This window comes from Streptomyces sp. NPDC046859 (genome assembly GCF_040645135.1).
Lineage (GTDB): Bacteria > Actinomycetota > Actinomycetes > Streptomycetales > Streptomycetaceae > Streptomyces.
This window is the reverse complement of record NZ_JBEYXR010000039.1, coordinates 1-51,654: the sequence shown is the minus strand read 5'-3', so window position 1 is coordinate 51,654 and position 51,654 is coordinate 1. Positions and strand designations below refer to the sequence as shown.

Genomic DNA, 51,654 nt, shown 5'->3' with positions numbered 1-51,654 from the left:
GCGCGGCCAGCGACACGAACGCCGTCTCCACCCCGGCGTAGCCGCGGCCCTCCCACAGCAGCCGGGCCGCCTTGTGGACCTCGGCGTTGCTGACGCGCGCGTCAGGGGCTGACGTCTGCGCGCCCGCAGTGTCCACGCCGGTCCCGTGTCCGCGATGCGAGACCTGTCCGGAAAGTTATTGACCCACGTGGTGGACGTCTGCTGAACTCCCGTGTCATGAACCCGCGCGTGGAGCTCACTCGGCGGCGCCACATCGATCTGGCGCACGTCTCCAGCGCGTTTTGTTGTCGCTGACCCGGTAAGTGGTCCCCGGCGGCAACCGGTGCGCACCGACGGTGCGCGTCGTGCGGAGGCGGTCCGAAACCGCCCGTAATGCAGCGTCGCCCTGCGGGATCGCCGTGTCCGCCTCCTGAGCGACTGCTCCTCCGGCCTGACCTCTCCGCGCTGTCCGCACAGGCTGAACTTCGGTCTCCCCCCGCGTCGCCATCGCACCGACTGCCCGATCTCCCGTCGATCGGCTCGCGAGTCGGCCGTTCACTCACGCTCTCCGCACGGAGCACCCAGCTCTCAGCTATGCGCTCGCTTCCTCCCGAGAAGGACTCCCTCATGCCTGTGTCCATCCGTAAGCTCACCGGCCGCATCGGCGCGGTCGTCGAGGGCGTCGATCTCACGGCGACCCCCGATCTCTCGACGGTCACGGCGCTCCGTGACGCCCTCGACGAACACAAGGCGATCGTCTTCGATCACGTCAACCTCGACAACGCCGGCCAGGAGCGCGTAGCCCGGTGGTTCGGCGAACTCACCACCGCCCATCCCAACGTGGCGGCCGCCGACGGCACGACGAACGTGCTCGCCGTGGACAGCGAGACGTCCAAGGCCAACGAGTGGCACACGGACGTATCCTTCGTGATCAACCCGCCGCAGCTCACCACGCTCCGGTCGATCGTGACCACGCCGTACGGCGGAGAGACGCTCATCGCGAACGCCGCCGCGGCCTACCGCGATCTGCCCGAACCGCTGCGGGCGCTCGCGGACTCGCTGCGCGTCGTGCACACCAACCAGTACGACTACGCCCGCCCTTCGGCCACGACGGCGCAGCGGCAGGAGTACGACCGCGTCTTCGTCTCGACGCCCTACGAGGCCGAGCACCCGGTCGTGCGACTGCATCCGCTGACGGGCGAACGCGGGCTGTTCATCGGCGGGTTCGCCAAGCGGATCGTCGGCCTGTCGAGCAGCGAGTCAGCGGATCTGCTGCGCATCCTCCAGTCGTATGTGACGCGTCCGGAGAACATCCTGCGCTGGACCTGGTCCCCGAACCAGCTGCTGATCTTCGACAACCGGATCACCCAGCACTACGGGGTGGACAACTACGACGACCATCCGCGCCGCCTCAACCGGGTGACGGTCGCCGGAGAGGTGCCGGCAGGTGTCGACGGCCGCCGCAGCGAGCAGCTCGTCGGCGATGCCTCGCACTACAGCAGCGTGCTGGCGGTAGCCGCATGACCGAAGTCCGCATCCCGGCCCTGGCCGTCACCAAGGGCCCGGCCGCCGAGACGACGAGAGCGCAAGAACGCGAGGTGTTCCTGCCGCGCGACACCCGCCGCCGGACGACTCCGCTCACCGCGCTCCGCGAGCGCCTGCGCTGGCCGCTGGGCATCTACACGACCCCGCTCGTGATCCTCCTCGCCTGGGAGGCACTCGCCCGGGCCGCAGTGGTGCCGAAGACCTACGCTCCGGCGCCGACCTCGATCGTGAAGTCCGCCGCCGACCTGTGGCAGCAGGGCGTTCTTGGGCCCGACCTGGCCATCTCGCTGCAACGGGCCGGCATCGGTCTCGCCATCGGTCTGACGGTGGGCATCGTCACCGGAGTGCTCGGCGGGCTGCTGCGCAGCGGGGAGTACCTGTTCAACGGCGTGGTGCAGGTGCTCAACACGATCCCTCTGCTTGCGGTGCTGCCGCTGATGATCGTGTGGTTCGGCATCGACGAACTCACGAAGGTGCTGCTGATCTCCTTCGGAGCCGGTGTCCCGATGTATCTCAACCTTTTCGCCGCGATCCGGGGCGTCGACCAGCGGCTGATCGAGATGGCACGCACGACGGGCGCGGGCACCTGGCGTCTGGTGACGCGCGTGCTGGTGCCCGGAGCCCTGCCGGGGTTCCTGGTCGGCCTGCGGTTCTCCCTCGCGTACAGCGTCCTGGGACTCGTCGCCGCCGAAACGGTCAACGCCGACAAGGGACTCGGCTTCCTCATCACTCAAGGGCAGACCTACCTCCAGACCAACCAGGTCTTCGTGGGGCTGGTGATCTACTCGCTCCTCGGTCTGCTCGCCGACCAGTTCGTCCGGGTTCTCGAGCGGGTGCTGCTGCGGTGGCGACCCAGTTATGAGGCGTCATGAGCAGCACGATCACAGCGGAGCCACGACGGCAGACCGGGGTCACCGTCGAGCAGGTGGTCCGTCGGTTCGGTGACCGGGTAGTGCTCGACCACCTCGACCTCACCATCGCCGACGAGGAGCTGGTGATCCTGCTCGGCCCGTCGGGCTGCGGCAAGAGCACCCTGCTGCGGCTGCTCGCCGGACTCGACCGGCCCGACGGAGGGCGTGTGGAGGTCCCGACACGGCGGGCGATCGTCTTCCAGGCCGACCGGCTGCTGCCGTGGCAGCGGGTCCTGCGCAACGTCACGCTCGGCCTGCACGGACCCGACGCGGAACAGCGGGCCCGCGACGTGCTCGCCGAGGTCGGACTCTCAGGCCGTGAGAAGGCCTGGCCCAAGGAGCTCTCCGGCGGCGAGGCCCAGCGGGTGTCGCTCGCGCGGGCCCTGGTCTCCGAGCCCGAACTCGTTCTGCTGGACGAGCCGTTCGCGGCCCTCGACGCCATCACCCGGCTGCGCATGCACGACCTCGTACGCGCACTGCGGACCAAGCACCACGCCGCCATGCTGCTCGTCACCCACGACGTCGACGAAGCGATCGCCCTGGCGGACCGCATCGTCGTCATGAGCAACGGCCGCATCGGCACCTCGCACGAGGTTCACCTCTCCGCCGCGGACCGCGAAGGGAGCATCGCACGCGAGGAACTCCGCGCCCGGCTCCTGGAGGACCTCGGCCTCGCCGGCCAGCACTGACTTCCCCGAACACCCTCACCCAGCACAGAAAGCACGACAACCCATGCGAAAGAGAATCACCAGACTCATCGGCGCCGTCGGCTCGCTCGCCCTGGCGGGCACCCTCGTCGCCTGCGGATCGTCGGCGTCGGACACCGACGCGCCGTTGAGCAACGCCGCCGACACGAGCGACGCCAGGCACCCCGAGTGGAGCAAGTACACCTTCACCGTCGGCGACAACGGCGGTGACGGCAGCCAGGAGCTGGCAAAGATCACCGGCGTGTTCGACAACGCGCCCTACAAGGTGAAGTTCGCCCGCTTCACCTACGGCCCGCCCCTCGTGCAGGCCGCCGCCTCGGGCGACATCGACCTCGGCAGCGTCGGCAGCGTACCGCCGATCACCGGCGCCGCGAAGGAGTACGGCTTTAAGATCGTCGCCGTCAACCGCTCGCTCACGCCCGACCAGGCGGTCGAGAACATCATCGTGCCGAAGGGCTCGAAGCTGAAGACGGCCGCCGACCTCAAGGGCAAGAAGATCGCTGTCCCGCAGGGCAGTTCGGCCCACGGCCTGGCCCTGAACGCGCTGAAGAGCGTCGGCCTCACCCCCAAGGACGTAAAGCTGACCTTCCTCGACCCGGCGGCCGGCGCGACCGCGTTCAACACCGGCAAGGTGGACGCCTGGGCGATCTGGAACCCGCAGTCGGCGATTGCGGTCAAGAACGGTGCGCGGATCCTGGTGAAAGGGCTCCCGCCGATCGACCAGACGAGCAGCTACTACGTCGCCAGTGACACGTCGCTGAAGGACAAGACCAAGCGTGCGGCTCTCACGGACGTACTGAAGAGGCTGTCGCGAGAGTTCGCCTGGGCGGTCAAGCACCCCGACCAGTACGCGCAGGCGCTGGCGAAGGAGCAGGGCATCCCGCTGGCCGACGCCAAGGCGTCCCTGGCCGCCTACTCAAACCGGGTGACCCCGGTGGAGCAGTCGGACATCGAACTGGAGCAAGAGCTCGCCGACGCCTTCCTGGAGGCCGGTCAGATCACCAAGAAGGTCGACGTCAAGTCGATCACCGACAACCTCCTCCCGGCCGGCTACGACAGCTCCAAGCTGAAGGTCACCTCATGAGCGAGAGACGGCGGCAGCTGCACCTCAACGCCTTCCTCATGGAAGCGGGCCACCACGAGGCGGCGTGGCGGCTCCCGCACAGCAACCCCCGGGCGGACTTCGACCTGCGGCACTGGATCGAGCTGGCGCAGCTCGCCGAGAGCGCCAAGTTCGACTCGCTGTTCCTCGCGGACGGCCCGGCCCTCATCGGCACCGGCGAGTTCCGGCCGCCGGGCCAGCTCGAACCACTGACCCTGCTGACCGCGCTGTCCCAGGCGACCAGCAGGATCGGCCTCATCGCGACCGTGTCGTCGACGTACAACGAGCCGTACAACCTCGCCCGCCGGCTCGCGTCCGTCGACCATGTCAGCGGCGGCCGTGCCGGGTGGAACATCGTCACCTCAGCAGGGGCGGACGAGGCGGCCAACTTCGGCCTCGACGACCGCCCTGGCCACGCCGAACGCTACGCTCGCGCCGACGAGTTCCTGAAGGTCGCCAAGGCGCTGTGGGACAGCTGGGAGTCCGAGGCGGTCGTCGCGGACAGGACCACGGGACGCTTTGCCGACCCCGCGCGGCTGCACCGCCTCGACCACCGGGGCCGGTACTTCAAGGTGTCCGGCCCGCTCAACGTCGAGCGTCCACCGCAGGGCTACCCGCTGCTCGTCCAGGCCGGCTCCTCCGAGGACGGCAAGGACTTCGCGGCCCGCCACGCCGAGGCGATCTTCACCGCGCACACCACCTTCGAGCGTGCCGCCGCCTTCTACGCCGACCTCAAGGCACGGACCAGGGCCGCGGGCCGCGATCCGGATGGTGTGATCGTCCTGCCCGGCATCGTCCCGTACATTGGCTCGACCGAGCAGGAGGCCCGGGCACTCGCGCGACAGTTCGACGAGCTGCGCGTTCCGGAGTACGGGCTGCGCCAGCTGGCCGCCGTGTTCGAGACCGAGCCGTCGGTCTTCCAGCTCGACGCGCCACTGCCGGAGTTCATCCTCGCCAAGCCGAAACTGGAAGGCTCGCAGAGCCGTTCCGACCTGATCATCGATCTCGCGGTGCGCGAGAAGCTGACGGTCCGACAGATCATCTCCCGGCTCGGCGGCGGGCGCGGCCACTTCGAGTTCGTCGGCACGCCCGAGCAGATTGCGGATACGATCATCGCCTGGTTCGAGGGCGGTGCCGCGGACGGGTTCAACATCATGGCGCCTGCTCTGCCGTCGGGCCTCGCGGCCTTCGTCGAGCACGTGCTGCCGATCCTGCGCGGCAAGGGCCTGTTCCGCGAGGAGTACGAGGGCACGACCCTGCGCGAGCACTACGGGCTCCCGGTCCCGGCGAACCAGTTCCATGGCTGACCGGCTTTCCCCGCCTGACCCGTGCGCGACTCCCGCCGCTTCCCGTTCCCGGAGCGGCGGGAGTCCGCCCGCGCTGCGGGTCGAGGGCCTTCGCAAGACGTACGAAGACGGCTTCACCGCGGTGGCCGGGCTCGACCTGGAGATACCGGACGGAGCCTTCTTCGGCCTGCTCGGCCCGAACGGCGCCGGGAAGACCACACTGATCGGCTCGGTGTGCAACATCGTGCGACCCACCGCAGGCACGCTCTCCGTCTTCGGCCACGACCACCGCAGCCGACAGGCCCGTCGGCTCCTTGGCCTGGCCGCGCAGGAGATCAACGTCGACCGGTTCCTATCCATCCGGCAGATCCTGATCTACCACGCCGGTTACCACGGCATCGGCCGTAAGGCGGCCGCCCGGCGCGCCGACGAACTGCTCGCCCTGTTCCGCCTCGGCGACAAGGCCGACGCCCGCGCCTACGAACTGTCCGGCGGCATGCAACGGCGCCTCGTCCTCGCGCGGGCCCTCATGCACCGGCCCCGCCTGCTGATCCTCGACGAGCCGACGGCCGGCGTCGACGTCGAACTTCGCTCGGAGATCTGGCGGGTCGTCAAGGGCCTCAACGCCGCAGGCACCACCGTCCTCTTGACCACGCACTACTTGGAGGAGGCGGAGACCTTGTGTGACGAGATCGCGCTGCTGCGCGCGGGCCGGATCGTCGACCGCGGCTCCGCCGCCTCGCTGCGGGAACGGTACGCGGCCCGGGACATCTCGGAGGTCTACGACCGGGTGATCACAGCGGAGGAGGTCGCCTCGTGAGCGGCACCGAAGCCCCGGCCCTCCCGGCGCACGACGAGCCGTTCCGGGCGGAACGGTCGCCGTTCCTGTGGCTTCTGGAGCGGGAGGTCCTGCGCTTCCTCACGATCTGGCGTTACAGCGTCGTCGGCCCGGTGCTGTCGACCGTGCTCTTCGTCGTCGTCTTCGGATCTGCCCTCGACTCGCACGTCGACACGATCGACGGCGTCGACTACGGCAGCTTCATCGTGCCCGGCCTCTTCACCCAGGCGATCGTCAACGTCGGCTTCTTCAACGGGACCACCAGCCTGTTCGAAGCCCGCCGCGACCAGTACATCAACGACATGTTCGCGAGCCCACTCAGATGGTGGGAGATCAACGCGGCACTGGTGGGCGGCGGCGTCACCCGAGCCGTCGTCGTGGGCGCGGGTGTCCTCGCGGTGGCGTTCCCGCTCACCCACGGCGGCGCCCCGGCCCGCCCCCTCGTCCTGGTGTTCGGCACGCTCGGCGTGCTCCTGGTCGCCGCGCAGGTCGGCGTGATCGCGGGCGGCCACGCCAAGTCCCTCGACCACGTCTACTCCATGGAGTCGATCATCCTGCTGCCGCTGGGCTTTCTCGGCGGTGTCTTCTACTCGGTCCACCAACTGCCGCCATTCTGGGCCGCCCTGAGCCACCTCAACCCCGTCTTCTGGCTGGTCCAGGTCGAGCGGATCGGCTTCCTCGGCCAGGGCGACGTCAGCGCGGGCTGGGCCCTGGCCGTCGTCTGGTGCCTCGCGGCGGCGCTGACGGCCTGGTCGGCCGCGATGTTCGCCACCGGTCGCCTCAAGCCCTGATCCCCGTCCCAGGAAGGAAACACATGCCATGACGAGCACCGATTCCGAACAAACCCTGTCCACCGACGTGTTGGTGATCGGCGGCGGTCCCGCGGGCACCTGGGCCGCGATCAAGGCTGCCCAGGCAGGCGCCAGCGTCGTTCTTGCAGACAAGGGCTACACGGGCGCGAGCGGAGCGACCGCCTCCGTCGGCACCGGCATCTGGTACGTCGACGACGTCCCCGAACTGCGGGAGGCCGCCATGGCGAGCCGCGAGGCGCTCGGCGGATTCCTCGCCGACCGGGACTGGATGGCGCGCGTCCTCGACGAGACCCACGCGCGCATGGAGGAGCTTGCCCGCGTCCAGCGCTACCCCTTCCCCGTCGACGCCCACGGCCGTCAGCTGCGCGGCGACCTCCAGGGGCCCGAGTACATGCGTCGGCAGCGGACCCGGGTACAGCGGCTCGGCGTGCGCATCCTCGACCACACTCCGGCGCTGGAACTCCTGACCGATGCCGATGGCGTCGTCTCGGGGGCGCGGGCGCTCGACCGTACGACCGGTGAGACCGTCCGCATCGAGGCGGGGGCGGTCGTGCTCGCCGCAGGCGGATGTGCGTTCAAGTCCAAGACCCTCGGCTGTGACGTCAACACCGGGGACGGCGCGCTGCTGGCCGTGGAGGCGGGAGCGCGGCTGTCGGGTATGGAGTTCTCCAATGCCTACGCCATCGCCCCGAAAGGCACGTCACTGACCAAGACTGCCTACTACTCCTGGGCGACCTTCTACCGCGCCGACGGCTCGGTGCTGGAAGGCGCGGCCAGCAAGGGCGGCCGGTCGGTGATTGCGAGGACTCTGCTCGCCGAGCCGGTCTACGCCCGATTCGACCGGGCCACCCCAGACGAACAGCGGGCGATGCGCATGGGTCAGCCGAACACTTTCCTGGTCTTCGACCGGCTGGGCATCGACCCGTTCACGGACCTGTTCGAGATCACCCTGCTGGCCGAAGGCACGGTACGGGGGACGGGCGGTGTGCGCATCGCCGATCACGACTGCTCGACCGACGTTCCAGGGCTGTACGCAGCCGGCGACACCGCGACCCGCGAGCTGATCTGCGGCGGCTTCACCGGAGGCGGCAGTCACAACGCCGCGTGGGCGGCGTCCTCGGGCAGTTGGGCGGGCCGGGGCGCCGCCGCGTTCGCCACCCGGCGGGGCCGATCGGGCAGCCGACTGCGGGCCGTGGGGACGGCCGGCCTCCGCCCGACCGGGGCCGTCAGCGTAGACCATCGCGAGGTCGTCTCCGCCGTACAGCGCGAGGTCCTGCCGTACGACCGCAACTACCTGCGGCACGCCGACCGTCTCGAGCCGGCTCTGCGTTCCCTGCACGGGAGGTGGTCCGCGGTCCGCGAAGGGCTGGGGGCGAGCGGTGAGGAGCTGTTCCGGGCCAGGGAGGCGGCCGCGATGGTGGCCCATGGCCGTTGGATGTACCACGCGGCACTGCAGCGCACCGAATCGCGCGGTATGCACAAGCGGGCCGACCGGCCGACGCAGGATCCGGCCCAGCACTACCGGCTGCTCACCGGTGGGCTCGACCAGATCTGGAGCCGTCCGGAGCCGGCGTCGCGGCAACTGGTCACGATCGGAGGCCGAGCCGCATGATCGAGATCGTCGAGCCGGACCGCTGCATCGCCTGCGACCGGTGCATCGAGGTGTGCCCGACGCGCGTCTTCGACCGCGGCGCTGACGGCGTTCCGGTGATCGCGCGACAGGACAGCTGCCAGACCTGCTTCCAGTGCGAGGCGTACTGCCCGACCGACGCGCTGTTCGTCGCCCCGCTGGTGACCGCGGTCGCTCCGGGCTCGCGCTTGCGTGATGTGACACAGCTCGAGGAATCCGGTCTGCTCGGCGGATACCGGCGTGAACTGGGCTGGGGCAGGGGGAGGACGCTCGGCGCCCGCACCGCGGTCGGACCGGAGTATCCGGACTGATGCGCCTGGCCTGATGGTGCGAAGAGGCTTCGCGGGCGAGAGCCTGCGGGGCCCTTTTGCGTCCCTCACAGGAGACCGTCGCCGCGTCCCGACGGTTGCAGTGCGAAACGTGTGGTGACTGTGTCAAGCGGGGCCGCCGTCCATCGGGACGTCCGCGATGCGGGACGCCCCTCTTGACGCCGATGTCGGTCCGATCGACACTCACTGTGGGAATCCTAGTGAATAGGTAGAGAAATATGAGGCGCCTGGAACCGGTCACCGTCCGAGTGAGCCGTTCGCCTCTCCTTCTCACCCCCCGCCGCCACATCGACCTGCAGCGCGTCTGCAGCGCGATCAGGTCCCAGGGCTGAGCCGCGCCCATCCCGCGCCGACGGCGTCCCTTTTTCCCTGAGGTGTCGTCCTGTCCAGTGCGCACAGGTGAGCCCTGCTCGCCCGTCCGACGTCGCTTCCGCCGCGCGTACGTCCGCGCCCGCTTTTCGGGTACGCCCAACGCCACCCGCACCGCGGGCACCTACTCAGGTGCGGGCGCGAGCCTGCAGGGACTGATCGCAGCCACGGCGAAGAAGGACAGCGGCCTGGCCAAGCCGCTCGCCGACGCCATCAACTACCTGATCAAGAACGGTCAGTACGCCGAGTGGCTCAAGGCCTACAACCTCACCAACGAGGCCGTCGTCAAGTCCGAGGTCAACCCGCCCGGACTGCCGCTGGACAACTCCTGACCCACCCTCGGCCGGGGATCCCGCCGTCGCCTCGCGGCGGGGATCCCGCCCCGCGTCCCCAGTAACGGAGCCGTCACGCGATGCCTGTTGTCAGCCTCGAAGCCACATCTTCCCATGTCCTCGACAACCCCGCCTGGGCCGCGCTCACCGGCCCGCACGCCCACTTCGTCGAACGCGTCGGCCGAGCCGCCCGCTATCCGCGGGACGTGGCCCCCTTCCACGCCGTCACAGACGAGGACGACCCGCGCGCCTGGGCCGACCTGGCCACGCTCGTCGGCCCCGGCGGCAGCGCCGCCGTGCGCGGCGTGAGCGAACCGCCGATCGGCTGGGAGCTCGTCCAGACAGGCCAGGGCGTCCAGCTCGTGGACACCGGCCTGCGCGCGGAGCCCGACCCAGAGGCCGTACGGCTCGGCCCCGCCGACGTACCCGAGATCCTCGATCTGGTCGCCCGCACCCGACCGGGCCCTTACCTGCCGCGCACCGTCGAGCTGGGCACCTACCTGGGCATCCGCCACCGCGGCCGGCTGATCGCGATAGCCGGTGAACGGCTGCACCCACCCGGCTGGTCTGAGATCAGCGCCGTGTGCACCGACCCGGACCACCGTGGCCGGGGCCTGGCCACGCGCCTGGTCCGGGCCGTCGCGGCCGGCATCAAGGAACGCGGCGAGCAACCCTTCCTGCACGCCAGCGCCACCAACACCGACGCCATCCGGCTGTACGAGTCGCTCGGCTTCACCCTGCGCTGCCGTACGGTCTTCTCGCTCGTGCGGAACACCGGCGCCGCCGGCGTGGAAGAAACGGCATGACCGTGCCGTTGTCCTTGTGGATGGCGGCGGTTCGGACGGAGGTGCGCCACATGACACGTGTACTCCGTGCCGTCCGCCTGCACTCCCGGCCCCACATCGACCTTCAGCGCGTGGCCGGCGCCCTCTGTTGCTCCTGACCTTCCCCGGTCTTCGGCCGACGGACCCCATCTCGCTGCTCGCCAGCCCGCCGTTCGCCTCATTCAAGCGGGTCGGCGTTCTCGTACGGATCTCCAGGAAGGCATTCATCCGTGTCCCCTTCTTCGCTGCACCTCGCCGTCGCCCTCGACGGCACCGGCTGGCACCCCGCCTCCTGGCGCGAGCAAGTGGCCCGCCCCCGGTCCCTGTTCACCGCCGGATACTGGGCCGATCTGGTCGCCGAGGCCGAGCGCGGCCTGCTCGACTTCGTCACCTTCGAGGACGGCCTCGGCCTGCAGTCCTCGCACTACGGCGAGTTGGACGGCCGTACGGACCAGGTCCGCGGCCGACTCGACGCCGTACTGATCGCATCCCGCATCGCGCCCCTCACCCGGCACATCGGCCTTGTGCCGACCGTGATCGCCACCCACACGGAGCCGTTCCACATCTCCAAGGCGATCGCCACCCTCGACTACGTCAGCAACGGCCGCGCCGGCCTGCGCGTGCAGATCACCGCCCGCCCGCACGAGGCCGACCACTTCGGCCGCCGCACCTTCCCGCCGATCAGCCTGGAGGAACTGCGGACCCCGGCCGGACAGGAGCGCCTCACCGATCTGTTCGACGAGGCCGCCGACCACGTCGAGGTCGTGCGCCGGCTGTGGGACAGCTGGGAGGACGACGCCGAGATCCGCGATGTGGCCACTGGCCGCTTCATCGATGAGGACAAGCTGCACTACATCGACTTCGAGGGCCGGTTCTTCAGCGTCAAGGGCCCCTCCATCACACCCCGCCCGCCGCAGGGCCAGCCGCTGGTCACCGCCCTCGCCCACCAGACCGTTCCGTACCGGCTCGTAGCCCGCCAGGCCGACATCGGCTACGTCACCCCGCACGACGCCGAGCAGGCCCGCGCGATCGTCGCCGAGATCCGCGCCGAGCAGGAGACGGCCGGACGCACAGGCGGACTCCTGCATGTCTTCAGTGACTTGGTCGTCTTCCTGGACGACGACCAAGCCGCTGCGGAGGACCGGCGCGCGCGCCTCGACGCCCTCGCGGGGGAGCCGTACACGAGCGACGCCCGGATCTTCGCCGGTACGTCCACTCAACTCGCCGACCTGCTCCAGGAGTTCGCCGAAAAGGGCCTGAGCGGCTTCCGGCTGCGGCCCGCCGTCGCCGGACACGACCTGCCGGCCATCACCCAGGGCCTGGTCCCCGAACTCCAGCGCCGGGGCGCCTTCCGCACCGCCTACGAGGCCGACACCCTGCGCGGCCTGCTGGGCCTGTCCCGCCCCGCCAACCGCTACGCCGCGACCGCTTGAGCCGGAAGGACCGCACCGACCATGAGCAAGCCGCTGAAGCAGATCCACCTGGCCGCGCACTTCCCCGGCGTCAACAACACCACCGTGTGGAGCGCCCCGGAGGCCGGCAGCCACATCGAGTTCAGCTCCTTCGCGCACTTCGCGCGCACCGCCGAACGCGCCAAGTTCGACTTCCTCTTCCTCGCCGAGGGGCTCAGGCTCCGCGAACAAGGCGGGAAGATCTACGACCTGGACGTCGTCGGCCGCCCCGACACCTTCACCGTCCTCGCCGCGCTCGCCGCCGTCACCGAGCACCTCGGCCTGACCGGCACCATCAACTCCACCTTCAACGAGCCCTACGAGGTCGCCCGCCAGTTCGCCAGCCTCGACCACCTCTCCGGCGGCCGCTCCGCCTGGAACGTCGTCACTTCCTGGGACGCCTTCACCGGTGAGAACTTCCGCCGCGGCGGCTTCCTCCCGCAGGAGGAGCGCTACTCGCGGGCGAAGGAGTTCCTCGCCACCGCGAACGAGCTCTTCGACTCCTGGCACGGCGACGAGATCCTCGCCGACCAGTCCACCGGCACCTTCCTGCGCGACGCCAAGGCCGGCTCCTTCGTCCACAGCGGACAGCACTTCGACACCCACGGCCAGTTCAACGTCCCCCGCTCCCCTCAGGGCCGTCCCGTCGTCTTCCAGGCCGGCGACTCCGAGGAGGGCCGCGAGTTCGCCGCCTCCAGCGCCGACGCCATCTTCAGCCGCCACGCCACCCTGGAGACCGGCCAGGCCTTCTACACGGACGTCAAAAACCGCCTCGCCAAGTACGGCCGCCGCCACGACCAGCTGCTGATCCTGCCCGCCGCCACCTTCGTCCTCGCCGACACGGACGCCGAAGCGGAGGAACTGGCCAAGCTGGTGCGCCGCCAGCAGGTCAGCGGGGCCACCGCCCTCAAGCACCTGGAGTTCGTCTGGAACCGGGACCTGTCCTCCTACGACCCGGAGGGACCGCTGCCCGACACCGACCCGGACATCAGCGACCATCACATCTCCCAGGGCCGCGCCCAGGTGCGCATGTACCGCGACCCTCTGGCCACCGCCCGCGAATGGCGCGAACTGGCCGCCGCCAACAACTGGTCCATCCGCGACCTGGTCATCAACACCGGCAACCGCCAGACCTTCGTCGGCTCCCCGCAGACCATCGCCAAGACCATCAACGACCACGTCCAGGGCGACGTCAGCGACGGCTTCATCCTCGTCCCGCACATCACCCCCGGTGGTCTCGACGACTTCGCCGACAAGGTCGTCCCGCTCCTGCAGGAGCAGGGCGTCTTCCGCACCGCCTACGAGGGCACGACCCTCCGCGACCACCTCGGCCTCTCCCACCCCGAGTCCGTCGACGACCGGGTGGCGTCGTGAAGTTCCTCGCGATCACCCTGATCGTGCACCGACCGGATCCGGTCACCGGGGTACAGAAGTCGACCCACGACCGCTTCCGCGAAGTACTCGACAGCGCCCTGCTCGCCGAGGAGCTGGGCTTCGACGGCTTCGGCGTGGGGGAGCGCCACGAGCGGCCGTTCATCTCCTCCTCCCCGACCGTCGTACTCAGCCATGTGGCCGCCCTGACGAAGCGGATCCGCCTGTTCACGGCCGTCACGACGCTCAGCCTGCTGGACCCGGTGCGCGCCTACGAGGACTACGCCACCCTCGACCACCTCTCCGACGGCCGGCTCGACCTGATCATCGGCAAGGGCAACGGCGCCGCCCAGCGCGACCTGTTCCACGTCACGCCCGAGGACCAGTGGGACCGCAACGCCGAGAGCTACGAGGTCTTCCGGAAGATCTGGCGTCAGGACAAGGTCACCGCCGACACCCGCTTCCGTCCGCCGCTGACGGACGCCGAGGTGTGGCCGAGGCCCTACCAGCAGCCCGTCCGGGTCTGGCACGGCAGCGCGACCAGCAAGGAGTCGGTCGACCTGGCCGCCCGCTACGGCGACCCGCTCTTCTCGGCGAACGTCACCCACCCCATAGAGCCGTACGCCGAGCTGATCCGCCACTACCGCGAGCGCTGGGACCACTACGGCCACGACCCGGCGCAGATCGCCGTCGGCGCCGGCACGGCGGGCATCCACGTCGCGCCCACCTCCCAGCAGGCCCTCGCCGCATACCGGCCGATCTTCGAGTCCAATCTGGCCTTCTTCAAGAAGGCGGGCCTGCCCGTCGTCTTCGAGACCCTGGAGGACTTCGTCGAACGCAGTTCCGCGCTGATCGGCAGCCCGCAGCAGGTCATCGACAAGATGCACCGCTACCACGAACAGCTCGGGCACACCGTGCTCCACCTGCACGCCGACGCGGGCGGGCTGACGCAGTCGCAGCACCGTGCCTCCCTCGAACTGTTCCAGTCCGAGGTCGCCCCCGTGCTGCGCCGCGAGATCCCGGACCCCCCGTTCGTATGGGGCCCCGTGCTTCCGACGCCACCGCTCACCCAGGAGTCCCTCCATGTCTGATGTTTCCCTCGGCGTTCTCGACCTGGTCCCGATCCCCTCCGGCTCGACGGCAGCCGATGCTCTGCGCAACTCGATCGACCTCGCACAGCAGGCCGAGCGCCTCGGATATGCCCGCTACTGGTTCGCCGAGCACCACCTCAATCCGGGCGTGGCAGGCACGTCACCCGCAGTCGTCCTGGCCCTGACCGCATCCGCCACCTCCACCATCCGGCTCGGCTCGGGGGCCGTGCAGCTCGGGCACCGCACGGCGCTGTCCACCGTGGAGGAGTTCGGTCTGCTCGACGCGCTGCACCCGGGCCGCTTCGATCTGGGCCTGGGCCGCTCGGGCGGCCGCCCGCCGGGACAGTCGGCCGCACCGTTGCCGGCGGCGACCCCGGTCCTCGACGGCCGCACCCCGAACGGCCTGTTGATCCCGCCCCGCTTCTCCTTCGAGCATCTGCTCGGGTCACCCCGCATCGCGCTGCAGCGCAGGCTGCTTATGCTGCCGGGCGCCGAGTCACAGGACTACGCCGAGCAGATCGACGACATCCTCGCCCTGCTCGCCGGCACCTACCGTTCCCCAGAGGGCGTCGAGGCGCACGTCGTGCCGGGGGAGGGCGCCGACGTGGAGCTGTGGATCCTGGGCAGCAGCGGTGGTCAGAGCGCCGCTGTCGCGGGCCGCAACGGTCTGCGGTTCGCGGTGAACTACCACGTCAGCCCGGGCACGGTCCTGGAGGCGGTGGAGGGTTACCGGTCCTTCTTCCAGCCTTCCGAGTTCCTCGACAAGCCGTACGTCAGTGTCTCCGCCGACGTCGTCGTCGCCGAGGACGACGCGACGGCCCGGGAACTCGCCACCGGCTACGGCCTGTGGGTCCGCAGCATCCGCACCGCCGAGGGCGCCATTGAGTTCCCGACGCCGGAGGAAGCGCGTGCCCACACCTGGACCGACGAGGACCGGGCCCTCGTCCAGGACCGCCTCGACACCCAGTTCGTCGGTTCACCAGGTCGGGTGGCCGACCAGCTGGAACAACTCCAGGAGGCCACGGGCGCGGACGAGTTGCTCATCACGACGATCGCCCATGACTACGCGGACCGGGTCCGTTCGTACGAACTACTCGCCGAGGAATGGCGCCGACGGGGACACTCCTTCCAGCCGAGCTGATGCTCGGGAGTACCCCACCGACCGGCTGCACGCGACGCTTCGGCGCGGCCCGCCTCGTCACCGCGCCGACAGCGGAAGACTTTATTGCGTGAAGTCCACCACGTGAAGACAACCATGCTGAGACGGCCCTGTGTTCGTCCTTCGCTGAGGCTCTCCGCTCGCGGCCCAGCGCCTCGACTTCGATCCCGACATCGAGGTGCAGGAACCGCCGGACGACCGTGACGACTTGGCCGAGCCGGGCGCTCGCACAGCCGCCCGGTATCGGTCAGCCTGATGCCAGGCTGCGGAGGAGCAGAGCCAGTGACTGTCGCGGGCTCTGTCCCGCGGTGTCGACGACGACGCGCTTGCGTTCCCACGGCTCGTACTCCCGGTCGACGACCTGCTGCCAGTCCGGCAACGGCAGGTCCGGAATGTCGACGGGCCGTGAGGTCACGCGGAGCCGGTGCTCGGCCGGGTTGGAGCAGACCACCTCCACCTCGAGGACAGACACCCCCGCCCCGACGGCCGTGGCCCGCCAGGCGTCACGCGTCATGCGCAGCGGGTTGACCGACTCCGCGATCACGGTCAGCCCCTGCCGCAGATGTTCCTCGGCCAGGGCGTATCCAACGACGTAACCGGCCGGTCCGACGGGGTGCTGTGCCAGCCCGGAACGGACGATCGCCTGCTCGATAGTGTCGACCCGCAGATGCACCGCACCGATCCGGGCCGCCAGGAGACGGGCGAGCGTGGTCTTGCCGGTGCCGGGCAGGCCACCGATGACGATGAGCACAGGATCACCCCTCCGTCAGCCGCCGCGAAGAAGCGCCGTACGCCTGAGCGTTGCGCACGAAGAGCTCGTGCAGGTCGCGGACTGCCCGCGGAACGGAGCCGGAATGGCGGCGCTGCAGTACCAGCAGTACGTCGGTCGCATCCCCCGCGAGCGGCCGCACAGTGATCGCGCCCCGTCGTTCCAGCGGGTCGCCGACGACGCTGAAGTCCGGCAGCACAGTGGCCCCCAGCCCCTCCGCCACCATCAGTTTGCCCATCTCCGCGCCGTCGGTGGAGTACGAGAAGGACGGAGTCCGGCCGCGCAGCAGCCGGTGCACGAAACGGTGCATCACATAGCCGGACCTCATCACGACCAGCGGCTCGGCCAGGAGACTGTCCGCGTCCACCGCATCCTTGGCCGCCAGCGGATTGTCCGGACGCACGCACACCACCGGCCTGCCGCAGAGCAACTCCGTCGTCTCGAAGCCGGGCGGCATGTCGTCGCCCCGGAGGTAGTTCACCAGCCCCAGGTCGAAGGCGCCGTCCAACAGCCCGCGGTGGATGTCGGCCTGCTGCGCGCCGACCAACTCCACCTGGGTGACCGGGTGCGAGGCCCGGAACTCGCGCACGGTCGGGATGACCAGCGGCACGGTAGCCGTGTTGACCGTGCCGAGCCGGACCATGCGGCTGATGCGGTGCTGGTCGCCGGCCGCGCCGCGCAGCCGGTCGACCGCGTCCAGCACGCTCATGATGTGCGGCAGCAGCTCGCGTCCCTCGTCGCTGATCTTCGCCCCCGGACCGTTTGCGCTCCAGCAGGTCCACGCCGAGCTCACGCTCCAGGTTGCGTACGGTCTCGCTGAGCGCGGGCTGGGACAGGTGCAGTTCCTCGGCGGCGCGCCGCAGCGAACCGAGCCGTGTGACGGCAGCGATGTATTCGAGCTGTTCGATACGCACGAACAAGAGACTCACCCCTCCCGGGACCGGGTTCAAGGGAATCCCTGTCACAACCTCGTGAATACCGACTCTCACGATGTGGAATCACATCCGGGCATTCTTGACCGGCCGGACTCCCTCCTGATTCCATCGGTGGCATGAAGCGACAGGACCTCACGCGGCGACGCCACGTCGACCTTGCGCGTGTTTCTAGCGCTTCCTGTCGCTGTTGGGCCTGAGCGCACCCGAGGGAAACCCTCCCACCCGCTCCCTGTATGACTTCCTTCCGTGGATTCCCGTACCGGCCTGTTTCCGTCGTGACGACGGCTTTCCCGGATACGCCGCTCCAGCGTGCCTGAATTCCGCGGAGCTCATTTGTCCTGCCCGCGCAGCATTCTCCTGCCAGGAGTTCCCATGCCCGCATCCTCCGTACACCCCGGATCCGACCCCGTCCGCTTCGCCTACTGGGTGCCGAACGTCAGCGGTGGCCTCGTCACCAGCACCATCGAGCAGCGCACCGACTGGGGCTACGACTACAACCGCGACCTCGCCGTCCTCGCCGAGAACAACGGCTTCGACTACGCGCTCAGCCAGGTCCGCTACATGGCCAGCTACGGCGCCGAGTACCAGCACGAGTCGACCAGTTTCAGCCTGGCCCTGCTGCTCGCCACGCAGCGGCTCAAGGTCATCGCCGCCGTGCATCCCGGCCTGTGGCACCCGGGCGTCCTCGCCAAACTGGGCGCCACCGCCGACCACCTGTCGAACGGCCGCTTCGCCGTCAACGTCGTCAGCGGCTGGTTCAAGGGCGAGTTCACCGCTCTCGGCGAGCCCTGGCTGGAGCACGACGAACGCTACCGGCGCTCGGAGGAGTTCATCCGGGCCCTGCGGAAGATCTGGACCGAGGACCACGCCGAACTCGCCGGTGACTTCTACCGGTTGCGTGACTTCTCCCTCAAGCCCAAGCCGCTGAACACCCCCGAGCGCCCGCACCCGGAGATCTTCCAGGGCGGCAATTCCACCGCCGCCCGTGCCATGGCCGGCCGCGTCTCCGACTGGTACTTCTCCAACGGCAAGGACTTCGACGGCGTCACCGAACAGATCCAGGACGTCCGTTCTTCCGCCGCCCAAGTGGGGCGTACGCCGCCGAAGTTCGGCCTCAACGGCTTCCTCATCGCCCGCGACACCGAAGCCGAAGCCCGCGAGACGCTCCGCGAGATCGTCGCCAAGGCCGACACGCAGGCCGTGCACGGCTTCCGCGACGCCGTCCAGCAGGCCGGTCCGTCCACCGCCGACAGCAAGGGCATGTGGCAGGACTCGAGCTTCGAGGACCTCGTCCAGTACAACGACGGCTTCCGCACCGGTCTGATCGGCACCCCCGAGCAGATCGCCGAGCGGATCGTCGCCTACAAGCGACTCGGCGTCGACCTCTTCCTCCTGGGCTTCCTGCACTACCTGGAGGAGGTCGAGTACTTCGGCAAGCGGGTGCTGCCCCTGGTGCGCGAACTGGAGGCACAGGAAGCCGAGTCCGAGCCCGCCGCCGCCCACGCCTGACCGCGGCCCGCACACGAAACGACGAACCGAAAGGTCCTCCCATGGCCACCATCCTGTCCGTCTCCGGAAGCCCCTCCGCCACCTCCCGCACCGCTCGGCTGCTGCGCCACCTGGACGAGCGGCTCATCGCGCAGGGGCACGAGGTGATCCCGCTGGACGTTCGTACGCTCCCCGCCGAGGCGCTGCTCGGCGCCGACTTCGCTCACCCGGCGATCGTCCGGGCCACCACCCTGTTTGAGCAGGCGGACGGGGTGGTGATCGGTACCCCCGTCTACAAGGCCGCCTACTCCGGACTGCTGAAGTCCCTGCTCGACCTGCTCCCGCAGTACGCGCTGGCGGGCAAGACGGTCCTCCCGCTGGCCACTGGCGGCACCACCGCCCACGTCCTGGCCATCGACTACGCCCTGCGCCCGGTGCTGGCCTCCATGGGTCCTGCGCACATCACGCCGGGCTGGTTCACGCTCGACAAGGACATCACGGTGGGCGAGGACGGCACGCTGACCGTCGCGCCGGCATCGGCCGAGGCTCTGGCGCAGGTCACGGACCAGTTCTCGGCCGCGCTGGGCGGCCGGACGACGCTGCTGGCGGCCGCCGGATGAGCGTCGCGCACGTCATCGCGGACGACGTCGAGGCCCTTGCCGTGGCGGCGGAGCTGGCCGCGGACTTCCGCAAGGGTGCCGCCGAGCGGGACGCGCGGCGCAGGCTCCCGCACGCGGAGCTGGAGCGCCTGTCCGCCTCCGGGCTGCTCGCCGTTACCGTGCCCGCCCGGTTCGGCGGCGCGGACGTCCGTGCGGACACGCTCGCCGAGATCTTCCGGCTGCTTGCCGCCGCCGACGCCAGCCTGGCCCAGATCCCGCAGAGCCACTTCGTGTACGTGGGCGTGCTGCGCCGGCAGGGGACCGACGAGCAGCAGGAGTTCTTCTTCGGCGAGGTACTGGCCGGCAAGCGGTTCGGCAACGCCCAGTCCGAGGCGGGCACCCAGCACGTCCAGGACATCCGCACCCGCCTCGCCCGGCTCCCGGACGGGTCGTACGTACTAGACGGCGTCAAGCACTACTCCACCGGCGCGCTGTTCGCCCACTGGATCCCCGTCCTCACCCGCACCGAGGACGACACCCTGCAGGTGGCGTACGTGCCGCGCGACGCGCCCGGCCTCACGGTCGTGGACGACTGGGACGGCATGGGACAGCGCACCACCGCCAGCGGAACCGTCCGCCTGGAGTCGGTGCCCGTGCCCGCCGACCGCGTCGTGCCGCACCACCTCACCTTCCAAGGCCCTCAACTCCACGGCGCCGTAGCTCAGTTGATGCACGCGGCCATCGACACCGGGATCGCCACCGGGGCGCTGGCCGAGGCGGTGGAGTTCGTCCGCTCCAAGAGCCGCCCCTGGTTCGAGAGCGCCGCCGAAGGGCACGCGACCGCCGCGGAGGATCCGCTGCTGATCCAGCGGTTCGGCGAACTGGCGATCAGACAACGGGCTGCCCAAGCGTTGCTTCGCGAGGCCGCCCGCGCGGTCGACGACGCCCGCGCCGACCTGACCGACGACTCGGCCGCCGAGGCCTCGATCGCGGTGGCCACCGCGAAAGTGGCGGCGGCCGAGGCCGCCGTGGAGGTCGCCAGCGCCCTGTTCGAGGTCTCCGGCACCCGCTCGGCACTCGACTCCCTGGGCCTGCACCGCCATTGGCGCGACGCGCGCACCCACACCCTGCACGACCCGTCACGCTGGAAGGTCCAGCACATCGGCCGTTTCGTCCTCAACGGCACCAAGCCGCCCCGGCACGGCCTCCTCTGACGAACGCTGACGAAATCCGATCGGAGCCCCCACGTGTCCCTCACCTTCCACTGGTTCCTGCCCACCAACGGCGACAGCCGCCACGTAGTCGGCGGCGGCCACGGCACCCCCGCCACGGAGTCCGGGCGCGACCGGCCGCCGACGGTCGCCTACCTGAGCCAGATCGCCCGCGCCGCCGAAGATCTGGGCTTCGTCGGGGCGCTCACCCCGACCGGCGCCTGGTGCGAGGACGCGTGGCTGACCACCGCCATGGTCAGCCAGAACACCGAGCGCCTGAAGTTCCTCGTCGCCTTCCGCCCCGGCTTCGTCTCGCCGACGCTCGCGGCGCAGATGGCCTCCACCTTCCAGCGGCAGACCGGCGGACGGCTCCTGCTCAACGTCGTCACCGGTGGCGAGAGCCACGAACAGCGGGCCTACGGCGACTTCCTGGACAAGGACGCGCGGTACCGCCGTACCGGCGAATTCCTGGAGATCGTGCGGGGGTTGTGGGAGGGCAAGACCGTCGACCTGTCCGGCGAGCACCTCCGGGTCGAGGACGCGAAGCTCGCCCGGGTGCCCGACCCGGTACCCGAGGTGTACTTCGGGGGCTCCTCACCCATCGCCGGAGAAGTCGCCGCCAGGCACGTCGACGTCTATCTCACCTGGGGCGAGCCGCCCGCCGCCGTTGCCGAGAAGATCGCCTGGATCCGGGAGCTGGCCGCCCGGCAGGGCCGTACCCTCCGCTTCGGCATCCGGCTGCACGTCATCACCCGCGACACCTCCGAGCAGGCCTGGGCCGAGGCGGAGCGGCTGCTGGCGGGCTTCGACGCGGAGACTGTGCGGCAGGTGCAGGCCGGGCTTGCCCGCAGTGAGTCGGAGGGACAGCAGCGGATGCTTACCCTGCACAGGGGTGGGAGCCGGGACGGGCTGGAGATCCACCCCAACCTGTGGGCGGGCATCGGGTTGGTGCGGGGCGGGGCGGGGACCGCCCTGGTCGGCAGTCACACCGAGGTCGCCGAGCGGATCAAGGAGTACGCCGCGCTGGGCATCGAGGAATTCATCTTCTCCGGGTATCCGCATCTTGAGGAGGCGTACTGGTTCGGCGAGGGCGTGCTGCCGAAGCTTCAGGCGCAGGGTCTGTGGCGGCACCCGTACGGGCAGCCGGTGGCCCCCGCCGCCCAGGTCCCCTTCGCTGGTGCCGAGAGCGCGTGATGACCCAGGTGATCGCCGACGACGCCGAGGCGGTCGCCGTCGCCGCCGAGCTTCGCCAAGTTCGCCCGCGAGGCCGTCCTCCGCGACGCCGAACACATCCTTCCGCGCCCAGAATTCGACGAACTGTCGGACTCCGGGTCGCGAACTCGCCATCCGCGGGCGTGAATCAGCCGGAACACCCCAGCATTCCTAATTTTCCTATCAAATTACTAGGGAGTATGGACGGTGGTCGAGGAGGAGGGTGAGGATGATGAAGTCGACGCGTCACCGTGCACCGCTGCACTCCCATGCTGCCTCGCAGGTCACCGCGTCGTCCTCGGTCCCCTGAACGAAGACGCCATGACCACAGCACTGGGCTGTAGCGACAGCCGCAGCCGCATGAAGCGGGCGAGGACATGACGGTGACGGCGGGCGAGGTGACCGACGCGGGAGCCGGGCAGGCCGACTGGCTGCGCATAGCCCGTGAGATGGCGGACGACCTGGCCACGGACGCGGTCGAGCGCGAACAGGCCGGCAAGGCACCGGTCGATGAGGTGGCGCGGTTGCGCGAGTCGGGACTGCTGACACTGCCGGCACCGGCCGAACTCGGGGGAGGCGGTGGGGACTGGCTCACGGCCTACGCGGTCATCCGGACCGTGCCGCGGCTGACGGAGCCATCGGTCACCTGCTGGGCAACCACTACTTCCTGTCCTGCAGCGCCGGTTCTTCGCCGACCGCACCCGTGCCGCCCGCATCGAGCGGGAGTCGACGGCGGGGCAGTGGTGCTGGGGAGGCGGTATCGCCTCACATGAACCACCACTCATCCTGACCCCCATCTCGGGCGGCTGTCTGCTCAACGGCGACCAGAGGTACGCCACCGGAGCCGGGATCGCCGACCGGCTGGTGGTTCGGGCCGCCAAGTACGGCACCGGTGAGCCGTTGGCCGTCGTGGTCGACCCCGCCCGCTCGGACGTCGTGGGCGGCAGCAGCGGGGACGCCTTCGGCCAGCGGCTGGCGGCCGGTGGCGGCGTGGAGTTCGACTCCGTGCCGGTCGCGGCCGACGATGTGCTCGGCTCCCTCTCGCCGGACGAGGGCATCCTGTCACCCTTCGCTTCTCTGGCCGCGCCGACCGCGCGTTTGGTCTCCGTCCAGTTCTGTCTTGGCGTGGCAGAGGGCCTGCTGGCCGAGGTTTGCGAGTGCGGACGGGGCCTGAGGTCCCCCTGGCAGCCCTTCTCGCCTCAGCCCTGGCCGGACAGCCCGCCGCAGGATCCGCACGCGCTGACCGTGTACGGCGAGCTCACCGTCGTCGCCCGTGCCGCGTCCGCCCTGGCCGAGCAGGCGGTGGACGCCCTGGAGCGCGGCCTCGTACAGAGGGAGGATCTCGACGACGAGGAGTGCGCGGAGATCGCCGTCCTCGCGAGCGTGGCCGAGTCTGCCGCCTCCCGGGCTGCGCAGGAGTCACCACCCGTGCCCTGGACGTCATCGGCGCCGACGCCGCCTCCGCGCGGCACGGCTTCGACCGCTTCTGGCGCAACGCCCGGACACACACCCTGCGCGAGCCGGTCGCCCACAGACTGCGCGAGGTGGGCGACTACTTCCTCAACGGTGCGCACCCACCCTTCGCCCTTCCCGCCTGACCCGGGGGCGACCGGTGCGGGGGCCGACACGACGGTGATGGATAACCGCGGCATGCGGATCTCGGCGCGGGCGGACTATGCGGTGCGGGCGGCACTGGAGTTGGCCGCAGCAGGGAGCGAAGCCTCACTCAAGGCCGAGGCGATCGCCGCGGCTCAGGGCATCCCGCACAAATTCCTGGAGGGCATCCTCGGCGACATGCGCCGGGGGCGGTCTTGTGGTCAGCCAGCGGGGCGGCAAGGGCGGCTACCGGCTCGCCCGCCCGGCGGAGTCGATCGCCATCGCCGACGTCATCCGCGTCGCGGACGGCCCCCTGGTCTCGGTGCGGGGAGTGCGCCCCACCCGAGCTCTCCCACTGCGGTCCCGCGGAGTCGCTGCTGCAGCCGTGGATCGCCGTACGCGCCAACGTGCGCAAGATCCTCGGTGAGGTAACCCTGGCCCACGTGGCCGCGGCCAAGCTGCCCGACGAGGTCCTGAGCCTCGCGGAGGACCCCGAGGCCTGGACAAATCCCTGACCGAGACCGCCGCTGCGCATCCGGACTACCCGAGCGGCCACACTCGTACGCGGGCGCCGCGCAGACCGTGCTGTCGGCGCTCGCAGGCCGACGTACCGCCCCGTTCGTACTGACCAGCCCCACCGCGCCGGGCGTCACCCGGACCTACACCGCCTGGAAGCAGCTCTCGGACGAGAACGTCGACGCCCGGGTCTTCTCCGGCATCCACACCCGGTCGGCCGACGAGGCGGGGATCACGCTCGGCAGGAACGTGGCGGTACGTTCTGCAGAACACGGGACGCCTCCTGGCCGCACGGCAGATCGCGGTCACAGCCCCCGGGCCGCGTACGCCCTGACGTCCGCGTCCGGGTCCGAGGTGACCGTGGCGAGGGCCGCCCGGGCCTCCGCTGTGCCGTTGTGCCGGGTCAGGGCGAGCACCGCCGCCTTGCGTACGTCGGCGTTGGGGTCGGCGAGCGCCTTGGCGAGGGCGGACACGGCCGTGTCGGCGGGCGCGGCGGACAGGGCGGTGGCGGCACCGGCCCGGACCTGCCACGCCGGGTCGGCCAGCGCGGCCACGGCACGCGCGGCGAGCGGGGCCGGGCAGCCGACGGTGGCCAGCGCGCCGAGCGCGGCACCGCGGACTAGGGGGTCGCTGTCCTCGCTGAGTTGGCCCAGGGTGCCGGTGAGCAGCTCCCGGCCCCTCGCGGCAAGGGCCGCCGAGCCGACGGCGGCCAGTGCCTTGGCCACGGTGACGCGGACCTCGCGGGAGGGGTCGGCCGCCGCAGCGGACAGCGGTTCGACCGCGTCGACCGAGACGAGCGCGCGAACAGCTTCGATACGGACGGCGATGTCGGGATCGTCCAGTGCCCCGGCGAACACGCCGGCGTCACCTAGGCGCAGGGCGCGCAATACGTCGAGGGCGGCGGCGCGGACCACCGGGTCGGCCTCGGCGACCGCGGCGGTGAGGGCGGCACCCAGGGCGGGTTCGGGCGGGAGGGCCTCGACCAGCTCGCGCAGCGAGGCCGCGGCGGTTGCACGCACTTCGGCGTCGGGGTCGCCGAGGGCGCCGGCCAGGGCCTGCCCGGTGCCGGGCGGCACCGTCTCGGTGAGGACCGAGACCGCGGTGCGCCGCACGGCGGCGTCGAAGTCGGTCAGGTAGGGCTCGATCGCTGCGAGTTCCGGCTGCTCATCGGCCAGTTCCAGCAGCTCCAGGAGCCGGGGCGAGGCGGTCTCGCCAGAGCCGTGGTCGACCGGCCCGGCGACACGTGCGGAGGTCGGCCCCGTGGCGACCGGCGCCACGTCCCGGGACCCGGCGGTGGCCACGTTCTCGGCGTGGACCCCGCCGATGTGCCGGGACGGTCCGCCCACCGGCGTGAACTCGTCGACGGGAACCAGATAGGGAGCGACGGGACGGGCCGTGAACTGCATCGAACCGGAGGGGGACTTGTGCAGATCGAGGTGGTGGAACCAGGAGTCGTCGTCGCGCCGGGGGTGGTCCAGTCGGTCGTGGTAGAGGCCCCAGCGGGACTCGGTGCGGGCCAGGGAGGCGCGTGCGGCCATCTCCGCGCAGTCGCGGATGAAGGTGACCTCGGCGCAGCGCATCAGTTCGTGCGGGGTCCGGGCGCCCATCGCGGCGATGTCTTCGTGCATCCGCTCGAAGGCCTCCAGGGCCAGGGAGAGACGGGCGCCGGACTTCGGCGGGGCGACGTAGTCGTTCACGAAGCGGCGCAGTTTGTACTCGACCTGGGGCTGCGGCGGGCCGTCCGGGTTGCGCAGCGGACGGTAGATCAGCTCGTGCGCCTCGCACAGCTGGTCCTGCTGCAACTCGCCATCGTAGGCCTGGTACTGGGACGCGTCCGCCCCGGCCAGGTCACCGAAGACGAACGCGCCGATCATGTAGTTGTGCGGGACGCAGGCTAGGTCGCCGGCGGCGTACAGCCGCGGCACGGTCGTACGGGCGTGGTCGTCCACGCGGACGCCCGAGGCCGAATGGCCGCCGCACAGGCCGATTTCCGAGATGTGCATCTCGACGTCATGGGTGCGGTAGTCGTGGCCCCGGCCGGCATGGAACGTGCCGCGCGTCGGGCGCTCGGTCGAGTGCAGGATCGACTCCAGCGCCGCGATCGACTCCTCTGGAAGGTGGCTCAGCTTCAGGTAGACCGGGCCCCGATCGCTCGCAATCTCGGCCGCGAACTCGGCCATCATCTGGCCCGACCAGTAGTCGGAGTCGACGAAGCGTTCGCCGTGCCGGTTGACCTGGTAGCCACCGAAGGGATTGGCGACGTAGGCGCAGGCCGGGCCGTTGTAGTCCTTGATCAGCGGGTTGATCTGAAAGCACTCGATGCCGGTGAGCTCGGCGCCGGCGTGGTAGGCCATGGCGTAGCCGTCGCCGGCGTTGGTGGGGTTCTCATAGGTGCCGTAGAGGTAGCCGGAGGCGGGCAGGCCGAGGCGGCCGCAGGCGCCGGTCGCCAGGATCACGGCGCCCGCGCGCACCACCACGAACGCGCCCGTGCGGGTGTTGAAGCCGACCGCCCCCACCGCCCGCCGGTCCTCGCCCTCGCCCGCCGTCAGGACCCGCACCGGCATAACCCGGTTCTCGATGCGGATCCGCTCGCGCATCTCGCGCCGCCGCAGCTGCCGGTACAGGACCTTCTTGACGTCCTTGCCCTCCGGCATCGGCAGCACATAGGAGCCGGACCGGTGTACCTGACGGACCGCGTACTCGCCGTGCTCGTCCTTCTCGAACTTCACGCCGTACGACTCCAGGCGCTGCACCATGGCGAAGCCGCGGGTGGCGGTCTGGCGGACGGTGGACTGGTCGACGATGCCGTCGTTGGCGCGGGTGATCTCGGCTACGTAGTCGTCGGGTTCGGCGCGGCCGGGGATGACGGCGTTGTTGACGCCGTCCATGCCCATGGCGAGCGCGCCGGAGTGGCGGACGTGGGCCTTCTCCAGGAGGAGGACGTTCGCGCCGTGCTCGGCGGCGGTCAGGGCCGCCATGGTGCCGGCTGTGCCGCCGCCGATGACGAGGACGTCGCAGACCAGTTCCTCGGCGTCGGTGAGAGCGGGGATCCTCAGGGACTGCGAGGGAGTGTTCGCGAGGGGGTTCACCTGGGTGCCTTTCACGTGCCGAGCGAGGTGAGGACGTCGCGGCGCAGGGCCACGCGGGCCGGGTCGTCGAGGGCCGTGCGGTCGCGCGGGCGCGGTACGTCCCGTACGGCGAGCAGGCGGCCGGCGCCGAGGAGGGCGACGCGGTCGCCGAGGAACAGGGCCTCGTCCACGTCGTGGGTGACGAAGACGACGGTCGCTCCCATGCCGTGCAGGACCTCCACCAGCAGGTCCTGCATGCCGGCCCGGGTCTGGGCGTCGAGTGCGCCGAACGGTTCGTCCATGAGGATGACGCGCGGACGCCCGGCCAGGGCGCGGGCCAACTGGGCCCGCTGGCGCTGCCCGCCGGAGACACGGTGGGGCAACTGCCGGGCGTGGTCGACGAGTCCGACCCGGGACAGCCACTCCTCTGCCTGGACGCGGCGCTCGGAGCGCGGGACGCGGCGGATGGCGAGCGGGAGTTCGACGTTGGCGCGCAGGGTGCGCCAGGGCAGGAGGGCGTCCTCCTGGAAGATCAGGGCGCGTTCGGCCGAGGGACCGGCCAGGGGCTGTCCGTCCTGGCTGATCTCCCCGGCGAGCGAGGGCAGCAGACCCGCCAGGGTGCGCAGCAGGGTCGACTTGCCGCATCCGGAGGGTCCGACGACGGTGAGGATCTCACCCCGCGCGATGTCCAGCTCGACGTCGGCCAGAACAGGCGCGTCGGGGCGGCCGAGCGTGGCGGCGTGGAGGATGAGCCGGGTGCCGCGAGGGGACGACGGCGTCCGGTCCACCGTACGGAGTTGGGGCTTGGTGTCAGACGAGGTGCTCATCGCGTGCCTCCTGGGTGTCGGAGGGCTGTTCGGTGCGTACGGCGGCGGGAGCCGGCCTGGCGGGCGCGAGCGCACGCGGTGCCGTCGGCCGGGTTCCGGGGATGTACGACGTGCGGGGCAGCCAGCGCGTCAGGCGACGGCCCAACAGCTCGACGGTCGTGGAGGTGAGCCAGCCGAGGACGCCGATCGTGACCATGCCTACGAAGACACCGGGGTAGTTGACGATCGTGTAGTCCTGCCAGGTGCGGTACCCGACGCCGTACTGGCCCGAGATCATCTCGGCGGAGATCACGCAGATCCACGAGACGCCGATTCCGACCGACAGGCCGCCGAGGATGCCGGGCAGCGCGCCCGGCAGGACGACCGATCCGAGGATCCGCCAGCGCCCGCCGCCCATCGTGAGCACGGCCTCCTCCCACACGGGGGTGAGCGCCCGGACGGAGTGCCGTGTGGAGACCAGGACTGGGAAGAAGGCCGCGGTGAAGGTGATGAAGACGATGCCCTGTTCGTTGGAGGGGAAGAGGAGGATCGCGACAGGCACCAGGGCGATTGCCGGTATCGGGCGGACCACCTCCAGCAGCGGGCCCAGCAGGTCCTCGGCCAGCCGGGAGCGCGCCACGAGCACGCCCCCTGCCACGCCCAGCGCCGCCGCCAGCAGGAAGCCGGTGACGATGCGGGTCAGGCTGGCTGTGAGGTCCGTCCAGTAGTCCGCCCCAAAGAGGCGGTCGGCGAAGGCGTGGGCCACGTCAGTGACCGTGGGGAACTGCGAGAAGCGCAGCCACAGGTCGACGTCCAGGCTGGTCAGCGCCTGCCAGAGGCCGAGGGCGGCCGCGAGGGCGGCCACCCGCAGCGCATACCGACCGATCGGCGGGAGCGGCCGCCGGTACCGTCCCACTCGCGGCGCGGGCCGGCTCATGCGGCACGCTCCAGGGCGTCGGCGTAGGTGATGACGCGGGCGTCGCCGTGCGCGGAGACGTACGCCTGCGCGGTCGCCGGGGCGACGAAGGGCAGGAGCCTGTCGCCGTCGGCGACCCAGACCGCCTTGTCGGCGAACCAGAGGGTGCCGGTGGTGGCGTCGGGCACGTAGGCGGCGCGGATGCCGTCGCGGTGGGCGGCCACGTACCCCAGGAGCTCCGCCGGGGACTTGAAGGCCTTGGTCTCCTCGGCGCTCTTCGGCCAGACCTCGCTCGTGGAGGCCGGGGGCTTGGCGGCGAGCTGCTTGGCGTACGAGGCGCCGAGGGCCTTCTTCACGTACTGGTCGTCGACGAAGGAGTCCACGTCGATGTCGCCGGTCAGCTTGGCCGCCTTCAGGACCGACACGTCCTGCTTGAGGGCGGAGATCAGCTGCGGCTTGACTGCCGGGTCGAAGGTGGAGATGCCGTGCGCGCCGTTGTAGAGGTAGACGACCTCGGCGGGCAGACCGGTGGCTTTCGCGACCTTCTCGGCGGCGGCCACGGGGTGCGCGTTGAGGTAGTCGGTGGCCTGCGCCTGGGCCTTGAGGAAGGCATCCAGGACGGCCGGGCTGTTCTTGGCGAAGTCCTGGCGGGCGGTGACGCCGTGGAAGGTGGGCAGGTTGAGCTGGGCGCCGTCGTAGAGGGCCTTCGCCCTGCCCTGGTAGGTGAGCAGGCCGGGCCAGGCGACGAACTGCGAGAGGGCGTCCGCGCTGCCCGCGGTCAGGGCCGACGCGCCCACGGCGGGCTGCTGGTTGAGCTTCTCGATGCCGTCGTTCGGGTCGATGCCGGCGCGTTGCAGGGCCCGTACGAGGGTGCCGTCGGCGGCGGAGCCGACGCTCGTGGAGACCTTCTTGCCCTTGAGGTCCTTCAGGGAGGTGAGCTTGGAGCCGGGGGCGGTGACGATGGTGTTGAGGCCGCCGCGGAGGTTGTAGCCGGTGACGGAGACCAGGTGGGTGGGGCGGTTCAGCTGCTTGCCGCGGGCGGCGTTGATGAGCAGCGGGAAGTCGCCCATCGAGCCGATGTCGATCTTCCCGGCGGTCATCTGGGCGGTGATGGGGGCGCCGGTGGCGTAGTCCTGCCAGTCGACCTTGTAGGTGCGGCCGTCGCCGAGGGAGTTCAGCTGCTTCTCGAAGTAGCCGAGGGAGCGCAGGAGCGTTCCCGCGGTGACGGTGTTGATGGTCTTGGACTGGTAGCCGACGGTGACCGTGACGGTGGAGCCGTCACCGCCGGCTGCCGCGTTGCCGCCGCAGGCGGTGAGCGGCGCGAGGAGCAGGGCGGAGGCGGCGGCAAGTGCTTTACGTTTCATGGGAGTTCGGCCTCTCACCGGAGCAGGTAGGGCATGTTCACCGTCACGGCTCCGGTGGGACAGCGGGCCGCGCACGGGCCGCAGTACCAGCACTCGTCGACGTGCATGTACGCCTTGCCGCTGCTGTCGTCGATGGCGAGGGAGTCCAGCGGGCACATGTCCACGCAGAGCGTGCAGCCGTTGATGCACTTCGACTCGTCGATGGTCACGGGCACGTCGGCCCGCTGGGGTGCCAAGGGCATGGCTGTCTCCAAGAATGTGCGCGAGCGGGGTGTTTACAGCGACCGGTGCAGCAGACCGCTCATCGAGATGCGGTCGCCGCGGAAGCGGATAAATTCCAGGTCGACGGGACGTCCGTCGGCGAGGTACGTGAGACGTTCCAGCATCAGGACGGCCGCACCGCGCGGTGCCTGCAGTACGGCGGCGGAGTGGACGTCCGCGTTCACCGCCTCCAGGCTGATCTCGGCGTGACCGAGATGCTGGCCGGTGAGCGTCTCCAGGAGCCGGAAGATGTCCGTGTTCTCCAGGTCCTCGCCGAGCAGGGCGGTGCCGACGTCGAGGGGGATGTACGTGAGGTCGAGGGACAGGGGGAGGCCGTTCAGCTGGCGCAGACGTTCGATGTAGAGGACGTCGGTGCCGGGTGGGACGTGCAGGCGATCGGCCACCGGGGACGGGGCGGGGACGGGGCCCACGGTGCGGACCTCGTTGGTGACATGGCCGTGTTCGCGCAGGATTTCTGCGAGGCCCATCAGGCGGTCGAGTCCGTGGGAGTACTTCTGGGCCACGACGACCGTGCCGACGCCGGGGAGGCGTTCCACCAGGCCCTCGGCGCGCAGGAGGTCGAGGGCCTGGCGAACGGTGTTGCGCGAGGCGCTGTAGTCCGTGGCGAGGGTCGTCTCGTGAGGAAGCGCGCCGTCCGGGAATTCCCCGGCCAGGAGCTGGTGGCGGAGCAGGTCGGCGAGCTGGCGAGCCCTGTCCGCACGCAGCCGCCGCCGCGCACGGTGGGCGGCGACGATGGTCGCGCCCTGGCCGGCGTGGTCTCGGATGCGGTCGGCGGATGACATGTTTCGGACCATACCTATCTGGTAGGGAAAGCGGTGTTGCTGGAGTGTTGCGCCACCTGACACAGCACCAGATGCCCGCCTGAACTGGGGGTTCGTCGAACAGGCGGGGAGATCTGCCAGCGCCGCGGTCTACGGCCCAGGAAAGCCGACGAAGCGATCAGCGCGAGATTTCGCAAAGCTGAATCTCCCTACGCGCCCCAAACGCGGGCAGGGCCCGCCCCCTCCGCACACGACAGCACCGGCTCGCTGTGCGGCTATGACGCTTGTGCGGGCCGGTGCCGTGTGCGCGTGGCTGACGGGTCGGGCGCACACTCCGTGTCGCTCGGGATCCCTTCGCTCAGCGGGTGACCAGCAGGCCGCGGCTGTGCAGCACCCACCGCTCCAGCGGGCTGAAGATCAGCAGGTCGATGGCGATGCCGACGAGCAGGGCCAGGAAGATGGCCAGGAACACCTGCGACATGCTGGAGTTGTTCCGCCCGTTCTCCAGCAACTAGTGCCATGTCAGGCAACGTTTGCCCTGTCCGCTCCCGGCACCTCGGGGCTATGTTCCCCGTCGATATGTCCGCCGTTCGGGGGCGCGGCAACGACCAACGTCGCAAACGTTGCCTGACGCGGCACTAGCCCAGACCGACGCCCAGATCGGGCGAGGAGGCGATGATCTCGGCGGCCATCAGAGACCGCCAGGAGAACGCCCAGCCCTGCTTGAGCCCCGCCAGATAGCCGGGTAGTGCCCCCGGCATCACGATGTGCCGCGCCTCGCGCAGGCCGGTCGCGCCCATCGTCCGGCCGGCCCGCAGGAACAGCGGCGGGATCTGGTCGATGCCCGCGACGAGGCCGTTGGCGATGGACGGGACCGCGCCGAGCAGGATCACGGCGTACATCATCGAGTCGTTCAGGCCCAGCCAGATCACCGCGGGCGGCACCCAAGCCACCGACGGCAGCGACTGCAGGCCGGACAGGATGGGGCCGATGGCCGCCCGGACGAACGCCACCCGGGCGACCAGCAGGCCGAGCGGCGTACCGATGACGAGCGCCAGCAGGAAGCCGAGCAGACCACGCGAGATGCTGGTCCAGATGTAGCCGAGCAGAGTGCCTTGGACCCAGGCATCGCGCACCTCGCCCCACACATCGGACGGCGAGGGCAGCTGTGGGGCGACGTTCGCCCGGCTGCCCGGTCGTCGAACGCGACGGCCGCAAGACCCGGTTCACAGCCCATGGCGCCCAGCTGCTTCAGGAGGCTCGGCTGATCGTCGGAACGCATGACGCGGGCGTGCGCAGGCTGCTGGGCGAGGACGGCCCAGGCGCCGAGACCGCCGTCGTCGGCGTCACCGAGCACGGCGCCGACCAGATCCTCCCGGTGCTCACCGAGGCGGTACGGGAGGTGCGGCCGGGCGCCGAGATCCGGTTCCGGATCGACCGCTCGGCGCGACTGACGGACGCGGTCGACCGCGGCGAGCTCGACCTCGCCGTCTACGTCACCGAGGCGACCGCCGCGGCCGGTACCCCCGTGGACGGACTGCCTCTGCGCTGGTACGCCGCTCCCGGCTGGAAGCCGCCCGTCGCCCCCGCCCCGCTGCCGCTGGTCGCCATCAACGAACCGTGTGTCATCCGCCGCCGCGCCCTTGCCGCGCTGGCCGCCGACCACACCCAGGCCACCGTCGTCGCCGAGGCCGGATATCTCGCGGGCGTCCCGGACGCGGCCTGCGCCGGACTGGGCGCCGCCCTGCTCGCCGTGTCCGGCGGCCAGCACCCCGAGGGGCTGACCACGGTCGAGGGCCTGCCCGCTGTTTCTCCGGTACGGCTCAGCGCGCCCCGGGCATGGTGCGGACTCCTCGCTGAGGCGCCGCCATCGAGGCGGTCCGCGCACTGCTCGCCGGCTGCGAGATCGGCCACGCGGCCTGACCGCACCGGTGATGGAAGGGGCTGCGCTGGACCTCGGCAGCGACGCTGTCCGAGTCGTCGTATGGCCGCCGCCACTGCTGTGGCCCCGCCCCGCCCACACCCGCCCCTCACGCGCACCTACCGCGTTTCGGCCGCGTCGAAGCTGTCGCGCGCCGTCGCCGTCCTATGCCCTCAGCGATGACTGGACCGGCAGGATCGTCAGCACCCACACTCCCGACATCCTGAGGGACCCAGCCCGGAAGTTCGGTGGCAATGGCCCTGATCTCCACCCGCGTGGCGCCGAGGAGGCGATCGAGGCCGTCGGCCGGCTCCGCGAGCAGGGCATCACCGCAACCGCCCAGCGCGCCGATAAGTACGGTGGCGACCCGGCGGCACGTGACATCACTCTGGCCGATCCTCTGCGCGCGCTGGACGTGCTGGAGCGGCGGCTCGGTTTCCGGGAGAAGCTGCTGGGTGGCGAACTCACCCTCGCCGACGTGCAATTGTGGGCGAGACTGCCCTCAGGCATCACGCCCACTGCCGGGGGAGGAGGCAGACGGCGCGGCGGTGTAGATCGTGGAGTGGGCGGCGTGCGCACGACATGAGGCACCGGAGCCGGCGCTGCGGCCCGGCTGACCGGGAAAACGGGGGGCGGACGCCCGGCCTCCGGCGGTTTTCATGCGACTGCAATCCTGCCTCCATCATCCGCCACGCACTGCCGCATAGCGTCGCATGACATGACGGACACCGACACCGCCAGCCCCTTCGACGAGCAGTTCCGGTTCCCTGCGGACCTGATGGAGACGCACCGCGGCGCCACAGGCCGCGTGGCCGTGGTCGGCGGCGGCATCTCCGGACTGGCCTGTGCTTACGAACTGGTCCGACGGGGGCTGGAGGTGACGGTGTACGAGCGGGCGGGCCGTCCCGGTGGCCGCATCCGCACGCACCGCTTCTGGGACGGCACCCACGGCGAGCTGGGCGCGATGCGGCTGCCCTCCAACCACCACACCACGCTGCACTACGTCCGCCGATTCAGGCTGACCACACGGACGTTCGTCAACGCCAACCCGGACGCCTACCTCCACCTGCGCGGACAGCGCGTACGCGCCCGCGACGCCCACGTCCTGCCCGGCCGGTACGGGCTGACCGGACCGGAGGCCCGTGACCCGCGCCAGTTACTCGAAGAACTGCTGCACCATGTCTGGCACGGGCTGCGGCCCGAGCAGCACAAGGCGATCCTCGCGGGCGAAGTGGGCGACCCGGACGTCGAGGCGCTCATGTCCACCTCCCTGTGGCAGTACGCCAGCACCCGGCTCACCCCGCAGGCCTGGGACCTCGCGGGCCAGGTGAGCGGCCTGGCCCACTACGAACACGCCTCCCTTCTGGAGGTGCTGGTCGACTACTTCGGGCTCTTCCACGTCGAGCAGCTGGAGCTGACCGACGGCATGGACGCCCTGGTCTCCGCGTTCGTACGAGCCCTGCCGCCCCGGACGCTCAGACTCTCCGCACACATCGAGCGGATAGGCATCGACGGCGACGGGGTGCGGGTGCTCGGCCGCGGCCTCGGCGGGCGGCTCGACGAACGCTACGACTGGGCCGTGTGCGCACTGCCAGCCCCCGCCCTGGACCAGATCCGCTTCGAGCCGGGTCTGCCGCCAGGCCAGCGTCAGGCGGTGCGCGGCATCCACTACGCGAGCAGCAGCAAGACCCTGCTGCACGTGAACCGCAGGGTGTGGGAAATGTCCGACGGTATCCACGGAGGTGGCAGCTTCACCGACCTGCCCATCCAGCAATGCTGGTACCCGTCGGACAATGCCCGCCCGAACGGTAAGAGTTGGGAAGCGAGCGATCCCGCCCGCTCCCACGATCCAGCCGTTCTGACCGGCGCTTATCTCTGGGAGGGCAACGCACGGCGGTTCTCCACCCTCCCGGAGGAGGACCGCACCGGGCTCGTCCTGGAATCCCTGGAACAACTGCACCCCGGCATCGCCGACACCGTCGACGACATCGTGCACTGGAACTGGGACGAACAACCGGGCATCGGCGGAGGCGCGTTCGCCTACCTCGCGCCCGGTCAGCACGCCCGCTACCTCACCGAGCTCGGCGCGCCTCACCCCGTGGAGCGGCCCAGGGTCTTCTTCGCGGGCGAGCAGCTGTCGGTGGCGCACGCATGGATCCAGGGCGCCCTGGAGTCCGCCCTCGTGGCGGTGCGCCGCGTGCTGGAAGAGGCGGGCGACCGTGCCGTACTCCACTGAGGGGCCGCACCGGGCCCGCGGAAACCGATGGGCGCCCTGGGCCCTCGCCTCGGTCAGCGTGGTCTGGGGCGCCAACTACACCGTAAACGCCTGGGGCCTGCGCGAGTTCACCGTGGCTGGCTTCAACGCGCTCCGCTTCCTGCTCGCCGCCCCGCTGCTGCTGGCCCTCGCCCGGTGGACCGAGGGCACGCTACGGGTGCGGCGCGGCCTGTGGCCCCGGCTGCTGCTCTCGGCCGCCGTCGGCATCGTCGGCTACCAGTTGGCGTTCAGCGCCGCCGTACGGCTGAGCACACCCGCCGCCGCGGCGATCCTGATCGCTCTCTCACCGTTCTTCACAGCGTTGTTCGCCCGACTGGCTGGTGAGCGCGCCACGCTGCCCGCGCGACGGGCCGCGGTGGCCGGGACGGTGGCCTTCGCCGGAGTCGTCCTCGTCGTGCTCGGACGCCAGGGCACCGCGGCCGGCCCTGCGGCCACGGAGTGGTACGGCAACGTCCTGGCCCTTCTCGCCGCCGCACTGTGGGGCTGGTACCCCGTGGTCACCCGACCGCTTCTGAAGCACCACAGCCCACTGCACGTGACCGCCTGGACCTCCGCGGCGGGCACGGCGGTCCTGCTCCCGCTCGCCGCGATCGCGGGCTTCACCGTGCACGGGACGGTACGGCAGCCCTTGAGCTGGTTCTCGCTCGGCTACTCCGTGCTGCTCGTGACGGTCGCCGGGCTGGTCTTCTGGTACCGGGCGGTGGGGCAGGCGGGTTCGGCGGCGGTGATGCTGTGGATGTTCGCCGTCCCGGTCGCCGCGGCCCTCTTCGCCGCCCTGACCGGTGAGCAGCACATCACCTGGTCACAGACGGCGGGCTCCGCCCTGGTCCTCGTGGCACTGGCGTACGCCCAAGGGCTGTCCTTCGGGACTCCCCGCAAGCCCCACCGAACGCGATCAACCACACGGGAAAGGAACGCAGATGAGCATCACCCTGGCCCAGGCACACCGGATCGTGCAGGCAGGCCTTGACTTCGCCCGCGAGGAGAAGCTTGAGCCGCTCACCTTCGCCGTTCTCGATCCCGGTGGCACCTTGGTGACCCTGGCACGCGAGGACGGCGCCGGACTGCTGCGGCCGGACATCGCCGTCGCCAAGGCGTGGGGCGTCCTGGGGCTCGGCATCAACAACCGCGAGATCAGCAGGCGTGCCGCCGCCGCGCCCGAGTTCTTCACCTCGATCGCGACCCTGGCCGGAGGCAGGGTGCTGTCCGTGCCGGGTGGTGTGTTCGTACGGGACGAGCAGGGCCGTCTGCTGGGCGCGGTCGGCGTGACCGGCGACACCTCGCTCAACGACGAACGTGCGGCGGTCGCCGGCATCCGGGGCGTGGGCCTCGTACCCGAGACGGGCGCGGACGAACAGGAGGAGTAGGCGCACGCGGACCTGTCGGAACGTCGTCGTGCGCTCCAGCAGTGACGCAGGGCACCCATTGCGGTCTGATCAATCACGAGACTGGGTACGCCGCCCACAGCGTTCTCCGCCGGTACGGGCTGTGCCGAGCGCTGAAGTCAGTCCCCGAACAGGCTGTCCTGGACGTATTCGACTACGTTCACCTTCGGGTAGAAGAGGCCCAGCAGCATGAATGTCCTGGGATGAGCAGCGATGTTGCCGACGAAGAAGTGAACGGCACGGTCGCGGGAGAAGATCCGGTCGTACCACGTCCGCAGCTTCTCCTGCACTGCGCGCTCGCCGTACTTGCGCAGGAACTTGCGGTACGACGCACCGGCCTCCCAGTCCTTCAGGGCCATGTCGTGCGTCGGGCAGTCGGCGTCCGCACAGCGGAACCGGTAACGGAATTCCAGCGGTACCCATTCGAGCGGCGCCAAGTCTTGTTCTAGGAGGTCCAGTTGGCTGGCCAGAGCGGCCTTGGACTCGGACCATCGCTCGGCCGCCGTCAGCCGGAAGCTGACATCGTTGGGCCGAAAGACGCCGAGCGACGTCCCGTGCGCCTGCTGGTCCCTCCGGATGGCACACAAGGACGGCGCGACGAGGGGCTCGACGTACTTGTACCGCTCCCTCCAGTCACCGACCGCCGCAATCTCGCCCACGATCTCTAGGGTGCCGAGGTCTGGCCGCAAGCTCTCGGGCCGGGAGTCGCGCCGGCCGTGTGGCTCGACGTCGACCTTGATGATCGAGTACTTGGAGAACCGGGCCTCTTCGGCGAGGAGCCGGAAAGGCACCGGGAAGAGCCGCACGTGCTGGGGCGCACCCTGATCCAGCCGTATGCCTGCCACACAGCTGGTCTCGCGGTACTTGTTGGACAGCTCGGGATACGTCTTGACCGTGATCATGATCCGTGCGCGCTGCCGATCCCGCGATCCCATGGCTGCCCCCTCCACTGATCTCCCGATCCGATTGGAGGAGGGACACGCGCCACCGGCAAGGGCGCGTGCGGGGACGAGGGTTGAAGTCAGGCCAGCGGCAGCACGGGCACGGAGGCCCGCTCGCGGACCGTCTCCAGGACGACCTGCCGGTGGCAGCGGCTCTCGTCCTTCTCGAAGCACAGCACCGCGACCCGGGACTGACGAGCGTGCTCGGCGAGGCGGTCGAGGTCGGACTGGGCCTCCTCGGACCGCAGCACGCCACGGAATCGGGCCCTGCCCACGTCAAGGCGGCCGTCCCAGAATGGGGCGCGGTTGTCCTTCGGATTGCCCAGGCCACGCAGGTGGGCGGACTCGATGCCGGCCTCGGCAAGTGCTTCCCCGAGACGAGTCTTGCTGAAGCCCTTCTTACGACTGATCGGCGTAAGCCGTACGTCCGCCACAACATCGATACGACTGTCGAGGAGCGAGGCGACGAAGGAGTCGATGTCCCGGCCTTCGTACCCGGCCGACCACAGACCCGGCGTCGCGGCGCTGGTCGTCTCCCGGAACAGCTCGTCGAGCGATGAGTCGAGGGCTCGTGCGAGCTCGCCGACGGTGAAAGAACCTGGCTGGATCGCTCCCTGGTTCTCCAGTCGTGCCAGCGTGTTGACGCTGACACCGGCCTCCTTGGCCAGCCGCTCGCGCGACCACCCCCGCGCCTCTCGCAGTTCCCGAACCCGCAGCGCGAGGAGCTGCGCAGGAGTGTGGTCGTCGTAACGCGCTGAGTGATGACCGGCCATGGGCCGTGATCCTCACGGCCATTGACTTCTGGCGCGTGGCCGCATGGAGGACCCCGCCTTCGTGTGCTCTAGGCCGGTTCGCGGCCCAGGAGGGTGGCGCGTCGGTAGTACTCGTACAGTCCGTCGAAGACCGGCTTGGTGACGGCCATGGTGTGCTCGTCGTCGCCGATCATGGACAGGCCGCGCAGGACGACGTCCAGGCCGGGGGCCTCGGGGGCGTCGAAGCGTTCGTCGTCGAGGTCGGCCTCGTGGATGATCTCGGCGATGCGCCGCAGGGCCGGGTCGGCGGTGAGGTCGTAGCGGCGCAGGATGGTCTCGAAGCTGCAGTCGCCGTGGTGGTGGCCGAGTTCGGCGCCGCGCATGTCGAAAGCGGTGGCGTCGACGGGGACTTCGGCCGGGTCGGCGACGAAGACGAACTCGGCGTCGGGATCGACGAAGCGGCGGAGCAGCCAGGCGCAGGCGGCGCGGTCGATGTGGATGCCGGCGCGGGTGGCCCACTTCATGCGGAGTTCTCCTCGGGGGCGGAGGCGGGGGAGGGGACGGTGTTCGTGGCGTGGGCGGGGTGCAGGGCCTCCACCGCGGCTTCGGCGGTGCGGCGCTGCGGCGGGGGGAAGTAGTCGCGGCGTTGGATGCGGCGCAGCTCGGCGCGCAGCTTGCGCAGGGTTCGTCGGCGTTCGTCGTCGGGCTGGTGGCGGGCTTCCTCGGCCTGGGCGCGTACCGCCTGGTACTCGGCAGTGCGGGCGTCGGTCATGGTCCGGGCGAGCCTGCGCTCCTCGGCGAGCGCGGCCGGGTGGGCGAGCCACAAGGTGGCGGTGCCGCCGAAGTCGGTGATCTCCTCGGCGATCCACTCCAACTGCTCGCGAGTGCGGGCGTCGGCGGGCAGCGCGACCAGGCCGTCGCTGATCTGGGCGACACCGAGCCGCTTGAGCTTGCGCCAGACGGTGATGCGCGGCGTCGAGGGCTCGCGGGGCAGGCGGTAGGAGAGCAGCACCCACTGGCCCGGGGCGCTGGGCGCCGGAAGCGCCGGGCTGTCGTCGTCGCTCACGCGGAGAGTCCTGGGCAGCGGTGGTTTCCCATCGCCCAGAGCGTACGGCGCGGACGACGCTCTGCCGTGGCCGACGGCTGCAATGAACTGTTCACCTTCATCGGTACCTCGCTCCCTTCCGCCGCCCGACATCATGATGTAACCATGGTTGCACTTCCATGACACCACCTGGATGGAGACCTCCGCGGATGACCGCCACCGACCGCCCGGCCTCGGAACCGCCGAAGACCGAGCCTGACCGGGGCGATCTCATACCGTTCCGCCAGGCCCTGCGGACCTGGTTCACGATCTCGCTGCAGACCTTCGGCGGCCCCGCCGGACAGATCGCCGTGATGCAGCGGACGCTCGTCGAGGAGAAGCGCTGGATCGGCCAGCAGCGCTTCCACCACGCCCTCAGCTACTGCATGCTGCTGCCCGGCCCCGAGGCCCAGCAGCTGGCGATCTACACCGGCTGGCTGCTCAACGGCACCCGGGGCGGCCTGGCCGCCGGCACCCTCTTCGTGCTGCCAGGCGTCGTGGCGCTGCTCGCGCTGTCCGCCCTGTACGTCGGCCTCGGTACGACCGCCGCGGTCACCGGTCTGTTCGCCGGGCTCGCTCCTGCCGTGGTCGCCATCGTCGCGCAGGCCGTGTGGAGGGTCGGCCGCCGTTCGCTGACGCACCCTCTGCTGGTGGGTCTCGCGGTGGCCTCCTTCGCGGCGTTGGCCCTGTTCCAGGTGCCGTTCCCCGTCGTGATCGTCGTCGCCGGGGTGGCCGGATGGCTAATCGCCCGCTGGGCGCCCGCCGTCTTCAAGTCCGCCGCGCACGGCTCCGGCGACGATGGGCCGGCGCCTCTGATTCCCGACGACGTACTGCACCACGAGCGCCCGAGCCGCCGCCGTACCGTTCGCCTCCTGCTGGCCGGCCTGCTGCTGTGGGCCGTCCCGGTGGCCGCCGTGGCCGTACTGACCGGCACCGGCAGCGTCTTTACCACCCAGGGACTGTTCTTCTCCGGCACCGCCCTGGTCACCTTCGGCGGTGCCTACGCCGTCCTCGCCTACGTCGCCCAGCAAGCCGTGCAGACGTACGGCTGGCTGAGCGCCGGCGAGATGGTGCGCGGCCTGGCGCTGGCCGAGACCACGCCCGGACCGCTGATCATGGTGGTGCAGTTCGTCGCGTTCCTCGGCGCCTACCGGGACCCGGGCTCCCTCGACCCGTGGGCGGCCGCATTCCTCGGCGCGCTGCTGACCACATGGGTCACCTTCGTGCCGTGCTTCCTGTTCATCTTCCTGGGCGCCCCCTACATTGAGCGGCTGCGCGGCAACCGTCACGTCTCCGCCGCCCTCAGCGGCATCACGGCGGCCGTGGTCGGCGTCATCGCCAACCTCGCGCTCTACTTCGCCGAGCACACCCTCTTCACCACCGTCGACAACCGCACCTTTGGGCCGCTGCACCTGGGACTGCCGGACCTCACCACCTTCCGCCCCGTCGCCCTCGGCATCGCGGTCGTCGCCATCGCCCTGATCTTCCGGCTGCGCTGGACCGTCCTGCGGACCCTGGGCGTGTGCGCCGCCCTCGGGCTCGCGGCGGCCCTGGCCGGGTTGACCGGGAGCTGATCCGCGCCAGCCTCCGGGCCCTCGCAGGCGGTGGTGCCCACCGCCTGCGCCCGCTCCCGTATCAGTCGCCGACCCGACGGCTGCCAGGCACCTTCTCCCGTGCCGTAGAGGCGAGTGCGGCCCGGGCCCGCTGCACCCGGCGCAGGGGCGCGGTCCGCGAACGCCTCAACTCCTCCACTGAAGTGTGCTCTTCACTGTCCCAGGCGGTCTGGAGCGGACTTTCCACCGGCACACGCCCCCACTTCCCCAGCTCCCGGAATCGCGTTGATCATTGTCATCGGCAGGGGACAGGCGTCCCGCCGGAACATGGCAGGCATGGGTGGCAGGATGGCCGCCATGGCGAACAGCAGGAGTGCGAAGGCGACCTCGCGGACGGCACCGAGCAAGACCGTCCACAAAATCAAGATCACCTTGCGGGACTCCCGGCCTCCGATCTGGCGCCGCCTGGAGGTGCCGTCCGGCATCACCTTGCGTGAGCTGCACGACGTCATCCAGGCCGCCTTCGGCTGGGAGGACTACCACATGTGGGCCTTCGAAAGCGGACGGGACCGATACGGCGCCGCCGACCGTGACCTGGGTATCCGCAGCGCCGCTTCCAAGCAGCTCCGCCAGGTCGCTGCCCGCGCCGGCGACCGGCTCTGCTACACCTACGACTTCGGCGACGGCTGGGAACACGACATCCTCGTCGAGGACATCACCGACCCGGAGCCGGACACCGCCTACCCCCGATGCCTCACCGGCCGCCGAGCCTGCCCGCCCGAGGACTGCGGCGGCATGTGGGGATACGACTACCTCATCGAAATCCTTGCCGACCCTGACCACGAAGAACACGAAGACCGCCTGGAATGGTTGGGCCTCGACTCGGCCGACCAGTTCGACCCCTCAGCCTTCGATCCAGCACAGGTCAACTCCGCGCTATCCCCTCACGCGACCGTGCTCGTCAAGAACTGACACGTCACTGCCCCGCTGTCAGCAACCCCCGTCGCTTGCTGACAGCGGAACACAGACCCCCGCAAGATCAATGCGGCGCGACGACGGTACGCAGGAAATCGAAAGGGAGGGATAGGCTGGGTTCCGCCGCGGCCATCGGGCTCCATTCTCGGACACCGTGCCCTCCCTTGCGGTCAGACCCACCTGGGCAGGGTGGTGTACGTGTGGACGTCAATCATGCCGAAAGGGACTGACGGCGTGGACGGTTGCGGACACGCTGCCGCCACAGGACTCCCAGGAACGGCACGACGCCACCTCTGACCCCACTTCCGGTTTCAGAGCGGCACTCGAGTCGGGAACTGGAAGGGACTTGCGGTGCAGATTGGTCGAGGTTGGGACGGATGTGTCCTCTCTATGCCTGGCATGACAGGTCGGCCACCAAGAGATCGAGGGTGACCTCTTCATGGAGCGCGACCCCAAGAGCGGTCATCGCCGGGGCGAGGCCCGGGTCCCAGGCCGCGCTGACGGGCTGGCCGTCGAGCGGCAGCTGAGGGATTCCCTCGGCCCGGCTTCGAGTGGCCAGGTGCTCGTAGTCCTCGGCGCCCATGCGCCATGGCTGGGCTCCACAACGGTGGATGATCCGATTCGCCAGAGCGATGCCCGGCCAGTCGAAGTCGCCGTGGTACGCGAAGCGGCAGCCGGTGGTGGCGAGAGCCTCGAGGAGTGTGAGGACCACCGTGGCGGCGCTGCCGGACGTGCACACCAAGGGCCGGACGCAGGCAGCGTCCGCCGCAGCTTCCACCACGCGCGGATTCTCACAGATGTGGATCACTTCTCCAGCAGGTAGTCGCAGCTGGAGGTCGTGAAGATCGCGCGGCGTGAGGTGGGCTTCGGCGTGATGGTCCGCCCGCTGCCTCAGGGCCTGCTCCCGCCATCCCCCACCTACGGGCCGCAGCCCGTAGGTCAGCACGGTGCTGGAGACGTCGTCCGGTGTGACGGACACCAGACGCCACAGTGCGCGCCGGCCAGCCGCGTCGCCGGGGAACTCGGTGCCGTGGGCGAGGGCGATGCCGCGTTGGACGAGACGCGCGAGCCAGGTGCCGTCGTCCAGGCCGTGTGCGGACCCGGTCGCCAGGGCGGCGAGTTCTCCTCGGCCTCGGGGGCCGCCCCGCCCGGGGCCGAGCAGTACGGTGAGGACCTGGACAGCCTGCTGAAGCGTCCGTAGCGCCGTTTCAGGTGGTACTCCTCTCGGTACGCCGGTACGGCGCAGCAGGTCGTACCACTGACCGGTCCACTCCTGGCCGGCGAGCGGAGAGGCGTCCAGCGCCGAGGCGAGCGACGACCAGACGCGCTCGCGCCGTGCCGCGACATCCGCGCGGACGGCACGGCGGTCGGTGAGCGGAGGGCCCAGTTCCTCCAAGACGTTCCTGAGCCCGAGTCCGGCCGCCGAGGCGCGCAGCCGCGTGTCGAGCGCATTGAGGTGCACAGTTACCGCAGCACCTGTGATGGGTTTACCCAACAGGAGTGACAGGTCGTTGCGTTCCTGGGTGCTCACCGAGGTCAGTCGGAGGGAACCAGTGGCCTGCACGCCGTTGCTTTCCATGCGCTTGCGTACCGCCTCCCAGAGCCTGGTCAGCCCGGGACCGGCCAGCCAGTCCCGTGTGCCCGCGGGCAGCTTGCTCATACGGATACCAGACGCCGGTGCCGGCCGTTCCAGGTGTAGTGCAGGGTGGCCACCCCGCGTACATGGGGATCGCGGAGGCACTCGTAGATGTGGAGGGACGGCACCTCCGGCCAGTTGCCCATGAGCCGTTCGCTGGTGAGGACGAAGTCGAGATCGAGATCGACGAGGATCCGTCCCAGCCTCCCGTGGGTGGGTTCGTCGACCTTGGCGAAGGCGTCGTCCAGGAGGATCAGGCGCGGGGCGTGGGGTGCCGACTCGGCGAGGCCGGTGAAGTGGGCGGCGGCTGCGGCGAAGAGCACGAGGTAGGAGAGCACTCGCTGCTCGCCCTGGCTGAGCCCGGTGCGGCCGGTCAGTTTCCGCCGCCGTCCCGGAGCGGCGTCCTCGACGACAAAGGTGTGGAAGCGGAACCAGTCGCGGTAGTCGAGAGCGGTCCGCAGGTGGGCGGCGTAACCGGCTGAGGGATCGGCCCGTCGGGCATCCTCGATCTGGCGTTGCAGCACCTCGCGGAGCTGCTCGGTCTGCTCACGCGTGCGCAGGCTCGACGGGCTGCGCAGCAGGTCCACGGCCGCCCTCACGTCTGCGTCGACGTCCTCGTCCAGTTTCCACAGCAGTTCAACGCCGAGGCCGTGGGAGGTGCGTACGGTCCGCAGGGTGTCGTTGAGAGCCGCGACCAGGTTCGCCGCGGTGATGACCTGGGCCGAGAGATGGTCGCCCAGCTCGCCGGTCAGGAACCGCTGGAACACCTCACGTTCGCGCTCGGTGAGCCGTCCCCGGGCCTCTGCCGCCTGGACGGCGATACGCTCGCCCACGGCCGCGACGTCGTGGGAACCGTGGTCGTCGATCAGGCGGCACACCTTGATCCCGTCGCGTTCCTCCAGTTGCGCGTCGTAACCGCCGGCCAGCTGGTCGCGCAGGTCGGTGTGCCGGTTGAGCAGGGTGCTGTCCGAAACCTCGCCTTTCGGGCGGCCGAGGGCCTGCTGTACCGCGTCGGCCAGCGCCTGTAGCGCGCGCAGACGGCTGCGGACGTCCGAGCCGGGGTCGTCCGCCACGTCCTCGGGCAGTGTGGACCGCTCCAGCCCGGCGCCGCGCACCACCTCCGGTCGGCCGAGTGCGCTGCGAAGGGCGCCGCCGGTTGCGATGACCGCCGTCTCCTGGGCGGTCAGGTCCTCGCGCAGGCGCTTCTCCTCCTCTTCCGCGCGCACGCGCCGGTCGTGTAGATCGTTCCGGATGCGTTGTGCTGCCGGGACGGCCTGGGCGGCGTGGGCATTGCGCTGTCTTGTTTCCTGCTCGCGGGTGAGGATTTCTTCTTCGGTTGCCCCGATGGCCTCCTCGCGGGTGCGCAGGTCCTGTTGCGCGGTGCGCAGCCCGGTGAGGCGGAGCCGGTAGTTCTCCTCCGCGGCCCGGCGATCTCTACGGGCGTGTTCGTATCGCTCGGCGTCGGCGTGATGGGTGCCGAGCCGCTCGCCTGTGCTGCCGATGGCTCGGCGAAGATGCCCGATGCCGGTGAGCAGGGCGGCCAGCGCGGTGCGTACGCGTACCAGTTCGGCGGGGTCGCTGGGCAGGTCGTGGGCGGTGGCGGTGGCGTCAGCCTCGGTGCGGGCGGCTACGGCGAGGGCGCGGGCTTCCTCGGCCAGCCGTGCCGCGCGGGTGGCCTTGGCGGTCAGGTCACGCAGTCTTCTCTCGTCCGACTCGGCTCTGCTCCAGGCGTCGGCGAGACTGCGTGCCTGGGGGAAGTCCTGTTCCGCGAGCCTGAGGGCCCGACGCCGGGCGTCGGCCTCGGTGAGTTCGTGACGGGTGTCGGCCAGCCGCTGCTCCGTCTGCGTGAGCCGCTGTTCCAGGTCGGCCAGGATGCGCCGCCGGGTCTCGGCGCGTACGGCGGCTCCCACGTACTCGGCGTCACTCTTGTGGTGCCGGCCGCTGAGGATGCCCAGACGCCAGCTTCCGTCGTAGTGCACCGCGTCATGAGCTGTCGTTTTCTCGGCCGGTGCGAGCGCGATGGCGGCCAGCAGATGTTCCACCTGCTCGGACGTGACTCCACACCCCGGTTGCGGCGCTGGGCACAAGGCTGAGGCGAGGGTCGGACCGTCCGGCAGCGCGGGGCCGGGACGCAGCAGAGTGTCACGAGTGCCGGGCTCGACAAGGGCGCCGTCTGCGCCGACCCACGCGTCCAGGATTCCGCTGGCTTCCAGTGCTGCTTCCAGACCGGCCCGACGGGCGGGGCTCAGATCATCCGTGAAGTCCACCAGCTGGTAGAACGGCGCTCCGGTGCCCGGTGTCCTTTCGGCGACGCGGTGGTGGGGGACCGGCGGCTCGGGATCTGTACGTAGCTCCCAGTCACGCTTCTGACTCGCCAGGCGGTCGACTTCCTCGTCGAGTCGGCCGACGGTGAGTGCGAGGGCGTCGCGGCGTCTGGTGAGTTCCTCGCTGTACGGCTCCAGTGCGGCATGGGCGGCCTGCCACGCCTGGCTGTCGGTGTCGGGCGGGAGCGTGCGGTCCGCGAACGGGGCGTCGGCGGAGCTCTCGAAGGCGACCGCTACGTGGACGGCATCCAGCGGCGGGCAGTCGGACCCGACGGCGGCTCGCGTGCGGGTGGTCCACGCGACGACCCGGCGGGCGTAGGCACCGCTCTCCTCGGCGACCTTCTCGCGGCCGGCGTCAAGACGGCCGGCGGCGTCTTCCGCCTCGCCCTCCAGCCATTCGCGCTCGGTGTCGGCCTGCTCCGCCCGGCTTCGGGCCTTCTCGGCCTGCGCGGTGAGACGCGTCACCTCCTGGACCATCCGAGTCCGGTTCTTCACGACCGTCTCGGCGTCCTCCAGCTGCGTCTGCCAGGACCGCAGTCCGTCCTGAACCGCCGCCGTGTCCACACGGACGGCCGACCGGTGCTGCACGATGTGCGTCTTCCCGTCCGGAGCGGTCAGCTCCGTCTCGCCGGCTTGGGAGCGGACCGTGCGGGGCAGAGCGACTGCCTCAGCGAGATGGCCGGGGGGAAGTCCGGCCTTCGCCGCCTGCGTCAGCAGTTGCCGGTGATCGGTGCCCAGTTCGGCGAGTCGGCTCCCGAGGTGGTCGACACCGTCGGCCAAGCGCTCGGCTGCGCCCTCCTCTGCGCCGTGTGCGTTGCTCAGGGCGGTGAAGGCGGCCACGGCGGCGGTGTGCAGCGCCTCGACCGTGCTTCGGCGTTCCGACAGTTCGTGCAGGCTGCGGTAGGCGTGGCTGGCGTGCAGGGCGGCGAGGTCGGTCCGGGCGGCTTCTTCCTCTTCGCGTAGGGCTTCCAGCCGGGCTTCCGACTCCTCCTCCTGCGTCCTCAGCTCGCTGGTCCGCTGTGCGGCGTCTCCGGTTGCCCGGCGTCGCTGCGCGAGGATCCCCAGCTCCCGGCTCACCGCCTGCGCGGAGGTGCGCAGGACACCGGACAGGTAGCCGCGGTAACTGGTGAGGAAGGTGCGCAGCGCCGTATCGGTGCGCTCCAGGCGGCCGAGTTCGTCACGTACGGCGTCGAGGTCGTGGAGGTTGCGCGCGACCTTCTCGACCACGTCCTCGTCGAGTCCGGGCAGGGTCTCGCTCAGCAGGGAAGCAAGTCCACCGTGCTCGATGCGGTCCCCGACGGTGGGCCGCCGCAGCCGGTGGAGGAGCTGGGTGAGGTTGCGGTAGCGGGTTGCGTCGGTGATGCCGAACAGTTCCCGGGCCACCCGTGAGCGGTGGACGTTCGCGCGGTCGGTGACGTTGTCGGAGCCGACGATCTCCTTGAGCCGGTCGACCGGCAGGGGCTTTCCGCCTTCGACCAGGTGCAGGTCCTCACCGACGCGCAGCGGGGTGACGAAGAACGCCGGCAGCGCCTTCTGCGTCGACTTCGAGGCGCGGATGGCGACGCCGAGGGTGAGGTGGCGATGGTCGCCGCCGTCGGTCGTGCCCCGAAACTCCACCCACAGGTAGCCGAGACGGTTGGTCTGCTCGAACCCGTCCAGCATCAGCCAGGCGAGAGTGGTCCGGCCAGTGCCCGTCGCGTCCAGTGCCCGTGAGTCGCCGTCCAGCAGATACGGGAGCAGCATTTCCAGGGCCTTGGACTTGCCCGCGCCGTTCTTGCCGCGCAGAAGCAGCCGTCCGTCGCCGAAGGCGAACTCCTGCTCGTCGTACTGCCAGACGTTATGGATGCCCGCGCGGTGCAGTCGGAAGCGAGTGCGGGCGGTGGTGGTGGGGCCGGAACGCGGCAGCGGGACGAGACCACGCGCATTGGTGGTCACAGCGGCAACTCCTCCTGAACATCAGTGCCCTTGCCAGCTTCGGTGGCCGTGCGCACGGTCACGTGGGTGGCGTAGCGTGCCGCCGCAGCCAGCAGCACCCAGCTGTCACCGCCAGGACGTGCCCTGCGGACCTCAGTCACGGTGCGTCCCTCCAATGCCTCTTCGGCGTACCCCTCCGGCAGCCCATCTCCCTCAGCACGCAGCCGACCGGTGCGGGCCATCAGCCGCATGCGGGCCAGCAGGTCCAGCACGGCCTCCCGCAGAGCGGGGATGTCCTCCAGGTAGCCACGCTGCCAGTTGCTGCGCTGTCCGTACTCGGCGACCAGTTCGGCCAGCAGTTCGTCCACCAGACCGTCCGGGACAGCCACGCCGATGACGAGAGTCCCTCCTGTCGCCGGGTGTCCGGGCTCCTGCGGCCGAAGGCGCTCCACGAGCCGTTCCACCAGTAGCAGCGCGGCCTGCGCGACCGTCCCGGTGCCGGGCAGGTGCAGGTCCGTCAGCTCGTCCTCCGGATCCACTAGCGCCACTCCCTCGGCGCGGATCTCCATCTCCAAGCCCAGAAGTTCGGAGAACGCCTGCGCTTCGCGACGCTGCCGGGTGCGCAACCAGTCGCGTTCGGCGTCGGTCAGCTCGTCCAGGTAGACGACGGGTGTCTCGACGAGCATCCGACGCACATAGGTGCGAGGACCGCCGAACCCCGGGTCCGCTGCCCGCCGGACCAGGTCGGCGCCGTCACGGGCCTGGGCGAGCGGGCCGGCGACGACGACGCGGGCCAGCTCGCGGTCCACGGTGATCAGGGCCTCTCCGCCCGCATCGTGCGCGAGAGCGGCCACATGGCCCTCGGTCTCGATGAGGACGCCCCACTCGACCAGCAGGCGCAGAGCCGCTACCAAGGTCCGTTTCCCGGCCGCCCTAGCTGTCTCCTCCAGCTCGATCTCGGCGTCGGCTGCGGCGGCCCTGATGTCGGTCACCAGCTGTGACAGCAGCAGTTGTTCGGGTGCGGTCACCAGCACGGACAGGGCCAGCGCGAGACAGGCGTAGGTGTGCGGGGTGAAGGGGGTACCGGTGGCGCGCTCCAGCCGGCGGCCCGCGCCTGCTCCCAGCCCCGCCTTGAAGAGCCGGGCGTATGAGCTGTCAACGAGCAGGCGGTAGCCGAGCACCTGCTGGAACCGCTTGCCCAGCCAGTCGGCATGCCTGCGGATCAGCGGGAAGAGGTCGGCGTGCGGGCCGTCCGAGGTGACCAGCGGATGGGCGAGCAGTAGCCGGGCGGCGCTGCGGCGCTCGGCGGCCAGGGCGACGTCGTGTGTCGAAGGGAGGGTCATGACACGCTCACCCTCGCATCGCCGTCGGCCACGTCGGAGGAGGTACGGCCGACGTCCAGCTCCAGGTCGTCCAGCAGCAGGTCGCCGTCGACCGAGTGCAAGACGCACCGGGCGCCCGCCGTGCGTCGCACGGTGAGCCGGATGCCCAGCTCGGCGTCCTCGCTGTGCGCCTGATCGAGGTGGAATTCCGTCGCGCCCACCCCGTCCGTGCCGGCGCGACGCCTCAACTGCGCATTGCCGAGTGCGGTGGCCAGCAGCTCCAGGAGCAGCCCGAGCGCTGCAGAGGTGAGACGCACCTCGGCGAACCGGCCTGAGGCACTGCGTAGTTCGCCCGCCGCCGCTGCCCTGGCCGCCGCCCGCTCACGGGCTGCCTCCCGCAGCCGCCTTTTCTGCGCGGAGTGGTCCTCCACCGCGGATGTCCGGCCCCGCTGGGCGCGGCTGCCCCTTTCCCGCAGAGCCACGGGCACCTCGACCACCGGCCCGGTCCACCAGCTCGTGTTGGCGGGCACTACCTCGTCGGTGGCTGGGGGTATGCCCAGATGGCGGGCGCCGTGCAGCCCGAAGGCGGCGACGGCGATGTCGTGCGCGTCCTGCGGCGCCGCTTCCTCGAACCACCGGGCCAGCCGCAGCAGGTCCTTGCGTCGGGACATCTCCCCGGTGGCCGACCGCAGCATCCGCTTGGCGTTGGCGAGCAGCGATTGCAGCGCGCGCAGGGTGGCGTCCCGCAGTTGATCGACTTGGCTCCCCTGCCCGTCGGTGTCGCTGAACCAGCCGCGCAGCCCCTCCCAGTCCGCGAGTTCGCGCCCACGGCTGCGCTGCACCCGTGTCTCCAGGCGGCCGTCGCTCTGCGGTGACAGCCCGGTGAGGCCCTGTGCGTGGGCGTCCAGCCGGGCGAGCAGACCCGGGACGTACGGCCACAGCGTGTCCAGTGCCGCCGAGATCCGGGGCGCGCGGAACGCCACATCTTCAGTGATCGCCTCGACGTAGTCGAGGAGCAGCTCCTTGAAGCCCTGGTACTCGGCGCTGTCCAGGTCGTACCGGGCCAGAACCTGGCCGAGGTAGGCGTAGAAGTCCCGGATGGAATCCGCGAACTCGGTGAACTGCACGAACAGCGTGCTGACCCGCTCCAGCCCGTCCTGCGGTTCGATGCCGCCGGGCGCGGTCACGAGCTCGGCCAGCTCCCGCAGCCCGCGCTCGACCAAGGCGAGCAGCTCGTTGCTCACCTCGCGGGCGGCATCCGCCTCGGCCAGGACGCCATCGGCGTCCCGCTGGATGCGTTCGCCCAACTTCGACAGCTGATAGCGGGCACGGGACCGCTGGTACTCGCTGATGCTGGACGCCTTGACCGTGTGGCTACTGCGCAGCAGGTTGCCCCACTTCACCAGCTGTTCGAGCCGGACGGTGAGGGCGTCGGCGTCGAGCCCGGCGGCAGGGCCCCCGGCCTGGCGCAGCTTCGCCAGGACGTCCGGGACGGCCAGGTCCGCCAGCAGGGTCCCGCAGAAGACCCGCATGATCGCCAGGTGCTCCAGCCGCTCGGGGGCGCTGAGGTAGGTGTAGGCGTCCAGCCGACGGCGCGCTTCGTACTGGACATCCTGCGTTGCGGCGTTTTGCGCTGCGCCGGGCGCGGGTGCCTCCATGCCTGCGAGATTACGCGGCGCATCCGGTCGCCGCCGGTGTGTGGCCGAAAATGCCACGGACACCGTCAGGCAACGGCTCGGCTCCCGCTCACGAACCGGATTCGGCTAATCCCGTCGGCGGTCGGCCCTGTCAGGCACTGTGGGGAGCGGTCTGGGGCTGGGGGAGGCCCCCGGTGCTGAGCTGGCCGGGCCCGGTCTCGAGTGATTGGGGGAGTCGGACGCATCGTGCGCTGATCACCCAGCCTTGGGCGCCCTCAACCATGTCTCGAAGTCGGGCTCAGTCTCGCGTGCCACAGCCCACGCAGCCGACGGTGCTCGGACAGCGCGCTCGCGGTCGCTGGCTTCCACTGCCTCGATGAGGTCGGGCCACAGCGTGTCACCGACGTAGTCGACGAGCTCCTCGATATGGGCAGCCGCCCGGCGGGCACGGTCCTTGATCGCTTCCCGCTCAGCATCGGCGCGATGCTCGGCCCGGTGGGACTCTGTTTCGTTCGGATCCTCCCAGGTGTTGTCGCCAGATCTCCTCCCAGCGCTGATCCGCTCGTGCCAGGTCGGCCTTAAATGGACCTGTAGCGCCTGCGGCACCGTCCACGACCGGGACACCAACGCCGCGATCAACATCAAACAGGCCGCCGGACTGGCGGTATCAGCCTGC

The 51,654-nt window shown here is 70.4% G+C and carries 43 protein-coding genes and 6 pseudogenes; 31 read left to right on the top strand and 18 right to left on the bottom strand.

The features are described from left to right. The first annotated feature begins 606 nt into the window (after positions 1–606). The 16 genes and pseudogenes from ABZ899_RS34330 (at position 607) to ABZ899_RS34255 (ending at position 15,718) form a co-directional block, all read left to right on the top strand. A complete protein-coding gene (locus ABZ899_RS34330; protein ID WP_361354196.1) occupies positions 607–1,503 on the top strand; it encodes a TauD/TfdA family dioxygenase in 897 nt (298 codons plus the stop codon). Next, positions 1,500–2,396 (top strand): ABC transporter permease, encoded by an 897-nt coding sequence (locus tag ABZ899_RS34325; RefSeq protein WP_361354194.1) that lies wholly within the window; start codon positions 1,500–1,502, stop codon positions 2,394–2,396. Before ABZ899_RS34330 ends, ABZ899_RS34325 begins: the two co-directional genes overlap by 4 nt. Continuing rightward, the gene (locus tag ABZ899_RS34320; protein WP_361354191.1) at positions 2,393–3,124 is read left to right on the top strand and encodes an ABC transporter ATP-binding protein; all 732 of its coding nucleotides are present in this window, start codon (positions 2,393–2,395) and stop codon (positions 3,122–3,124) included. Before ABZ899_RS34325 ends, ABZ899_RS34320 begins: the two co-directional genes overlap by 4 nt. 43 nt (positions 3,125–3,167) lie before the next feature. Next, a complete protein-coding gene (locus ABZ899_RS34315; protein WP_361354188.1) occupies positions 3,168–4,226 on the top strand; it encodes an aliphatic sulfonate ABC transporter substrate-binding protein in 1,059 nt (352 codons plus the stop codon). Continuing rightward, positions 4,223–5,551 (top strand): LLM class flavin-dependent oxidoreductase, encoded by a 1,329-nt coding sequence (locus ABZ899_RS34310; protein ID WP_361354186.1) that lies wholly within the window; start codon positions 4,223–4,225, stop codon positions 5,549–5,551. Before ABZ899_RS34315 ends, ABZ899_RS34310 begins: the two co-directional genes overlap by 4 nt. A 121-nt stretch (positions 5,552–5,672) precedes the next feature. Next, positions 5,673–6,350: an ABC transporter ATP-binding protein gene (locus ABZ899_RS34305; RefSeq protein ID WP_361354183.1), complete on the top strand. Its 678-nt coding sequence runs from the start codon at positions 5,673–5,675 to the stop codon at positions 6,348–6,350. Continuing rightward, on the top strand, positions 6,347–7,159 hold the full coding sequence (locus tag ABZ899_RS34300; RefSeq protein ID WP_361354180.1) for an ABC transporter permease: 813 nt from the start codon (positions 6,347–6,349) through the stop codon (positions 7,157–7,159). The genes ABZ899_RS34305 and ABZ899_RS34300 overlap by 4 nt, the downstream gene beginning before the upstream one ends. Positions 7,160–7,187: 28 nt before the next feature. Continuing rightward, positions 7,188–8,792 (top strand): FAD-binding protein, encoded by a 1,605-nt coding sequence (locus ABZ899_RS34295; RefSeq protein WP_361354177.1) that lies wholly within the window; start codon positions 7,188–7,190, stop codon positions 8,790–8,792. Then, entirely contained in the window at positions 8,789–9,121 is a 333-nt protein-coding gene (locus tag ABZ899_RS34290; RefSeq protein WP_351225009.1) for a ferredoxin family protein, read from the top strand. The genes ABZ899_RS34295 and ABZ899_RS34290 overlap by 4 nt, the downstream gene beginning before the upstream one ends. A gap of 482 nt (positions 9,122–9,603) precedes the next feature. Further along, positions 9,604–9,840 (top strand): annotated as a pseudogene (locus tag ABZ899_RS34285) (ABC transporter substrate-binding protein); the annotation flags it as partial. A gap of 80 nt (positions 9,841–9,920) precedes the next feature. After that, entirely contained in the window at positions 9,921–10,646 is a 726-nt protein-coding gene (locus tag ABZ899_RS34280) for a GNAT family N-acetyltransferase (protein WP_361354174.1), read from the top strand. Beyond that, positions 10,643–10,783 (top strand): putative leader peptide, encoded by a 141-nt coding sequence (locus ABZ899_RS34275; RefSeq protein WP_361354171.1) that lies wholly within the window; start codon positions 10,643–10,645, stop codon positions 10,781–10,783. Before ABZ899_RS34280 ends, ABZ899_RS34275 begins: the two co-directional genes overlap by 4 nt. A 111-nt stretch (positions 10,784–10,894) precedes the next feature. Next, entirely contained in the window at positions 10,895–12,097 is a 1,203-nt protein-coding gene (locus ABZ899_RS34270; RefSeq protein WP_361354168.1) for an LLM class flavin-dependent oxidoreductase, read from the top strand. Between the two features lie 21 nt (positions 12,098–12,118). Further along, entirely contained in the window at positions 12,119–13,489 is a 1,371-nt protein-coding gene (locus ABZ899_RS34265; protein WP_361354166.1) for an NtaA/DmoA family FMN-dependent monooxygenase, read from the top strand. Beyond that, positions 13,486–14,577: an LLM class flavin-dependent oxidoreductase gene (locus tag ABZ899_RS34260; protein ID WP_361354163.1), complete on the top strand. Its 1,092-nt coding sequence runs from the start codon at positions 13,486–13,488 to the stop codon at positions 14,575–14,577. Before ABZ899_RS34265 ends, ABZ899_RS34260 begins: the two co-directional genes overlap by 4 nt. Beyond that, positions 14,570–15,718 (top strand): LLM class flavin-dependent oxidoreductase, encoded by a 1,149-nt coding sequence (locus tag ABZ899_RS34255; RefSeq protein ID WP_361354160.1) that lies wholly within the window; start codon positions 14,570–14,572, stop codon positions 15,716–15,718. The genes ABZ899_RS34260 and ABZ899_RS34255 overlap by 8 nt, the downstream gene beginning before the upstream one ends. A gap of 265 nt (positions 15,719–15,983) precedes the next feature. Here ABZ899_RS34255 and ABZ899_RS34250 read toward each other — a convergent pair whose 3' ends face one another. Continuing rightward, entirely contained in the window at positions 15,984–16,487 is a 504-nt protein-coding gene (locus ABZ899_RS34250; RefSeq protein WP_361354157.1) for an AAA family ATPase, read from the bottom strand. Between the two features lie 4 nt (positions 16,488–16,491). Next, a pseudogene (locus ABZ899_RS34245) lies at positions 16,492–17,419 on the bottom strand (LysR family transcriptional regulator). Between the two features lie 137 nt (positions 17,420–17,556). Between ABZ899_RS34245 and ABZ899_RS34240 the strand changes: the two are divergent. The 8 genes and pseudogenes from ABZ899_RS34240 (at position 17,557) to ABZ899_RS34205 (ending at position 24,061) form a co-directional block, all read left to right on the top strand. Further along, positions 17,557–17,637: a putative leader peptide gene (locus ABZ899_RS34240; RefSeq protein ID WP_361354199.1), complete on the top strand. Its 81-nt coding sequence runs from the start codon at positions 17,557–17,559 to the stop codon at positions 17,635–17,637. Positions 17,638–17,812: 175 nt separating this feature from the next. Next, complete coding sequence (gene sfnG, locus ABZ899_RS34235; RefSeq protein WP_361354154.1) at positions 17,813–18,949, top strand: dimethylsulfone monooxygenase SfnG; 1,137 nt, start codon at positions 17,813–17,815, stop codon at positions 18,947–18,949. A gap of 41 nt (positions 18,950–18,990) precedes the next feature. After that, entirely contained in the window at positions 18,991–19,548 is a 558-nt protein-coding gene (gene ssuE / locus ABZ899_RS34230) for an NADPH-dependent FMN reductase (RefSeq protein WP_361354151.1), read from the top strand. After that, positions 19,545–20,741, top strand: a complete 1,197-nt coding sequence (locus tag ABZ899_RS34225) for an SfnB family sulfur acquisition oxidoreductase (protein WP_361354147.1) — start codon at positions 19,545–19,547, stop codon at positions 20,739–20,741. The genes ssuE and ABZ899_RS34225 overlap by 4 nt, the downstream gene beginning before the upstream one ends. Before the next feature lie 33 nt (positions 20,742–20,774). Continuing rightward, the gene (locus ABZ899_RS34220; protein WP_361354144.1) at positions 20,775–21,932 is read left to right on the top strand and encodes an LLM class flavin-dependent oxidoreductase; all 1,158 of its coding nucleotides are present in this window, start codon (positions 20,775–20,777) and stop codon (positions 21,930–21,932) included. A gap of 395 nt (positions 21,933–22,327) precedes the next feature. Next, positions 22,328–22,723 (top strand): acyl-CoA dehydrogenase family protein, encoded by a 396-nt coding sequence (locus ABZ899_RS34215; RefSeq protein ID WP_361354141.1) that lies wholly within the window; start codon positions 22,328–22,330, stop codon positions 22,721–22,723. A 582-nt stretch (positions 22,724–23,305) separates the two neighbouring features. Further along, the gene (locus tag ABZ899_RS34210; RefSeq protein WP_361354202.1) at positions 23,306–23,548 is read left to right on the top strand and encodes a hypothetical protein; all 243 of its coding nucleotides are present in this window, start codon (positions 23,306–23,308) and stop codon (positions 23,546–23,548) included. A gap of 52 nt (positions 23,549–23,600) precedes the next feature. After that, a pseudogene (locus tag ABZ899_RS34205) lies at positions 23,601–24,061 on the top strand (Rrf2 family transcriptional regulator). A gap of 306 nt (positions 24,062–24,367) precedes the next feature. Here ABZ899_RS34205 and ABZ899_RS34200 read toward each other — a convergent pair. The 8 genes and pseudogenes from ABZ899_RS34200 to ABZ899_RS34165 all read right to left on the bottom strand — a co-directional run. After that, positions 24,368–27,166, bottom strand: a complete 2,799-nt coding sequence (locus ABZ899_RS34200; RefSeq protein ID WP_361354138.1) for a fumarate reductase/succinate dehydrogenase flavoprotein subunit — start codon at positions 27,164–27,166, stop codon at positions 24,368–24,370. Beyond that, positions 27,163–27,957 carry an ABC transporter ATP-binding protein gene (locus tag ABZ899_RS34195; RefSeq protein WP_361354135.1) on the bottom strand — a complete coding sequence of 265 codons (795 nt, stop codon included), beginning with the start codon at positions 27,955–27,957 and terminating at the stop codon, positions 27,163–27,165. Before ABZ899_RS34195 ends, ABZ899_RS34200 begins: the two co-directional genes overlap by 4 nt. Continuing rightward, positions 27,941–28,873, bottom strand: coding sequence for an ABC transporter permease (locus ABZ899_RS34190; RefSeq protein WP_361354132.1), 933 nt, complete (start codon positions 28,871–28,873; stop codon positions 27,941–27,943). Before ABZ899_RS34190 ends, ABZ899_RS34195 begins: the two co-directional genes overlap by 17 nt. Further along, positions 28,870–30,216 (bottom strand): ABC transporter substrate-binding protein, encoded by a 1,347-nt coding sequence (locus ABZ899_RS34185; protein WP_361354129.1) that lies wholly within the window; start codon positions 30,214–30,216, stop codon positions 28,870–28,872. The genes ABZ899_RS34190 and ABZ899_RS34185 overlap by 4 nt, the downstream gene beginning before the upstream one ends. 14 nt (positions 30,217–30,230) lie before the next feature. Next, the gene (locus ABZ899_RS34180) at positions 30,231–30,458 is read right to left on the bottom strand and encodes a ferredoxin family protein (protein ID WP_361354126.1); all 228 of its coding nucleotides are present in this window, start codon (positions 30,456–30,458) and stop codon (positions 30,231–30,233) included. A 33-nt stretch (positions 30,459–30,491) separates the two neighbouring features. Then, a complete protein-coding gene (locus tag ABZ899_RS34175) occupies positions 30,492–31,280 on the bottom strand; it encodes a GntR family transcriptional regulator (protein WP_361354123.1) in 789 nt (262 codons plus the stop codon). A gap of 337 nt (positions 31,281–31,617) precedes the next feature. After that, a pseudogene (locus ABZ899_RS34170) lies at positions 31,618–31,770 on the bottom strand (ABC transporter permease); the annotation flags it as partial. 130 nt (positions 31,771–31,900) lie between these two features. Then, positions 31,901–32,428: pseudogene (locus ABZ899_RS34165) on the bottom strand (ABC transporter permease subunit); the annotation flags it as partial. Here ABZ899_RS34165 and ABZ899_RS34160 point away from each other — a divergent pair. The 4 genes from ABZ899_RS34160 (at position 32,428) to ABZ899_RS34145 (ending at position 36,822) form a co-directional block, all read left to right on the top strand. Next, positions 32,428–33,363 (top strand): LysR substrate-binding domain-containing protein, encoded by a 936-nt coding sequence (locus ABZ899_RS34160; RefSeq protein ID WP_361354119.1) that lies wholly within the window; start codon positions 32,428–32,430, stop codon positions 33,361–33,363. The pseudogene ABZ899_RS34165 and the gene ABZ899_RS34160 overlap by 1 nt on opposite strands. 535 nt (positions 33,364–33,898) lie before the next feature. Further along, entirely contained in the window at positions 33,899–35,416 is a 1,518-nt protein-coding gene (locus ABZ899_RS34155) for an FAD-dependent oxidoreductase (protein ID WP_361354116.1), read from the top strand. Continuing rightward, positions 35,400–36,425 (top strand): DMT family transporter, encoded by a 1,026-nt coding sequence (locus tag ABZ899_RS34150; RefSeq protein WP_361354113.1) that lies wholly within the window; start codon positions 35,400–35,402, stop codon positions 36,423–36,425. The genes ABZ899_RS34155 and ABZ899_RS34150 overlap by 17 nt, the downstream gene beginning before the upstream one ends. Beyond that, positions 36,376–36,822: a heme-binding protein gene (locus ABZ899_RS34145; RefSeq protein ID WP_361354109.1), complete on the top strand. Its 447-nt coding sequence runs from the start codon at positions 36,376–36,378 to the stop codon at positions 36,820–36,822. Before ABZ899_RS34150 ends, ABZ899_RS34145 begins: the two co-directional genes overlap by 50 nt. 137 nt (positions 36,823–36,959) lie before the next feature. Here the strand turns inward: ABZ899_RS34145 and ABZ899_RS34140 are convergent, their stop codons facing one another. From ABZ899_RS34140 to ABZ899_RS34125, 4 genes are all read right to left on the bottom strand, one after another. Beyond that, the gene (locus ABZ899_RS34140; RefSeq protein WP_361354106.1) at positions 36,960–37,775 is read right to left on the bottom strand and encodes a hypothetical protein; all 816 of its coding nucleotides are present in this window, start codon (positions 37,773–37,775) and stop codon (positions 36,960–36,962) included. Positions 37,776–37,861: 86 nt separating this feature from the next. After that, positions 37,862–38,554 (bottom strand): DUF488 family protein, encoded by a 693-nt coding sequence (locus ABZ899_RS34135; RefSeq protein WP_361354103.1) that lies wholly within the window; start codon positions 38,552–38,554, stop codon positions 37,862–37,864. 68 nt (positions 38,555–38,622) lie between these two features. After that, complete coding sequence (locus ABZ899_RS34130; protein ID WP_361354100.1) at positions 38,623–39,057, bottom strand: chromate resistance protein ChrB domain-containing protein; 435 nt, start codon at positions 39,055–39,057, stop codon at positions 38,623–38,625. Next, entirely contained in the window at positions 39,054–39,599 is a 546-nt protein-coding gene (locus ABZ899_RS34125) for a Chromate resistance protein ChrB (RefSeq protein ID WP_361354097.1), read from the bottom strand. The genes ABZ899_RS34130 and ABZ899_RS34125 overlap by 4 nt, the downstream gene beginning before the upstream one ends. A gap of 188 nt (positions 39,600–39,787) precedes the next feature. Between ABZ899_RS34125 and chrA the strand changes: the two genes are divergently transcribed. Both chrA and ABZ899_RS34115 read left to right on the top strand, forming a co-directional pair. Continuing rightward, positions 39,788–41,191: a chromate efflux transporter gene (gene chrA / locus ABZ899_RS34120; RefSeq protein WP_361354094.1), complete on the top strand. Its 1,404-nt coding sequence runs from the start codon at positions 39,788–39,790 to the stop codon at positions 41,189–41,191. 327 nt (positions 41,192–41,518) lie between these two features. After that, positions 41,519–42,142: a plasmid pRiA4b ORF-3 family protein gene (locus tag ABZ899_RS34115; RefSeq protein ID WP_361354091.1), complete on the top strand. Its 624-nt coding sequence runs from the start codon at positions 41,519–41,521 to the stop codon at positions 42,140–42,142. A gap of 391 nt (positions 42,143–42,533) precedes the next feature. Here the strand turns inward: ABZ899_RS34115 and ABZ899_RS34110 are convergent, their stop codons facing one another. From ABZ899_RS34110 to ABZ899_RS34095, 4 genes are read right to left on the bottom strand one after another with little or no spacing between them, the layout of a single operon-like run. Further along, the gene (locus ABZ899_RS34110; RefSeq protein WP_361354088.1) at positions 42,534–43,805 is read right to left on the bottom strand and encodes a TIGR02679 family protein; all 1,272 of its coding nucleotides are present in this window, start codon (positions 43,803–43,805) and stop codon (positions 42,534–42,536) included. Beyond that, a complete protein-coding gene (locus tag ABZ899_RS34105; protein WP_361354085.1) occupies positions 43,802–48,040 on the bottom strand; it encodes a TIGR02680 family protein in 4,239 nt (1,412 codons plus the stop codon). Before ABZ899_RS34105 ends, ABZ899_RS34110 begins: the two co-directional genes overlap by 4 nt. Continuing rightward, positions 48,037–49,362: a TIGR02678 family protein gene (locus tag ABZ899_RS34100; protein ID WP_361354082.1), complete on the bottom strand. Its 1,326-nt coding sequence runs from the start codon at positions 49,360–49,362 to the stop codon at positions 48,037–48,039. The genes ABZ899_RS34105 and ABZ899_RS34100 overlap by 4 nt, the downstream gene beginning before the upstream one ends. Then, positions 49,359–50,999, bottom strand: coding sequence for a TIGR02677 family protein (locus tag ABZ899_RS34095; RefSeq protein WP_361354080.1), 1,641 nt, complete (start codon positions 50,997–50,999; stop codon positions 49,359–49,361). The genes ABZ899_RS34100 and ABZ899_RS34095 overlap by 4 nt, the downstream gene beginning before the upstream one ends. Positions 51,000–51,561: 562 nt before the next feature. On the opposite strand from ABZ899_RS34095, the pseudogene ABZ899_RS34090 reads away from it, so the two are divergent. Next, positions 51,562–51,654, top strand: a pseudogene (locus ABZ899_RS34090) (zinc ribbon domain-containing protein); the annotation flags it as partial.

Coding starts and splice junctions, on each gene's coding strand:
- ABZ899_RS34330 (WP_361354196.1), top strand. CDS start 607: ATGCCTGTGTCCATCCGTAAGCTCACCGGCCGCATCGGCGCGGTCGTC.
- ABZ899_RS34325 (WP_361354194.1), top strand. CDS start 1,500: ATGACCGAAGTCCGCATCCCGGCCCTGGCCGTCACCAAGGGCCCGGCC.
- ABZ899_RS34320 (WP_361354191.1), top strand. CDS start 2,393: ATGAGCAGCACGATCACAGCGGAGCCACGACGGCAGACCGGGGTCACC.
- ABZ899_RS34315 (WP_361354188.1), top strand. CDS start 3,168: ATGCGAAAGAGAATCACCAGACTCATCGGCGCCGTCGGCTCGCTCGCC.
- ABZ899_RS34310 (WP_361354186.1), top strand. CDS start 4,223: ATGAGCGAGAGACGGCGGCAGCTGCACCTCAACGCCTTCCTCATGGAA.
- ABZ899_RS34295 (WP_361354177.1), top strand. CDS start 7,188: ATGACGAGCACCGATTCCGAACAAACCCTGTCCACCGACGTGTTGGTG.
- ABZ899_RS34290 (WP_351225009.1), top strand. CDS start 8,789: ATGATCGAGATCGTCGAGCCGGACCGCTGCATCGCCTGCGACCGGTGC.
- ABZ899_RS34280 (WP_361354174.1), top strand. CDS start 9,921: ATGCCTGTTGTCAGCCTCGAAGCCACATCTTCCCATGTCCTCGACAAC.
- ABZ899_RS34275 (WP_361354171.1), top strand. CDS start 10,643: ATGACCGTGCCGTTGTCCTTGTGGATGGCGGCGGTTCGGACGGAGGTG.
- ABZ899_RS34265 (WP_361354166.1), top strand. CDS start 12,119: ATGAGCAAGCCGCTGAAGCAGATCCACCTGGCCGCGCACTTCCCCGGC.
- ABZ899_RS34255 (WP_361354160.1), top strand. CDS start 14,570: ATGTCTGATGTTTCCCTCGGCGTTCTCGACCTGGTCCCGATCCCCTCC.
- ABZ899_RS34240 (WP_361354199.1), top strand. CDS start 17,557: ATGAAGCGACAGGACCTCACGCGGCGACGCCACGTCGACCTTGCGCGT.
- sfnG (WP_361354154.1), top strand. CDS start 17,813: ATGCCCGCATCCTCCGTACACCCCGGATCCGACCCCGTCCGCTTCGCC.
- ssuE (WP_361354151.1), top strand. CDS start 18,991: ATGGCCACCATCCTGTCCGTCTCCGGAAGCCCCTCCGCCACCTCCCGC.
- ABZ899_RS34225 (WP_361354147.1), top strand. CDS start 19,545: ATGAGCGTCGCGCACGTCATCGCGGACGACGTCGAGGCCCTTGCCGTG.
- ABZ899_RS34215 (WP_361354141.1), top strand. CDS start 22,328: ATGACGGTGACGGCGGGCGAGGTGACCGACGCGGGAGCCGGGCAGGCC.
- ABZ899_RS34195 (WP_361354135.1), bottom strand. CDS start 27,957: ATGAGCACCTCGTCTGACACCAAGCCCCAACTCCGTACGGTGGACCGG.
- ABZ899_RS34190 (WP_361354132.1), bottom strand. CDS start 28,873: ATGAGCCGGCCCGCGCCGCGAGTGGGACGGTACCGGCGGCCGCTCCCG.
- ABZ899_RS34185 (WP_361354129.1), bottom strand. CDS start 30,216: ATGAAACGTAAAGCACTTGCCGCCGCCTCCGCCCTGCTCCTCGCGCCG.
- ABZ899_RS34180 (WP_361354126.1), bottom strand. CDS start 30,458: ATGCCCTTGGCACCCCAGCGGGCCGACGTGCCCGTGACCATCGACGAG.
- ABZ899_RS34175 (WP_361354123.1), bottom strand. CDS start 31,280: ATGTCATCCGCCGACCGCATCCGAGACCACGCCGGCCAGGGCGCGACC.
- ABZ899_RS34155 (WP_361354116.1), top strand. CDS start 33,899: ATGACGGACACCGACACCGCCAGCCCCTTCGACGAGCAGTTCCGGTTC.
- ABZ899_RS34145 (WP_361354109.1), top strand. CDS start 36,376: ATGAGCATCACCCTGGCCCAGGCACACCGGATCGTGCAGGCAGGCCTT.
- ABZ899_RS34140 (WP_361354106.1), bottom strand. CDS start 37,775: ATGGGATCGCGGGATCGGCAGCGCGCACGGATCATGATCACGGTCAAG.
- ABZ899_RS34135 (WP_361354103.1), bottom strand. CDS start 38,554: ATGGCCGGTCATCACTCAGCGCGTTACGACGACCACACTCCTGCGCAG.
- ABZ899_RS34130 (WP_361354100.1), bottom strand. CDS start 39,057: ATGAAGTGGGCCACCCGCGCCGGCATCCACATCGACCGCGCCGCCTGC.
- chrA (WP_361354094.1), top strand. CDS start 39,788: ATGACCGCCACCGACCGCCCGGCCTCGGAACCGCCGAAGACCGAGCCT.
- ABZ899_RS34115 (WP_361354091.1), top strand. CDS start 41,519: ATGGCCGCCATGGCGAACAGCAGGAGTGCGAAGGCGACCTCGCGGACG.
- ABZ899_RS34110 (WP_361354088.1), bottom strand. CDS start 43,805: ATGAGCAAGCTGCCCGCGGGCACACGGGACTGGCTGGCCGGTCCCGGG.
- ABZ899_RS34100 (WP_361354082.1), bottom strand. CDS start 49,362: ATGACCCTCCCTTCGACACACGACGTCGCCCTGGCCGCCGAGCGCCGC.
- ABZ899_RS34095 (WP_361354080.1), bottom strand. CDS start 50,999: ATGGAGGCACCCGCGCCCGGCGCAGCGCAAAACGCCGCAACGCAGGAT.